The following is a 57,671-nucleotide window of genomic DNA, read 5'->3' as shown; positions in this document are numbered from 1 at the left end:
AACCCTGACAACGCGTGTCAGGATAAAAATGGATGTTGACAATATGAAAAGCAGAGACTATAATAAACAAAAACAAGAAATGAAATGAGGTGTCTTGGTGTTACGGGTTTCTGGAATGAGCATTGCAGAAAAATAAAATATTGATCAGGGACGACAGGTATGGATATGCCGGTCTGTCTTTTGTCAGCCTGCATATAAAGCAGACTGATCTGATATTTTGCCTTACAAACCCGTTTCATACGCTTTATATAGATGGAAAGAGATGTTGGAACATAGCTGTGTAATGCTGTGTTTTTTTATTCTTATCATTTAGAATTCTTTTGTCAGAAGATCACAGGGAATGTGCCGGTTTCGGGGCAATGTATCTGTGATCTTTATTTTATTTCAGGAAATTAAACTATGATAAATAGGCATCATTCTGCCTTGACTGAGAAAGGAATCTATCATGAAAAATAAATCGTTGACAACATTAGGATATCATCAGATATTAGAGCAGCTCAAAGACTATGCATTTTCTGCGGGCGCAAAGGAACGGATCGGCCGGATGCTGCCTTTATTGTCTGAACTGAAGCTGAGGAAACATATAAATGACACATCCCAGGCAAGAGGAATGGTGGAGACATATGGAACACCACCTCTCCCGGCCATGGACCATATGGAAGAATATATAAAAAAAGCAGCTGCGGGGGCACTGCTGCTGCCGGAAGAACTGGAAGAATTATGTATGTTTTTAAATTCTGTCGCACGGCTGAAGATCTACCTTAAGAAAGGGGAGGCTGAACAAATCAGCCTGGCTTTTTATAACCAGAATTTAGAATCCCTGGATGACCTGAAAGAGGAGATCAGGCAGTGTATCAGAAATGGAAGGGTAGATGACTATGCGTCACCATACCTGAAAGACATCCGAAAGCAGATGCTTCTGCTCAGTGAGAAAATTGGAGAGAAAGCTGAAAAAGCACTGAGGGCAAATAAAACGTATTTGAGCGATGCATTTGTAGTGAAAAGAAACGGAAGGTATTGTATTCCTGTCCGTAAAAAATGCAGAAATATGGTTTTGGGAAGCGCAGTTGACCAGTCTTCCACCGGTGCCACTATCTTTGTGGAGCCTGCTTCAGTTGCAGGGCTCAGAGAGGAACTGGAACTTTATCAGATTGAGGAGGATTCGGAAGAAAGAAGAATCCTTTACAGCCTGACGAGCCTGGCAGCACAAAATGAGGAAGCTTTGAAAGAAGATATTCGTGTGATCGAAAAGCTTGACTTTATATTTGCCAAGGGACGCCTGAGCCTTGAAATGAATGCAGTGGAACCTGAGATTAATACAGAGCATTACATCAGGCTTAAGAAAGCCAGGCATCCAATGCTGTCAGGGGAAACCTGTGTGCCGTTAGACTTTGAAATAGGCAGAGAAAATCGCGGAGTCATCATTACAGGACCGAATACAGGCGGAAAAACGGTAGCAATTAAGACGGTCGCCTTAATGAGCGCGATGGCATGCTCCGGGCTTCATGTTCCCTGTGAATGTGCAGAACTCTGTATGCAGAATGAGATCCTCTGTGATATTGGAGACGGACAGAATATTTCTGATAACCTGTCTACCTTTTCAGCACACATCAAGAATGTTCTGGAAATATTAAAAAGAAGTCAGAAAGACAGTCTTGTCATATTAGATGAACTGGGTTCCGGGACCGACCCGGCGGAAGGAATGGGAATCGCAGTGGCGATCCTCGAAGAGTTGAGAAACAGCGGAGCATTATTTCTGGTGACCACCCATTATCCCGAGGTAAAAGAATACGCAGACCGGTATCCGGAAGTGGTGAATGCAAGGATGGAGTTTGACAGGGAAACTTTGAAGCCTTTGTACCGGCTGAAGGTAGGCGAGGCGGGAGAAAGCTGTGCCCTCTATATTGCAAAGCGGCTTGGTTTCCCGGGGGCAATGCTCAGTGCCGCAGCCAGAGAGGCGTACGGAGAGAAAAGTGAGGCTGTCATAGACAGTTTGCAGCTGACGGATACACAGGAGAAGCTGCGGCGTGAAAAAGCCCCGTCCATTCAAAAGACAGAGAAGAAAAAAGAAACTAAAATAAGAAGATTTGTTACCGGGGACAGTGTGACAGTTCTGCCGGAAGGGGAGATTGGGATCATAGTGAAGCCTGCCGATGAAAATGGTCAGGTACTGGTACAGATTAAGAGAGAAAAGAAGCTCTTCAGCCATAAACGTCTGAAACTGAAAGTAGCAGCATCAGAACTTTATCCGGAAGACTATGATTTTTCCGTTATTTTTGATACAGTAGAAAACAGAAAAGCAAGACATAAAATGGGAAAAGGTTTCCGGGAGGACCTGGTCATAAAGACAGAGGAATAGAGAAAAAACAGGAGGAATTGAGAATGACAGAGAAGGAAAAAGCGGCTTTGGGAATGCTTTATAATGCGAATTATGATACGGATTTAAAGGAAGAGCGGCTTGACTGCCAGGAGCTGTGTGCAGAATATAACCGGCTGATGCCGAAGGAATTGGAAAAAAGGACAGAACTCATGAAGAGGATTCTGGGAAAAACAGAGGGAGAATTTATGGTGGAGCAGCCGTTTTTTTGTGACTACGGTTATAACATTGAAGTTGGTGAGAGGTGTTTTCTGAACTATCACTGTACTATTTTGGACGGAGCCAAAGTTACATTTGGACACGATGTCTTCGTTGCGCCTAATTGTTCTTTTTATACAGCGGGACATCCGTTTGATATAGAACAGAGAAACGAAGGGCTTGAATATGCCTATCCGATCCATATAGGAAATAATGTCTGGATCGGAGGTAATGTGACCGTGCTTCCCGGCGTGACCATCGGTGACGGCACAGTTGTTGCGGCCGGAAGTGTTGTGACGAAGGACCTGCCCGCCGGGGTGCTGGCGGCAGGAAATCCATGCAGAATCATTCGGAATCTGTCTGAATAACAGAAAGCAGAAGCGGCAGAAAATTAAGGCTGCATTGCACATTTTTAAGTACAATGCTATACTCTAATTAAAACGAGGGAAAGAAGTGTGATGCAAATGACAGGCCTTATATTACAGCTTGAATACAGTGCAAGGATCCTTCTGGCAGCAGTCTGCGGAGCCTGTATTGGCTATGAGCGGACGAACAGACTCAAAACCGCGGGCATCAGGACTCATGTGATCGTATCATTGGCCGCCGCGCTGATGATGATTATCTCCAAGTATGGATTCAGTGATATTCTCGCCGTCCACAACGTTGGACTGGACCCGTCAAGGATTGCAGCAGGTGTCGTAACCGCCATCGGTTTTCTGGGTGCAGGTATTATCTTTGTACATAACCAGAGTGTCAGCGGACTGACGACCGCGGCGGGCATCTGGGCCACTGTGGGAGTCGGCATGTCCGTAGGCGGCGGGCAGTATCTGATCGGGATTTTCAGTACGATTCTTCTGATCATTGTGCAGTGGGTCCTGCACCGTGATTTTAAGTGGATCAAAACGCCCACGGTGGAAGTGATTACCCTGAAACTGCCCAATGGCCCTGACGCTGTAAAGATGATTCAGGAAACGATCAGGGAGGAGTCCATAGAAATTTTAAACATCTCAGTCCAGAAGATAGGAAATGAGAGCATCAAGGTCAGACTGGACGTGAAGCTGCCGGACAGCTTTGATATGTACGATGCGATTCAGCGGCTGCTTGAGAATGAGAATATTGAATCCATTGATATTTAAGATTGAAAGAAAATTATAAGAATCTTGAAGCTTTTTTTTCTGTTCTTTATGATACCCTGATAGAAAGAAAAGGGGGTAGTTTTATGGGTAATCATAGGAACAGAAAGCTTCGGGATGGAATATTTAACGGAGTCTTTATTTTTTATCTGGCATTTCTGCTGGAAAATATTCTGTTTAAGTATGTACAGCCATGGCAGCTGTTTCAGCATGGAAGATACTTTTCAAGATCTTTAAATTTAGTTCCGTTTCGGCAGATTATGAGTTCTTCAGGAATCGGCGACCTGAATATTTATGGGAATATCATTTTATTTCTCCCGCTGGGAATTTATCTGATGTTCTTTATGAAAAGAAGAAAAGCGGTTAAAAGCCTGCTGGCAGTCTTTGGCATCAGCTTGTTCTTTGAAGCCTTTCAATATGCAGCAGCCATTGGAGCCACAGATATTGACGATATTATTTTAAACTGTGCCGGAGGACTTTTTGGAGTTATGTGTTATAAAGTTCTGCTGTTTGTCTGCATGGGAAAGGAAGAGAAGGCAAAGACGGCTGTTGCCGGAACTGCAGCCGTGGTCGGAATGATCACTGCAGTTCTTATAGGCCTGCTCATTGCCTTTAATTAAGGCTTTACAAGATATAAAAGGTATTTTATACTTTAACTAAGAAAAAGAAATGAGGTGTGGAAGGATGATGATGATTTCTTGCTAAAATTTAATCGGCATAAGAGGAGAAGGAGGTTTCCTTCTGGTTTTATGCGCTCTGCAAGAAAGATCATCCGAACTGCTTCTATATAGATTGATATTAGTGTACGCTTGGCGTGCGTGATATTTTTGTATGCGAACCTGCGGGGAAAGTCTTTCCTGCAGGTTTTTTGTTTTATTAAATAACTTATCACGGTCAGGAGGTACCTTTATGTCTAGGATTCAAATTTCAGATTTAACGTTTTCCTATGATACCAGTTTCGATTATATTTTTGAGCATGTCTCATTTCAAATTGATACAGACTGGAAGCTTGGATTTACGGGGAGAAACGGAAGGGGCAAAACTACATTTTTAAAATTATTGATGGGGGAGTACGAGTATAGGGGCTCTATTGCGGCGAGTGTATCATTTGATTATTTTCCGTATCCGGTAAAGGACCCGGCGATGCTCACGGCGGACGTTCTGGAGTCTATAGACCCGCAATATGAACTTTGGAAGGTTATGAAAGAACTGTCACAGCTGGACGTGCCGGATGAAGTCCTGTACCGCCCGTTTCAAACGTTATCAAACGGAGAGCAGACGAAAGTGCTGCTGGCTGTTTTGTTTGGAAAAGAAAATAATTTTCTTCTGATTGATGAGCCTACCAATCACCTTGACGCCGAGGCCAGAAAAAAAGTGGGAATGTATTTAAATTCCAAGAAAGGATTTATTCTTGTATCCCATGACCGGGCATTTCTGGATGAGTGTACGGATCACATTTTATCGGTGAACAGAACGGATATCGAGGTCCAGAAGGGGAATTTTTCTTCCTGGTATGAAAATAAGATCCTCAGAGATCAGTATGAGTTTTCAGAAAATGAGAAGTTAAAAAAGGAAATTGGACGGCTTTCAAAATCTCAGAGAAGATCTGAGAGATGGTCAGATCAGGTAGAAAAGACAAAAAGGGGCACCAGAGACTCCGGGCTCCGCCCAGACAGGGGATTCATCGGCCATAAGGCGGCAAAAATGATGAAGCGGTCAAAGGCGGCAGAGACAAGAAAGGAAGAGGCAGTTAGAGAGAAATCAAAACTGTTAAAAAATATTGAGACTGCGGAATCCTTAAAAATCTCTCCTCTGGAACACCATGCGAAGAGGCTGGCAGTATTGGAGGATGTATCAATTTCCTATGGAAGCAAAATTGTAACCGAAAATCTGTCCTTTCATATTGAAAAGGGGGACAGGATTGCCCTGGTTGGGAAAAATGGCTGCGGAAAATCCAGTGTGCTGAAACTTTTGCTTGGAAAGCCGGTGGATCACGTAGGTTCTCTCTACAAAGCCAATGGTTTGAAAATTTCTTATGTACCCCAGAACACAGATGGGTTGAAAGGGGATCTCAGAGAGTATGCATACAACTGCGGTATTGATGAGAGTCTGTTTAAAGCAATTTTGAGGAAACTGGATTTTTCCAGATTACAATTTGAAAAAAAGATAGAAGAATTCAGCGAGGGCCAGAAAAAGAAGGTGCTGATCGCAGGGAGCCTCTGTGAACAGGCCCATCTGTATTTGTGGGATGAACCTTTGAACTATATTGATGTATTTTCAAGAATGCAGATCGAAGATTTACTAAAAAACAGTCGGATAACGCTTTTATTTGTGGAGCATGACCGGGCGTTCTCCAATCAAATCAAGACAAAAGAAATTTTAATGCAATAAAACAGTACCCAGAATGAAGCCTCCTTCAAATGGAAATAATAACTTCCAGATAAGGAGGCTTTTATGATTCATTGGATAGACAAAAAATTTAAATTAAAAGAGCATCATACAGATATCAAAACAGAATTCCTGGCAGGTATTACTGTGTTCATTACAATGGCCTATGCTCTGGCTACGGTGCCTAACATGCTGGAAGCCACAGGGGTGGATAAGCATGTGCTGATGACGGTTATGGTGCTGCTCATCGCCGCTGCGACACTTGCTATGGCGTTTTACACGAACCGTCCCTTTGCCCTGGCGCCGGGACTCAGCAGTGCGGGAATTGTGGCCGCTATGATAAGCGCGGACAATGTACCGGTAAAGATTGCAGGCGGCATCGTCTTCTGGAGCGGCCTGCTGTTTCTCGCCATTACATTTCTGGGTCTCAGGGAGGCAATCGTAAGAGCTATCCCCGCCAGCTTAAAATATGCAGTCAGCGCTGGGATCGGTATTTTTATTGTTCTGATCGGAGCGAGAGGAGCGGGTATCATTACGGCAGATGAGGCAAAAAACAGCCTTGTATTCGGCAGCCTTGGATCGCCGGAGGTGATCGCGGCAGTCTTTGGATTTGTCATTCTCTTAATCTTAAGGGCAAAGCGTGTGCCGGGAGATATGATTTTATCTATTCTGGCGTCCACCATAGCCGGAATACCGCTGGGAGTCACGAAGCTGCCCGAACAGATTATTTCCATGCCGGCTCCTGTCGGGGAACAGCTGTTTCAGATTGATATCTTTGGAGCGCTTCAGGTATTGTATCTTCCGTTCCTTTTGGCCCTGTTTGTTCCGGATTTCTTTGCTACCGTAGGGACAATTCTTGGGGTCGGTGCCCGTGCCGGATATTTGGATGAAAACGGAAATTTTGACGGCATTGATCAGTGTTTTCAGGTAGATGCGGCTGCAACGAGTCTGGGAGCACTTTTTGGAATGCCTGGCATGACTACTTATCTGGAATCCTCTGCGGGTATAGAGGCCGGAGGAAAGACGGGACTGACCGTGGTGTTTACGAGTATATGCTTTCTTCTGGCCCTGTTTTTTGCCCCTGTGGCCCTTATCATACCTTCCGCAGCTACGGCTCCGGTGTTGGTCTATATCGGTATCAGCATGCTGGAGGCTATGCGCCATATCAATTATGACGACATAACAGAGAGTATGCCTGCCTTCATGTGTGTAGTTTTCACTGTACTGGCAGGAAATATCGCAAACGGTATCTGCACCGCCATTCTGACGTATCTGGTTATGAAAACGGCGGAAGGAAAAACAAAAGAGATACATCCGTTCATGTATCTCTTAGGTGCGGTCAGTGTGCTTTATTTTTATACCCTGTTTTGACAAAGAATATTTTCAGCGTTTTTTGCGGAACTCTGTATAAGAATATACAAACGGTGTGACGACCATGACCGCAAGGACTGTCAGAAAGACAGGTACCTGAAACGATTCGGGTGCAAGAGCGGTAAGCGCGACTATCAAGCCTCCCAGGACCCATATTTTTCCGGCGATCCGGTGTGTCCGAAACCAGTTTTGTTCATCGGCCAGAGTCCATGGAGTTCGGATACCGATAAAATAATTATGTTTTGTTTTAGGCAGCAGATTGCCGATAAAAATAAATAAACTTCCTATTCCCAGGCAGAAGATCAGGTTAACATTAAAATCCATCCTGAAAGCGGCCGCAATGGTCATGATCTGGACAGCGAAGAAAACCAGGCCGATGACAAAGGTGTAGCGGTGATATTCTCTCTGAAATTTATCATAATTATCAGAGTTTGGATCTGTGCGCCGCATAAACTGAAAAAGTATGGTAATTAAAAAAATGATGCCAGGAAATATAAACACCGTAAGTTTCGGGGCAAAACGGTCAACCGTCCCGTGAACATTCCAATGGGCCGGGATCTGTTCCGGAAGGGAAGAAAAAACTGTAAGAGACAGCAGCAGGGAGACAACTGTCAGTAAAATGCTTGATTTAGATTGTTTCATTTATTTGTCCTCCTTAAAGCTTTGAAACCAGTGAATCACTTCTTCAAATACAGAGAGATTCAATTCATAATAAATATATTTTCCTTGTTTCTTGTCGGTTATGAGATTTGCCTGTTTTAAAATGTTCAGGTGGTGGGAAATCGATGCGCCTGTCATATCGAAATGACTGCATATTTCTCCTGCCGGCATGGAACCGTCTTTCAGCAAGTCTAAAATTTCACGTCTGGTGGAATCTGATAATGCTTTGAATGTTTCCTGAAAACCCACAGCTCCTCCTTTCTGATACATTTAGAAGTTTATCTAAATGTATTGTACCATTCTGCTCATACAAAAGCAAGAACATTTAGAAGAATATCTAAATGAAGTGTGAAAGAAGAAAAACTATCGAAGATGGAAACTTTTGTATCTAAGCAGCCTGCTCCAGCAGACATTACGTCCATTTTCACCAGTTCGAATGCAAGCCGCAGAACTGGTGAAAATGTCATGACATTTTCCACATGATTTCCGTTCGGCTCTTAGAATGCCTCACTCCAATCATGTGGAAAATGGACTTAATGTCTGTTGGAGAAGGGCCTCTGTCAAAAAAGGTGCCACTTTTCGAAAGTTATTTACCGCTATTGTAGGAGCGCATTTCAAAAGCGCGACGGAAATAGTGGTAAATAACTTATGCAATATCATCCAAGATTTTCTCAACATATTTATGTTACACTTAGTATTATGAAAGAAATAAGAGAAATATTTTATGACGAACAATTAAAGATTGAAGCCTATGGTTTTTACGGACTCAAACAAAAATTTCCAAACCATTTCCATGATCATTACGTGATCGGATGCATCGAGAGCGGTATGCGGAAAGTGACCTGCCGGGGAGAGGAATTTCTTATTGAACCAGGGGACCTGCTGTTTTTTAATTACAGGGAGAACCATGCATGCGAGCAGGTGGGGGATTATCCTCTGAACTGCAGATTTATTAATATCAAGAGAGAAAGGATGAAAGAAATCGCAGAAGAGATCACGGGAAGGAATGAATATCCCGAGTTTGTAAAACCGATGATTCGAAAGTGTTCAAAAGCTGAGCTTCTCAGGGAAGTGTACCGAATGGTGGCAGAGGGGAGCCAGGAATTTGAAAAGGAGGAGTTATTTTATCTTCTCATGGAGCAGCTGCTCTCTGAGTATGCGGTATTTGAACAGAAGAAAGTACAGGTGCCTGACACAGAACGGCTCAATGCTGTATGCAGTTATATGAAGGAGCATTACAGTGAGAACGTTTCACTGGAACAGCTCTGTAAGATTGCAGGCGTCAGCAGATACAGCCTGATCCGGTATTTTACAAAGTACAAGAAGATTACACCGTACCAATACCTGGAATCCATCAGGGTAAACCGGGCCAAATTATATTTGGAGCAGGGAACCGAGCCGGCGGAGGCGGCGGCAATGACCGGATTCTCAGATCAGAGCCATTTTACAAACTTTTTTAAGCGGCTGTTTGGCCTGACACCGGCTCAGTATCAGAGAATCTTTACAGACAAGAAAGGTTATTAATTATGGAAGACAAAAAATACATACAGGGTCATTTGTTTGCACTGGCTACTATTTTTTTATGGGGAACAACGTTTATCTCCACGAAGATTCTGCTCAGGCAGTTTCAGCCGATTGAGATTTTATTTTTCCGGTTCCTTCTGGGCTTCTTGGTGCTGATTCTTATTTATCCAAAGAGGCTGAAGACAGAAGGCTGGAGGGAAGAGAAATATTTTATGGCCGCCGGTCTGTGCGGGATCACGCTGTACTATTTATTTGAAAATATTGCACTCACATACACGATGGCTTCTAATGTGGGAGTTATTATTTCTATATCGCCGTTTTTTACGGCACTTCTGGCAAGGGTGGTGACGGGAGAAAAGTCTCTTGGAAGACGGTTTTTTCTTGGATTTCTTTTGGCCATGTGCGGTATCTGCCTGATTTCTTTCGGCGGTACTGCGCTGCATCTGAGCCCAAAAGGGGATTTTCTGGCAGTGCTTGCTGCCTTCGTATGGGCCGCCTATTCCATGCTGACAAAAAAAATCGGAAGCTTCGGACACAATATCATACAGTCCACAAGGCGCTGTTTTGCATGGGGACTTTTGTTCATGGCTCCGGTGCTGCTGTTTACGGATATTTCATTGGGGAGACAGAGATTTGCTGATCCTTTAAATCTTGGGAATCTTCTGTTCCTTGGGATAGGCGCCTCAGCCATCTGCTTCGTTACCTGGAATACGGCAGTGAAAAGGCTGGGTGCGGTAAAAACTACTGTTTATATCTATATGGTTCCGGTGGTGACGATCATTACGTCGGTCCTGATCCTTGGTGAAAAACTGACTGTCAGGGCAGCATGCGGTGCTTTTTTGACGATCGCGGGCCTGTTTTTATCGGTGGAAAAAAAGAAAAAGAGTGAAAAGTGTGACTTACTCACAGAAGTATTATAGGAAAGCGGTATAATGGACTCAGAAAGTAAACGATGATTTAGAAAAGGAGTGACCATTATGTCAGTTTTAAAAATAACAGAAGCAAATTTTGTCGAGGAAGTATTAAATGCAAAGGAGCCGGTTCTGATCGACTTTTGGGCAGCATGGTGCGGGCCGTGCAGGATGATGTCGTCGGTTGTGGATGAGATTGCGGAGGAACTTCACGGAGTGAAGGTCGGAAAGATCAATGTGGATGAGGAACAGGAATTAGCAGGAAAATTCCGTGTCATGTCCATTCCAACTCTATTGATCTTCAAGAATGGAAAAGTTGAAAAGAGTTTTGTGGGAGCAAGGGATAAAAAAGAAATCGTGGATGCCCTTAAAATACAGGTGACAGAATAAGATGCCGAGGGAATGTGTTATAATAAGAAGGAAAGACAGTAAAGTAAAAGAAAGGGGTTTTCCTTATGAAAATTTATGATTTGATCATCATCGGCGCAGGACCTGCAGGAATGTCCGCAGCCATTTACGCCAAGAGAGCTATGCTTGAAGTCTTGGTTTTAGAAAAAGAAGCAATGTCAGGAGGCCAGATCGTGCAGACCTATGAAGTCGATAACTATCCGGGGCTTCCAAAGATGACGGGTATGGATCTGGGAGATCAGTTCTTCAACCATGCTTCTGACCTGGGAGCAGAAGTCAAGACAGGAGAAGTCTCAGAGATCAGGCATGACCAGCCGATAAAAGAGATCGTTTTAAAAAATGGTGAGGTGCTGAAGACCAAAACAGTTATGCTTGCTACAGGGGCTACTCACAGAAAGCTGGGTGTCCCTGGAGAGGAAGAACTGACAGGTCTGGGAGTTTCTTACTGTGCAACCTGTGACGGAGCGTTTTTCAGAAACAAAACTGTGGCAGTCGTAGGGGGCGGTGATGTCGCTCTGGAAGATGCACTGTTCCTGAGCAGAATATGTGAGAAAGTATATCTGATTCACAGGCGAGATGAATTCAGAGGGGCAAAGATTCTCCGGGATCAAGTGACGAAAAACGACAAAATACAAGTAATATGGAATACGGTAGTGACGAAAATTGACGGGAATGAGAGGGTTGAATCTATTTCCATCAAAGATGTGCATAACGATGTGGATAAGTCGCTGAAAGTCGATGGAATATTCATCGCAGTAGGCACGGCTCCGCAGAGTACGCTGTTAAAAGATGAGCTTGAAATGGACGAAAGAGGCTATATTGCAGCCGGTGAAGACGGAGTGACAAACATTCCAGGAATTTTTGTAGGTGGGGACCAGAGGACCAAAAATCTGCGCCAAGTGGTGACTGCTGCCGCAGATGGGGCAAATTGTGTGGTGTCAGTGGAGAGTTACCTTCAAAAGTTAGAATTGCCAGACAATTAACGAAACATGCAAAAAACTTAAAAATCAAGTGGAAAAGTCTGTTTTGTCATATTTGTATAAGAGTCGTATTTTCAAGTATCAAATCGAAAAATACAGAAAAAAAACATCACATTTTATCCACAGTGCAAAATCACAGTTCTCCGCGATAATACAGTTATACACAAAGTTATCCACATTATCCACAGCCGATTAAGGTCGAATTGTGGAAATGAAATTCGACAAAATGAAACACTTGTTTTGTGTAGATTTTATAAAAAGATTTGTTTTCAATGGAAAAGCTATATGATATAATAATTAGTATCAAATAGTAAAGGAGTTGGAAGCCATGAATTTTATTATTAGCGGTAAGAACATCGAAGTAACAGAAGGAATCAGGGCAGCAATAGAAGAGAAATTAGGCAGGCTTGACAAGTACCTGACTGATGACATTGACATCATCGTTACTTTGAGCGTTCAAAAAGAGAGACAAAAGATTGAAGTAACAATTCCTATGAAGGGGCACATTATACGTGCAGAACAAGACAGTGCGGATATGTATGTATCCATTGATTTGGTCATTGATATTCTCGAACGTCAGATCAGAAGATATAAAACCCGTTTGATGAGTAAAAAATATGAAGGTGCAGGACTGAAACAGGAATTCATCGACAAGGACGAGGATGTGGATGAAGATGAGATCCGCATCATCAGAAGCAAGAAGTTTGCGATCAAGCCGATGGATGTGGAAGAGGCTTGTATCCAGATGGATCTTCTGGGACACAATTTCTTCGTATTCCGTAACGCCGATACTTTTGAAGTAAACGTAGTATATAAAAGAAAGGGCAATACATACGGACTGATTGAACCGGAATTTTAGGAATAATGATTTTTTTAGGAGGCTTCGGCCTCCTTTTTGTTTACGGTAAAAAACGTGTTATTTGCGTTGGATTTTGGGCGATGGAAAGGGGGACAGGTATGATATTTGCTGCAAGTACCTTTTTCTTGCCTACATTTTATAGAAGTGTTACAATATCATAGATTACATGTGAATTTGATTGTTTGGGAGTGAAACTATGAGTTTAATAGGAAAAATTTTTGGTTCGCACAGTGATAAAGAGCTGAAGCGGATCAGTGGGATTGTGAATAAAATTGAATCTTTTGACGAACCGATGCAGAAATTATCTGATGAGGAACTGAGAAATAAAACTGCTGAGTTTAAAGAACGTCTGAGTAATGGAGAGACACTGGACGACCTTCTGCCGGAAGCTTATGCGGTTGTCCGGGAAGCGAGTGCCAGAACCATTGGGCTTAAACACTATCGGGTCCAGCTGATCGGCGGTATCATTCTTCACCAGGGAAGGATCGCAGAGATGAGGACCGGTGAAGGAAAGACCCTGGTTTCCACTCTCCCTGCTTACTTGAATGCTCTGGAAGGAAAGGGCGTGCACATCGTTACGGTCAATGACTATCTGGCAACCCGTGATGCGGAGTGGATGGGAAAAGTGCACAACTTCTTAGGCGTTACGGTCGGTGTCGTTACCAACGAGATGGAAAACGACGAGCGGCGGGTAGCCTATAACTGTGATATCACATATATCACCAACAATGAACTGGGATTTGATTACCTGAGGGACAACATGGTCATCGAAAAAGAAGATCTGGTTCAGCGCGATCTGCACTATGCCATTGTCGATGAGGTCGATTCTGTCCTGATCGATGAGGCCAGAACACCATTGATCATTTCCGGCCAGAGCGGGAAGTCTACCGAGCTCTACCGTGCCTGCGATATTCTTGCAAGGCAGATGGAGAGGGGAAGTTCTGACGGGGAACTTTCCAAGATGGATATCCTGATGAACGAAGATATTGAAGAAGACGGAGACTTTTTGGTCAATGAGAAGGATAAACACGTACTTTTGACCGCCCAGGGCGTGAAAAAGGTGGAGGAGTTCTTCCATATAGACAACCTGGCCGATCCGGAGAATCTCGCGATCCAGCACAATATTATCCTGGCGCTTCGCGCCCATAATCTTATGTTTATTGACAAAGATTATGTAGTGAAGGACGATGAAGTGCTGATCGTCGATGAGTTCACCGGACGTATCATGCCGGGCAGACGGTATTCAGACGGACTTCATCAGGCGATCGAGGCGAAAGAAGGCGTGAAAGTAAAGAGAGAGTCCAAGACCCTCGCTACGATCACATTCCAGAACTTCTTCAATAAATATAATAAGAAATCCGGTATGACCGGTACAGCCGAGACTGAGGAACAGGAATTCCGTGAGATCTACGGCATGGATGTCGTCGTTATACCGACCAACAAACCGGTTGTGCGTGTTGACCACGAAGATGCTATTTATAAGACGAAGCAGGAAAAAATGAGGGCGGTTGTTGAGGACATCGCAGCATCCCACGCCAAGGGACAGCCAGTGCTCGTAGGTACAATCACCATTGATATGTCCGAAGAACTGAGCCGCATGCTCAAAAAACAGGGGATCAAGCATAATGTGCTGAATGCCAAGTTTCATGAAAAGGAGGCGGAGATCATCTCCCATGCAGGAGAGATCGGAGCTGTCACAATCGCTACTAATATGGCGGGCCGTGGTACCGATATTGTCCTGGCAGACGGTGTAGCCGCTCTGGGCGGTTTAAAGATCATTGGTACAGAGCGTCATGAATCCAGACGTATTGACAATCAGCTGCGGGGACGTGCCGGACGGCAGGGAGATCCCGGTGAATCCAAGTTTTATCTGTCCCTGGAAGACGATTTGATGAGGCTGTTCGGATCTGAGAGGATGATTTCTGTATACAATGCCCTTGGTATACCGGAAGGGGAGGAAATCCAGCATAAATCCATCAGCAGGACGATCGAAAAGGCTCAGAAGAAGATTGAGAATAATAACTTTGGTATCCGTAAAAATCTGCTGGATTATGACCGTGTAAATAACGAACAGAGAGAGATCATGTACAAAGAACGCCGCCGTGTTCTGGACGGGGAGAACATGAAGGATTCTGTGATTCATATGATGGAAGAAACCATCGCAGATTATGTAAACCAGTGTGCCAGTGAAGATGCGGCACCGGAAGAATGGGATATGGATACACTGAATGCAGAGCTGCGCCCGATTATTCCGTTTGGAAAGATCGAGCTGACCCAGGAAGAGATTCAGGCAGGAAAACCTGAGATGCTCACAAAGCGTCTGCAGGATGAGGCTGTAGAATTGTATGCTCATAAGGAAACGGAATTTGAAGACTATGACCTCCGTGAGATTGAACGGATCATTCTCCTCAAGGTCATTGACCGCAAGTGGATGGATCATATCGACGATATGGACCAGCTTCGGGAGGGTATCGGCATGCAGGCATACGGACAGAGAGATCCGGTAGTGGAATACCGCATGGCCGGTTTTGAGATGTTCAATGTGATGACGAAGGCAATCCAGGAAGAGACCACCGGAGCACTGTTCCACGTAGAGATTGAACAGAAAGTGGAGAAAGAGCAGGTTGCCCAGGTAACAGGTACTAATAAAGATGACAGCAGCGTGAAGATGCCGTATAAGAGAAAAGGGGAGAAGATCGGAAGAAACGATCCGTGCCCGTGCGGAAGCGGAAAGAAATATAAAAACTGTTGTGGAAGAAATTAAGGAGTTTTAGGAGTGATTGAATTAGATCAGTTAAAATATAGCCTGAATTCCTACCGGGAGCCGCTTGAGAAATTAAGCGGTTCTCTTGGTTTGGAAGAAAAGAAAGAGCGGATCGAGCAGCTGGAGCTTGATATGGAAGCTCCGGGATTCTGGGAGGACCTGGAGGAGTCCCAGAAGGTAGTAAGAGAAGTCAAAGGGCTGAAGGATCAGGTGGAAGGATATGAAGGGCTGAAAGGACAGTTTGAGGATATCGAAACTCTGATCGAGATGGCGTCGGAGGAAGAGGACGAAGAACTGGCTGCGGAAACTCAGGAAGCATTTGCGGAGTTTGAGACAGCCTATGAGAATCTGCGGATTTCGACTCTCCTGAGTGGGGAATATGACAAGAATAATGCGATCCTGAGCCTGCATGCGGGGGCCGGAGGAACCGAGTCCTGTGACTGGGCCGGTATGCTGTACCGGATGTATACCCGATGGGCCGGGAAAAAAGGATTCGAGACAAAAGTTATTGACTATTTGGACGGGGATGAGGCAGGAATTAAATCAGTGACGGTAGAGATCAAAGGTGAAAACGCCTATGGATATTTAAGGTCCGAGAGAGGCGTTCACCGGCTGGTGAGAATTTCTCCGTTTAACGCGGCGGGAAAGAGGCAGACCTCTTTTGCATCCTGTGACGTGATGCCGGAGATTGACGAAGACCTGAACGTGGAGATCGCCGATGAAGATATCAGGATTGATACTTACAGAGCAAGCGGCGCCGGAGGCCAGCATATCAATAAGACGGATTCTGCCATAAGGATCACGCACATCCCGACAGGGATCGTTGTCCAGTGTCAGAATGAACGGTCACAGCATAAGAATAAAGACCAGGCAATGAAGATGCTCAAGACAAAGCTGTATCTGTTAAAAGAGCAGCAGCATCTGGAGAAACTTTCGGATATCCGGGGAGATGTGGGAGATAATGGCTGGGGAAGCCAGATCCGGTCCTATGTTCTGCAGCCATACACTATGGTGAAGGATCACAGGACAAATAAAGAAAGCGGCAATCCATCCGCTGTCCTGGACGGAGATCTGGACGGTTTCATGAACGCATACCTGGCATGGAGCAATGATTGATTTAAATTTAGTATAAAATTCCTCATATGGATTTTTGCATGTAGATTAATAAAACACAAAGGATGGTTTTATATGAAAAATATCAGAATATACACAGGGATTCTGCTGACAGCAGTGATGATTATGACATTGTCTGTATCTGTTTTTGCTCAAAGTAATAGGGAACAGAATTATGGAGTTTCTCAGGTCAGTAGTTCTTCAGTTCATGCCAGTGATAAGAAAAATAATATAATTTTTGAAAAGAAAATTAAAGTAAAGAAAGTTGATAGTGTTGCTAAAGCAGGTGATTTCACTTCTGCAGAACTGGCAAAATATATTTCTCTTTCTGCTGCGGCACTGTTGTGCATCATCTGGCTGATTGTCAGATGCCTGAAGAAGAAATAGGGAAGAGTTTTTGCAGGGCATACAATCTGCACGGTTGTATGTCCGTTTTTTATTCATAGGAAAGTTCGTCCTATGGAATAAAAAGCCCTGCGGCAGGATGCACAGCTTCGCGCGCGGAACAAAAGCTGTGTTTAGAAAAAATTGGTTTGCGATGTGTGCGAAGCACACTTTTGTTCTTGAAACAGTTGCTTAATTTTTAAAAATATGATAGTATCTTGTGGAAAAACAATTGTGTTTAACACACGCACAGAGGTGGACTATGTTAGAAGATTCAAAGTATTATGTCATTAAAAAGAAAGCGGTTCCGGAGGTTCTGTTAAAAGTACTGGAAGTGCAGAAGCTTTTGGATGCAGAACAGGCTAAGTCCATTCAGGAGGCCACGGAGACTGTGGGGATCAGCCGGAGTTCTTATTATAAGTACAAAGATGATATTTTTCCTTTTCATGCGAGCAAAAAGGGACGAAATATCACGTTTGTGATCGAGGTGGAAGACCAGCCGGGAGTTATGGCCACAGTGCTTCAGGTATTTGCAAACTACAAGGCCAATATCCTGACGATCCATCAGAGTATTCCGATCAACGGAAAAGGAGTGCTCACAGTCAGCGTGGATATCGTTGACATGGAGACTGATGTGTCTGCCATGATCGAGAGTGTGGAGAAGCTTGACAACATTACATATGTAAAAATAATTGCAAAGGAGTAGAACAGATGATAAATATTGCGGTATTGGGATACGGAACCATTGGATCAGGAGTTGTGGAGGTCATCGAGACAAATCACGAGAGCATCAACCGTAAGATCGGGGAGCCGATCCGGGTAAAATATGTTTTGGATAAGAGGGATTTATCCGGCACGCCGGTGGCGTCAAAGGCAGTCACAGACTATGATATCATTTTAAATGATGACGATGTGAGCATCGTTGTGGAAGTCTTAGGCGGAGTGGAGCCTGCATATACGTTTGCAAAGCAGGCGCTGGAGCACGGAAAGAGCGTTGCCACTTCCAACAAGGAACTGGTAGCTGAAAAGGGAGCAGAACTTCTGGCCATGGCAAAGTCCAAGAATTTGAATTTCCTGTTTGAGGCCAGTGTTGGAGGCGGAATTCCGATCATCCGTCCCTTAAACCAGTCTCTGACAGCCGATGAGATCAATGAAATAACAGGTATACTGAATGGGACTACAAACTATATCTTAACAAAGATGGCCGATGAAGGGGCTGACTTCGATGAGGTGTTAAAGGACGCTCAGGAGAAAGGATATGCGGAACTTCATCCGGAGGCGGATGTGGAGGGATATGATGCGTGCAGAAAGATTGCAATCCTGACTTCACTGGCATTCGGCATGCAGGTGGATTATGAGGATGTACATACCGAGGGTATCACAAAGATCACAGAAACTGATATGAAATATGCAAAAGCCCTGAATAAGAGCATTAAGCTTTTGGGAACCAGCAAAAAAATCGGTGACAATGTATATGCCATGGTATGCCCGATGATGATCGGCAGGGACCATCCGCTGATCGGCGTCAACGATGTGTTCAACGGCATTTTTGTAAACGGAAATGTCATCGGCGACGTGATGTTTTACGGAGCGGGGGCAGGAAAGCTTCCGACAGCCAGCGCGGTTGTGGCAGACGTGATCGATGCGGCAAAGCATAAAGAGAGAAATATCATGCAGATCTGGAGTGAAAAGAAGCTTCATCTCGCAGATATCGGCGATTTTGAACATAAATTCTTTGTGCGTCTTCCGAAAGACTGCGACAGAGAAAAAGTAAAAGAAGTTTTTGGTGATGTAGAAGAAGTTTCAGCAGAAGGGGTGACAGATGAATTTGCATTTGTTACACTGACAATGAAAGAAAAAGACTATCAGGATAAGATCAAAGCGTTTAATTCCGTTTTGGGCATGATTCGTATGAATGTTAAATAGATTTGGAGGACTAGTTTATGAAGTATATTGTTGTGTTGGGAGACGGAATGGCCGATGAACCGATCGGTGAGCTGGGCGGCAGAACACCGCTTCAGGCGGCCAGGACTCCGGTCATGGATACCATGGCAAAGGTATCGGAACAGGGAATTGCTTACACGGTGCCAAAGAACCTTCCGGCTGGAAGTGACGTGGCAAACCTTGCTATGCTCGGCTATGACCCGCAGAAGTATTATTCCGGGAGATCGCCTCTTGAGGCGCTTTCCATCGGTGTGGATATGAAGGATACTGACATTGCTCTGCGCTGCAACATTGTCACCTTATCAGAAGATGAGACCTATGAGGAAAAAACTATCATCGATCACAGCTCCGGGGAGATCACAACAGAAGAGGCAAGGGTTCTGATCGATGCGGTGAAAAAGGAATTAGAGACAGATGAGTTTCAGTATTATCCGGGAGTCAGCTACCGCCATCTTACGATCTGGGATCACGGAGAGACGGTGGAACTGACGCCGCCCCATGATATATTAGGAAAGCGGATCGGGGAGTATCTTCCTGAGGAGACAAAGCTCCGGGAGATGATGGAGAAGAGTTTTGATATTTTAGACCGGCATCCAATCAACGAAAAACGCAGGGAGATGGGATTGAATCCGGCGAACAGCATTTGGTTCTGGGGTGCGGGCACCCGTCCTGCGCTGGATGATTTTGAGGAAAAAACAGGAAAGAAGGGTGCTATGGTATCCGCTGTGGATCTGCTGAAAGGCATCGCGGTCGGTACGCACATGCTGAATTTAGATGTGGAAGGAGCCACAGGCGGACTCGATACCAACTATAAAGGAAAAGCAATGGCAGCCGTGGATTCTCTGACGAAAGACGGGGCGGATGTGGTTTATATTCATGTGGAAGCTCCCGACGAGATGGGGCACCAGGGAAGTGTGGAAAATAAAGTGAAGGCCATTGAATTTCTCGATGACCAGGTGATCCGTGTCGTCGCAGAGGAGCTGAAGAAGCGCGGAGAAGATTTCCGTATGCTCATTGGGCCGGACCATCCGACACCCATTTCGATCCGGACCCATTCCAAAGACCCGATTCCGTTTATGATCTATGACAGCACGAAGGAAATGAAGGGACAGAAGGAATACAGCGAAGAGGCAGCAAAAAGTACAGGACTCGTCCTGGAACACGGACATGATCTGATGGGCCGGCTATTACAAAAATAAGAGAAAATTTTAGGAGGCAGCAATGTTAATTGTTAAAAAATTCGGAGGTACATCCGTAGGAAATAAAGAGAGGATTTTAAATGTGGCAAAACGCTGCATTGAAGAATACCAGAAAGGAAATGACGTGGTTGTTGTCTTGTCTGCAATGGGCAAGATGACAGATGAACTGATCGCGATGGCGAAGGATATCAATCCGAATCCGCCGAAGCGGGAGATGGATATGCTTCTGACTACAGGAGAGCAGACATCCGTTGCCATGATGGCGATGGCGATGCACTCCATGGGGATTCCGGCTGTTTCCCTGAATGCATTCCAGGTAGCCATGCACACGACCCACGCTTACAGCAACGCCAGGATCAAGAGAATCGATACGGACCGCATTCTTAACGAGCTGGAACAGAGAAAAATCGTCATCGTGACAGGATTCCAGGGTGTGGACCGTTACGACAACTATACGACTTTGGGCCGCGGCGGCTCAGACACTACTGCCGTTGCCCTGGCTGCGGCCCTGAATGCGGATGCCTGCGAGATCTATACGGATGTAGACGGTGTTTACACCGCAGATCCAAGAAAAGTCACTACGGCGAAGAAACTCCAGGAGATCACCTACGATGAGATGCTGGAGATGGCCACACTCGGTGCGGGAGTTCTCCATAACCGTTCTGTGGAACTCGCCAAGAAGCACGGAGTACAGCTGGTTGTCCGTTCCAGCCTGACGAAAGAAGAGGGAACGGTTGTCAAAGAGAGGATCATGATGCCTCAGGCAGAGATCAGCGGTGTTGCCGGAGACGATGATGCGGCACGGATCTCTGTGACGGGACTCGAGGATGAGCCGGGAGTAGCATTCCGCCTGTTCAATATCCTTGCAAAGAAGAATATCAATATCGACATCATACTCCAGTCCGTAGGACAGAACGCAAAGAAAGATATTTCTTTTACGGTGAAAGAAGACGATGCGGATCTGGCAGTCAAAACGATCAAAGAGCATCTGCCGCTGGGGTCCTATGCGGATGTGGATGCTACCACCGACGTGGCCAAAGTATCCATCATCGGAAGCGGACTGATCGGACACTCTGGAATGGCTGCCCGCATGTTTGAGGCACTGTATGAGGTTGGAGTCAATATCCGGATGATCTCAACATCTGAGATCCGTGTGACGGTTATCGTGGACCGGGCTGATATGGTGAAGGCTATGAATGCGGCACACGAAGCATTTGAATTATAACAGAAGGTGAAAGGGAACACCGCCTGCAGTCCGGGCGGTGTTTTTTGACCCGGAAGGAAAGGAGATCAGGATGAAGAGAACAGATTATTTATCATGGGATCAGTATTTCATGGGGGTTGCGCTTCTCTCTGCCCAGAGGAGCAAGGATGACCACACGCAGGTCGGGGCATGTCTTGTCAACGACCAGAATAAAATATTATCTGTGGGCTACAATGGGATGCCGACCGGATGTCATGACGATGACATGCCGTGGGAGCGGGAGGGAGAACCTCTCGATACAAAATACTTTTATGTCTGTCATGCAGAACTCAATGCCATTTTAAATTACGGGGGAGGCTCTCTCTATGGAGCGAGAGTCTACGTAACTTTATTTCCGTGCAATGAGTGTGCCAAGGCCATCATTCAGAGCGGAATGAAGGAAGTGATTTATATGCAGGACAAGTACGCCGATGACGACATGACGGTTGCGTCCAAGAGGATGTTTGATATGGCCGGTGTGAAGTACCGGAAATTTGAACCAAAAGACCAGACAATAGAACTGCACTTATAAGGAAATGGAAAAATGGATATCATCAATATTTTAAAAGACGAGCTGGGAATCAAAAGAGCACAGGCGGAGACGGCAGTCAAACTGATTGACGAAGGAAATACGATACCGTTCATTGCTCGCTACCGAAAAGAGATGACCGGCTCTTTGGACGACGAGACACTCAGGAACCTGGACGAGAGACTGAAATATTTAAGAAATCTTCAGGACAGAAAGGATGCGGTTTTAAAGAGCATTGAGGAGCAGGGAAAGCTGAGTGAGGAGCTGAAAAAGCAGATTGAGGAGGCGGTGACCTTAGTCACTGTGGAGGACCTGTACCGGCCGTATAAGCAGAAGAAGCGGACCAGAGCTATGATCGCAAGAGAAAAGGGACTAAAACCTCTGGCTGATCTGATCTTTTTACAGGCTTCTGACGATCCTGCCAGAGAGGCTGAAAAGTTTATTGATCCGGAAAAAGGAACAGAGACACCGGAAGATGCCCTCCAGGGAGCCAAAGATATTCTCGCGGAGATGATCTCGGATGATGCCAAATACCGTGAATGGATCAGAAGATCCTATAAAGAACATGGAAGGATTTTGTCCGCTGCTAAAAAGCATGGAAAGAAATCTGTCTATGAGATGTACTATGACTTTGAAGAACCGGTAAAAAAAGCCGCCGGATACAGGATATTGGCTATGAACCGCGGGGAGAAAGAAGGGTTCCTTTCTGTAAAGATCGAGCCTGACAATGAAAAGATCGCGGCTTATTTGGTCAGAAATGTGGTGAAGAAGCAGAAGCATCCCACTACAAAATATTTGCTGGAAGCGATCGAGGACAGTTATAAGAGGCTGATCGCACCTTCCATCGAAAGGGAGATCAGAAATGAATTGACGGAACAGGCAGAGACGGAGGCTATCAAGCTTTTCGGCAAAAATCTGGAGCAGCTCCTCATGCAGCCGCCCATCACGGGACAGGTCGTCCTCGGATGGGACCCTGCGTTCCGAACGGGATGTAAATTGGCTGTGGTGGATTCGACAGGAAAAGTCCTGGACACGGTGGTGATCTATCCGACGGCGCCTCAGAACAAAGTGGAAGAAGCCAAAAAGACAGTAAAAAACCTGATAAAAAAATATGGGATTACGCTGATCTCAATAGGAAACGGGACTGCCTCAAGAGAATCAGAACAGATTGTGGTGGAACTTTTAAAAGAGATAAAAGAACCGGTACAGTATGTGATCACCAATGAAGCCGGGGCTTCAGTCTATTCTGCGAGCAAACTGGCGACAGAGGAATTTCCGAATTTCGATGTGGGCCAGAGAAGCGCAGCCTCGATTGCGAGAAGAGTTCAGGACCCGCTCTCGGAACTGGTAAAGATCGAGCCGAAAGCGATCGGTGTGGGACAATACCAGCATGACATGAACCAGAAACAGCTTTCCGGGGCTCTGACAGGTGTCGTAGAGGCGACAGTAAATAAAGTGGGTGTAGATTTAAACACAGCGTCAGCTTCTCTGCTTGAATATGTGTCCGGTGTATCTAAAGCAGTGGCAAAAAACATTGTCTCTTATCGGGAAGAAAACGGGAAATTCCTGAACAGGAGAGAACTCTTAAAAGTTGCCAAGCTGGGGCCCAAAGCCTATGAACAGTGCGCGGGATTTTTAAGAATCTCCGGCGGAAAGAATCCGCTGGATGCCACCGGAGTGCATCCTGAGACTTATAAAGAGACAGATCAGCTTCTGCAGAGTCTTGGCTACTCCGTGAAAGAACTTTCCAGTCAGGGATTTCAGGATATAGGAAAGAAGATTACAGACTATCAAAGACTGTCCGAGGAACTGGGTGTGGGAGAGATCACACTCCGGGACATTGTGAAGGAACTGGAGAAGCCGGGGCGTGATCCGAGAGAGGATATGCCGAAACCGATTTTAAGGACGGACGTCATGGAGATGGAAGACCTGAAGGAAGGCATGAAGCTGAAAGGCACCGTGAGAAATGTCATCGACTTCGGAGCCTTTGTGGACATCGGAGTCCATCAGGATGGGCTGGTGCACATCTCCCAGATGGCCGACCGTTTTGTAAAACATCCTCTGGAAGTGGTCAGTGTGGGCGATGTGGTGGACGTGACCGTGCTGAGTGTGGATCTGGAGAAAAAGAGAATACAGCTTTCTATGAGAAAGTCCTGATTTACCAGCCTCCGGAGAAGGTGATGATCTCTCCCGTCAGATACCGGGGAGCTGTGCAGGTGTGATAGATCATCTCTGCGGCTTCCCTGGGACCGGCAATCCGGTCTGCCGGTATCTCCTGCCGGATCATGTCTTTTTCTTCTTCGGTGAATCCGGAGTTCATTTCTGTGTCAATCATGCCGAACGCTACTGCGTTCACGGAGATATTGCTGGGGGCAACCTCTTTTGCCAGGGCTTTCGTAAACGTATTGACAGCGCCTTTGGCGGCAGAGTACAGCACCTCACAGGAGGCGCCTGCGCCGCCCCATACGGAAGATATGTTGAGGATCGTACCGGACTGCCGGCGGATCATATGAGGAAGGACACTTTTGCAGGAGGCAAACAGCGGCATCACATTGGTGTGGAACATTTCCTGCCAGTCTTTTTCAGAGGTATCAGTAAACAGACCCACCCTGGAAATACCTGCATTATTCACAAGGCAGTCCAGCCCTCCGAAACAGGAGATAGTTCCTGCTATCATCTGTTCCACAAAATAGGAATCACAGATATCGCCTGTAAAAGAAAGACATTGGACACCCAGCCTTTTGATCTCTTGTTCAAGAGATGCGAGGCGTTCGGGATGACGGTAACCGTGGATGGCCACATTCCAGCCGTTTTGGGCAAAGACCAGAGCCGTTTCTCTGCCGATGCCTCTGGAACTGCCTGTGATGAGTACTGTATTCATAGCTTCTCCTCCTGGATTTAAGAAAACTTTAAGGAGAGTATAGCATATAGTTTTGTTGAAATAAATCGATTTATTTGGTATACTGAACGGAGTTTCAAGGGAAGGAGCATGGGAAATGGCCAGAAGAGCAAGGAGAAAAGCAGGAGCCGGGGCGATCATCCTGCGGATATTGGTAGTCATTGTACTGTCAGCGGCGGTAGGAATCGGTTCTTTTGCAGGAAGTAAAGCATTTTTTCTGAATAGATTTAAAAAGGACAAAAAAGATAAGATAGCGGAGGCGTTAAAGGCAGAGAGCCAGGAAAGAGTAGATGTATCCCTGGTGAGAGTAAAAGATGCCTTATCGATCCGCATCTATCATAACAAGGATAAACAGATGGTTTTCGTACCGATCAGAAAGGACACCATACTGACTCTGGACAACGACGGAGTCAAAGCCATGGGCGGAGACACGAAGACGGCCACCGTTGAGCAGCTGGCAGCAAAGGCCAAGGATATCAAAGTCATCAAGGCGCAGGTAGAGAAGACTCTGGGAATTACCATCGGCAGCTATGAGAGCTTGTCACAGAAGAATTTCACAAAGGCAGTGAACAATGCCGGAGAAGTAGAACTGGATCTCGAAAATGAAGTGGCATACAAAGACCAGAACAAGATGCTGGTTCATATTCCTGCGGGGAATAACACAATCAACGGAAATCAGGCACTGGGAATGATCCTGGACAGCAGCCAGTTCAGCGACGAGAATGAGCACATCGCGCTGGTTGGGGAACTGACTGTTAAGATAGCCCAGAGCATCAACAAGAAGTCATTAAACGACTATAAAAAGTTTGCGAAAGATTATTATGGCAGTTATGCAAAGAGCAATGTGTCATACGACAGCATCAAAGACAATCTGAGCAGGATGCATGAGGTCAGCGCTAAGGACGTTACCTATCAGATCCTGTCCGGCTCCGACGAAGGGGAAAACTTTAAGCTGGATACAAAGAAGACGAAAGAGATGTTTGATGAACTCCTCTCAGAAAACGGGAAAGTTCCGGAATCATCCGGCTCAGAGAAATCTACAAAGAAGGAAAAAACAACAACGGAAAAGAAAAAAGAGACAGAAGTGTCTTCCAAGGGAATCTCTATTGAGATTCAGAATTCCACGAGGATCAGCGGCCTTGCGGGAAGCTGGAAAGACAAGCTTTCGGGAGACGGATTCACGGTTGGAAGCATTAAGACGAACCGGCAGGGAACACTGACAGACACAAAGATTATCGTTGCGAAAAAGGGTATGGGCGAAGACCTGAAGAAGTATTTTAAAAATCCAACGATTGAAGTCGGAAGCGTGGACAGCGGTGCGCAGATCTGCATCATCCTCGGAACCAACGATGATATTTAGCAGGACAGAATAAAGGGTTTAAAAGAGGCCATACTAACATAAACGATGATGTTTATGTTAGGAGGCGTCCGGTGAAACGAAAAGAAGCATTCAGTATTATAATCGGAACATTTTGCATGGCAGCAGCTACCAATACAGTATTCCAGCCGTTCGGAATCGTCACAGGCGGTTTCGGCGGACTTGGGATCATCTTTGACAAGCTGTGGAGCATCCCTCTGTGGATGACGAACGTCACGCTGAATGTTCCTCTTTTTATACTTGCATTCCGCTATAAGACAAAAAAATTTATGCTCAGAACTATATGCAGCGATATTATGCTGACCGTCTTTTTAGGTGTTCTGCCTAGATTCTCATTTTTCCCGAAAGATTTTTATGTCAATCTGATTCTGGGGGCCATCCTGATGGGAATCGGGCTTGGGCTGGTGATGAAGGAAAGGACATCCACGGGGGGGACGGATCTGATGGCGTTCTTACTGCATGTTGTCTTTCCGCATGTAAGCATTCCTATGCTTCTTGGGATGCTGGACGGCACGATCGTCCTGTTCGGCGCTTTTATTTTCGGTGTTGAGAAAACAAGTTTTGCGCTTCTTGTCATATATGGGATTACGAAGATCACAGACAGTGTGGTCGAAGGCTTTCAGGTTTCCAAGCTGGTGTTTGTGATCAGCCGGCATCAGGAACAGATATCGGAACAGATTTTGTTTCGCATGGGCCGGGGAGCGACCAAGCTTTCTTCTGTGGGAGCTTATACCGGACAGAGCAAAGAAACTCTGATGTGCATCGTATCAAAGAAGGAAGTGCCTGTGCTAAAGAAGATCGTCATGGAAACAGACCCGAAAGCCTTTGTGATTATATCTGACACAAGAGAGACAATAGGGGAGGGGTTTGTGGATTATACACAATAAAATAAAAAAGTTACTATCTTTCTCTTTTTTTTTTGTATATTTTGCTATATAGTATTAGAAAAGGTCGGAAATAAGAAAGGGCGTGTAAATATGATTTCAAATCAAATCCTGCAGGAGACATTAGATGGAATACACAGTATTTCCAACGTGGATCTGTATGTGATAGATTTAAACGGAAAGATCCTGGCAAAAACGAAGGAGACGGAGGCAGAGGATGAAGATACACTGAAGGGCTTCATCAATTCCGTAGCAGAGAGCCAGGTTGTTGGCGGCAAGCAGTATTTTAAAATTTTTGACGACAAACGTCTGGAGTATGTGCTTTTAGCTGACGGAGAGAGTGAGAGCATGTATATGGTGGCAAAGATGGCGGTGTTTCAGATTGAAAGTCTGCTTGTCGCCTACAAAGAAAGGTTTGACAAGGATAATTTTATAAAAAATCTTCTTCTCGACAATCTGCTTCTGGTGGATATCTATAACCGGGCCAAGAAGCTGAATATTGACATCGAGGCCACACGGGTCGCCTATCTGATCGAAGCTACCTATGGCAAAGATCAAAATCTGGTGGAAACAGTAAAGCAGCTGGAGGATACTACGGATGATGACTTTATTGCCGCCGTCGATGAAAAAAGTATCGTATTGGTGAAGGAAGTCTGCGTAAAGGCCCAGTCAAAGCAGTTTGTCAAGACGGCTGAGAAGCTTCTGAAAAACCTGAAAAATGTCGGGATCAATGACGCGAGAATTGCCGTGGGGACCATAGCCAAAGGGATCAAGGATGTGTCCCGGTCTTACAAGGAGGCACAGATTGCTCTTGAGGTAGATAAGATTTTCTATGAAAACAAAGAAGTGGTAGCCTATGACCAGCTGGGTATCGGAAGACTGATCTATCAGCTGCCTCTGCCGCTTTGCAAAATGTTTATCAAAGAGGTGTTTGGGGATTATTCTCCGGAGGAGATCGACGATGAGACATTGGCGACGATCTACAAGTTTTTTGAGAATAATCTGAATGTCTTCGAGACGTCCAGACAGTTATATATACATAGAAATACTCTTGTATACCGCCTGGATAAAATACAGAAGAGCACGAACCTGGACCTGAGGAATTTTGAGGATGCCATTGCTTTTAAAATTGCTCTGATGGTCGTACAGTATATGAAGCATATGAATACACTTGGATAAACGTGTGAGAGGGGAGTCATTTCTATGATTACACTGCAGAATGTGACGAAAGAGTACCAAAAAGGCAGCATAGGGCTGGACAACGTGTCACTGGAGGTAGATAAGGGGGAATTTGCCTTCATAGTGGGTAAGAGCGGGTCCGGCAAGACAACACTGATCAAGCTGCTGTTAAAGGAACTGGAAGCGACATCCGGGGATATCGTTGTCAACGGCTATCACTACCAGAAGATGAAGCGGAGGCAGATTCCGTATCTCAGGAGACAAATAGGCGTTGTTTTCCAGGATTTCCGACTGCTTAGAGACCGGAGTATCTATGAGAATGTAGCGTTTGCGCAGCAGGTGATTGAGGTGCCGAAAAGAGCCATGAAGCGGCAGGTTCAGAACGTCCTTGAGCTGGTGGGGCTGGGGAACAGGCTCAGGGCTCTGCCTGACGAACTGTCAGGAGGTGAGCAGCAGAGGGTTGCCATTGCCAGGGCTTTGGTCAATCACCCGGCGCTTTTGCTGGCAGATGAACCTACGGGGAATCTGGACCCGCAGAATGCACAGGAGATCATGGATCTTCTGGTGGAAATCCAGAAGAGAGGAACGACAGTGATTGTCGTAACCCATAATAAAGAAATCGTAAATCATATGGGAAAACGGGTCATCGCCTTGAATGAGGGAGCAGTACATCACGACGAGAAAGGCGGTACATATGATATTTAGACGGCTGGCCTATGGGTTTAAAGAAGGGCTGAAAAATATTTTCAGGAACAAAATTTTTTCTTTGGCAACGGTAGGGACGATCATGGCCTGTATTTTCCTTCTGGGAGTGACATTTTCCGTGCTCCTCAATGTAAGGGCTACGGTAAAGCAGGCAGAAGATTCAGTGACCATTTCCGTATTCTTCGATGAAAAGCTGGCGGAGAGCAGGAAGGATGCCATCGGAAAGAAAATCAAAGGTTACAAAGAAGTTCAGTCTGTCCGTTATGTATCGGCGGAAGAAGCATGGGCTAAGTATAAAAAAGAGGTATTCAAGAACAATGAAGATCTTTTGGAGGGATTTGAGGGCAAAAACCCGTTAAATGAATCGGACTCCTATGAAGTCATGTTAAAAGACGTGAAGTATCACGGAAAAATGGTCAGGCAGTTTAAAGGCCTGGACGGAGTGAGAAAAGTAGAGTATGCAAAAGGTGCCGCAGAGGGGATTTCCAAGGCAAATCTTCTTGGAGCCTATGTGGCAGGGGCTATTATCCTGATTCTTTTGCTTGTGTCGGTCTTCCTCGTGAGCAACACCGTCTCTATCGGTATTGCGGTGAGAAAAGAAGAGATCGCCATTATGAGACTGATCGGTGCCACCAACCGGTTTATCAGGGCTCCGTTTATTGTGGAGGGAGCCGTCATAGGAATCGTCGGCTCTCTGATCCCTATGGGCGTCATTTATATAGGCTATAAGGTGATAGTCAACTATATTATAGACAAATTTCATGTACTGACAAATTTTATGGAGTTTGTACCTGTAAATCAGATCATGGTTTATCTGATTCCTGCGTCTCTGTTAGTGGGGCTCGGCATCGGATGTCTCGGAAGCAGCTTTACGATCCGCAAATACCTGAGAGTGTAGGAGGATTCCTATGAAGAAAAAATATTTTGGTGTAACAGTATTTCTTTTGACCCTGTGTCTTTGCTTTGCCAGCCTGCCGGGATTGGCGGTGAAGGCTGACAGCAGGACGGAAGACTTGAAGGATAAGGCAAAGAAAAAAGAAGAGGAAAATAAGGAGCTGGAAAAGAAGATTTCCGGGATGGAAAAGGAAATCGAGGCCATGGATCAGAAGATCGAGAAGGCTTCCGATAAAGCGGACAAGCTGGAAAAAAAGCTGAATGACACGAAGAAGCAGGTGAGTGATACAAAAGAAAAGCTCAGTGAGGCAAAGGCATCCAAAGAAAAGCAGTATAAGATTATGAGCAAACGGATAAAATACCTTTACGAAAATAGAAACACAGGTTATATTGATGTGATTGTACAGGCAAAATCTTTTAATGAGTTCCTTACAAGACTTGACTATGTGTCAAAGATTTCTAATTATGACAATAATATGTTTCACAGGCTCAGAAAAACTCAGGACAAGATTGCCTTAGCTTCAAAAAAGCTGGAGGAAAGCTACAAGGAGATTAAAACTGTGACGAAGGAAGCCAAGGCTGAAGAGGCCAAGATTGTCAGCCTGGCCGACAGCAAGAAATCCAAGCTGATACAGTTCCAGCAGAAGATTGCATCAAACAAGGATCTGATGCAGAAGTATCAGGACCGTATAGATTACTACGATACTGCATCAAACAAGCCGTCCGGAGGAAACGCAGGGAATAGTTCTTCATCCGGAAGTTCCAGACCCGGGGGCAGTTCTTCGGGAAGCTCCGGCGGATCATCCTCCGGAAATCACAGTTCCGGGGGCGGATCTTCTTCACTGACATGGCCGGTCCCGTCCTGCCATACAGTTACTTCACCATTTGGAAACCGGACACATCCGGTTCAGGGGGGAACGAAATTCCATGAAGGCATTGATATCGGAGCGCCAAAGGGTTCCACGGTAGTAGCAGCGGGAAGCGGTACAGTGGAAGTGGCAGGATACAGCCCGTATAACGGAAACTGGGTGAAGATTGACCACGGAAACGGACTGGAGACATTGTATTTACATAATTCTTCTCTGAAAGTCTCGTCCGGACAGAGAGTCAGCAGAGGGCAGAAGATCGCGTCATCCGGCTCCACCGGGATGTCCACCGGGCCGCATCTTCACTTTGCAGTAAAGAAAAACGGCAGCTATGTGAATCCAATGAATTATATGTGACAGGAACTGTGGAATCAGGGGTATGAAAAAAAGTCATACCTCTGTTCTTTTTATATATGAAATTTCCATAGTATAATGGATTTAAATGGATATCATGGGAAAGGAGCGGAGTATGAATTTAAAACAGCTGACCTATTTTGTTGCACTGGCAAAGAATCAAAATTTTACCACTGCCGCAAATGAATTGTTTATCTGCCAGTCGGCACTGAGCAAGACGATTAAAGCCATGGAAGAGGATTTGGATGTACAGCTCGTTGACCGGACTGCGAAACGCTTTTGTCTGACGCCGGAGGGCAGGATGCTTTATCAGGAAGGCAGAGATGCACTGGAGAGCATCAACAACCAGATGGAGCATTTAAGAGACTGTATTAATGCAGAGAACGGGGAAATTTCCGTGGGAATACCTCCGGTGATCAGCACGATTTATTTTGCGTCTATTATCCAGGGGTTTCGAAAAGCCTATCCGGGAATCCGCCTTGTAATTGCGGAAGAGGGAGCAAATACTGTGAAAGAAAAGGTTCAGTCCGGAGAGATTGACATCGGTGTGGTCATACTTCCTTTTGCTTCGGACGATTTTCATATCCTTCCTGTATTTAAGTCGGACAATGTGCTGACGGTCAGCACGGATCATCCTTTTGCGGGCCGTGAGAAAGCAGCTTTTCGGGAGTTAAGAAATGAAGAGTTTATTTCACTTGACAAGACATTTATGCTCCACAGCCGGACCAGGGAACTGTGCCATATGTCGGGCTTTGAGCCGAACATCGTTATGGAGAGTTCCCAGTGGGACTTCGTGGCCGAGATGGTTTCGCTGAATCAGGGAGTGGCCATTCTTCCGCGGCCGATCTTATCCCGTTTTAATTCAGATAAAATAAAAATTCTTACACTGACGGAACCGGAGTTTCCATGGGATATAGCATTGATCATAAGAAAGGACAAATACGTTTCAAATCCGATCAGACATTTTCAGACGTATGTCAAAGAACACGGGAATATTAAATAAAGAAATTGCAAAGAACTAAACCTTAGATGATAGAGAGGCTTAGTTCTTTTTTTCATGCCGTCTATGAATTTTATATATTTTACTGTGAGAATCAACCAAACCTATAATGGATTTATAGAAATGATTATACAAGATGATCAGAGAATTGCATCAGGAAAGGAGTAACCAATGGGAAATTGTTCATTAAAGGTCGGAGATGAATGTTCTTTTTGTAAACAAATCAGCAATGAGGATGTCCTGGCATTTGCAGAGGTGACGGGGGATAAGAATCCGCTGCATCTGGATGATGACTATGCGAAAGATACGGTATTTAAAGAGAGGATAGCTCATGGGATGATCAGTGCCGGAGTTATCTCGGCGGCCATTGCCATGAAGCTTCCGGGACCCGGTACCACATATCTGGGTCAGTCTCTGAAATTTACAGGACCTGTGAAGATTGGAGACACAGTCACAGCCAGTCTGAGGGTAAAGGAATTAAAAGAAAAAACTAAGTTTACGATCGCCACCATTACTACGACTTGTGTCAATCAGGAAGGCAGGGTTGTCGTGGAAGGGGAAGCAACCGTTATTCCGCCGGAGCATAAGGAGGATACAGCATGTCTAAATTAAGCAGTGCAGAAGAGGCAGTAAAACAGATCAAAGACGGCGACACGGTAGCGTTCAACGGATTTGCTTTCGGATTCGGGTTCGCTGAAGAAATAGCAAAGGCCTTGGGAAAACGCTATGAGGAGGAGGGGCATCCAAAAGAATTGACGCTCCTGTTTGGATCGGGCTGCGGAGACGGAGGAGCCCTTAAAGAGGATTTCGGCCTTGACCATTTGGCAAAAGAGGGAATGGTCAAACGAATCATCGCCGGGCATGTGGGACTGGCAAAGAAGCTGAGCAGGATGATCAATGAGAATAAGATCGCAGCTTATAATTTTCCGCAGGGTGTCGTTGCACATTTATTCAGGGCCATTGCAGGCGGCAAGCCCGGGGTGCTGACTCAGGTGGGATTAAAAACATTTGCAGATCCAAGAGTGGAAGGCGGCCGCATGAACCAGGCTGCTCAAGGCGAGAGCTTTGTGGAGGTTATGGAGGCAGCAGGGAAAGAATATCTTCTGTACCGTTCCATTCCTGTGGACGTCGCCATCATCCGCGGCACGGTGGGAGACGAGAAAGGGAATATGACGGTCGATAAAGAAGGCGTGCTTTTGGAAACACTTCATATCGCTGAGGCAGCCAGAAATTCCGGCGGAATCGTGATCGGCCAGGTAAAAGAGGTGGCAAAAGAGGGGACTTTGGACCCAAGAGAGATATATGTCCCGGGAATCATGGTTGATACATTGGTCAAAGCTAAACCAGAAAATCACCGTATGACTTGTATTCTTGACTATGATGCGTCTTTTACGGGAGAAGTAAAAGTGCCGTCTGACAGCATTGCTCCCATGGAAATGGGAATACGGAAGGTCATCGCAAAGCGGTGCGCCAAAGAGCTTCAGCTGGATACTACGATTAATCTGGGGATCGGGGTACCGGAAGGGGTCGCATCCGTTGCCCTGGAAGCAGGGATCGCAGACCGTCTGACAATGACGATCGAGGCCGGAGCGATCGGAGGCGTGCCTCAGGGAGGGCACAGCCTTGGAGCTGCTGCCAACGTAGAGGTGCTGATCGGCCAGCCGAATCTGTTTGACTTTTATGACGGCGGCGGACTTGACCTGACCTGCCTGGGGCTTGCACAGGCTGATGCCAAAGGAAATATCAATGTAAGCAAGTTTAACGGCAGGATGGTTGGCTGCGGAGGATTCGTAAATATTTCACAGAATACGAAAAACGTCATTTTCTGCGGTACATTTACGGCCGGAAAGTCGCTGATCGAAGTAAAAGACCGGGGACTTCAGATCGTACAGGACGGTGAGTTTACCAAGTTTGTGGACCGCGTGGAGCAGATTACCTTCAGCGGAGAATATGGCGTGCAGACCGGCCAGAATGTGCTGTATGTGACGGAACGGGCGGTGTTCAGACTGACGGAAGGCGGTCTGGAACTAATTGAGACAGCACCTGGAATCGATCTGGAAAAGCACATTTTAGACAAGATGGATTTCAAACCTTTGATATCACGGAATCTAAAAGAGATGGATGCAGATATATTTGACAACACCCCATTAAAGATCGGAGGCAGATAGTATGATTGGAATTGTTTTAGGGCTTGCGCTGCTGGTATTCCTGGCGTACAAGGGATATTCAATTATCTGGGTGGCTCCGGTATCCGCTATGGTTGTGGCGCTGACCGGGGGACTTTCTCTGCTACCTGCATATACAGACACCTATATGCAGGGGCTTGTAGATTTTGCCAAATCCTGGTTTCCAATGTTTCTTTTGGGAGCGATTTTCGGAAAGGCGATGGAAGTTACGGGGGCGGCTCATTCTGTGGCAAAAAAATTGTCCTCAATGATCGGAGCCCAGAGGGCAATCCTGGCGGTGATTATCAGCTGCGGTATTTTGGTCTATGGCGGAATTTCACTGTTTGTGGTTGTGTTTGCCATTTATCCGATTGCCGTATCCTTATTCCGGGAGGCTGATCTTCCGAGAAGACTGATCCCAGGGTGTATTGCCTGCGGTGCATTCACATTTTCCATGACCGCATTTCCCGGCAATCCCCAGCTGAATAATATCATTCCCACAAAATATTTCGGGACGAACGCAATGTCCGGGCCCGTCATGGGTATTGCGGGCGGGCTCGTCATGCTTGTGGGAGGTTATCTGTGGCTGTCTTACCGCGCAAAGAAAATGACTGCCGCTGGAGAACACTTTGATGAACCTGACAATATAAAGGAGAGTGCTTCAGAGGATCTGCCCAATCCGCTGCTGTCGGTTGTGCCACTGCTGATCGTTGTGGCATCACTGAATGTTCTGCCGATGTGGATCGCGTTTCCGGAAGATAAGAAGTCTACTTACGCCATCATCATTGCCCTGCTCCTGGGGATCGCCGCGTCTGTTCTTTTAAATCTGCGGAATTTGAAGGACATCATTGGCGCTGTCAGTGAAGGTGCCAACGGATCTGTCATGGCGATCATGAACACATCTGCGGCTGTGGGATTCGGTGCCGTGGTGAAAGCGGCTCCCGGATTTGCCGTGCTTACAAAGGCTGTCCTGGGCATCAAAGCAAGTCCTCTCATTTCGGAGGCGCTGGCTGTAACACTTCTGGCCGGAGCTACCGGATCATCCTCCGGAGGCATGGGCATCGCGCTGGAAGCATTGGGGCCGAAATATATGGAGATGGCCACATCTTTGAACATTGATCCGGGTGCTTTCCACCGTGTTGCATCCATCGCATCCGGGGGACTGGATTCTCTGCCGCACTGCGGGGCTGTCATCACACTGCTGGCCGTAGCGGGAATGACACATAAAAAATCTTATGCAGATATCGGAATGGTTACCTGTGTGATTCCGATTGTGGCAACCGTAGTTGTTGTGGCGATGGGGATGATGGGAATAGTGTGACATTTTGTACATGATTTCCGTTCGGCTCTTAGAATGCCTCACTCCAATCATGTACAAAATGAGCGTAATATCTGCCGGATAAGTAATTTGTTTAATAGCTCTTTTTTACTGAAGGTATATCCTGCATTGTTTTGCAAAGGCAAAGATTGAATAAAAATGAAAGTAAATGCAGAGTTTAAGAGAAGCCGTGATGAAAAATCATGGCTTTTCTCATGGGAAAATTAGCCGGATATGTCGGTTAGGTTTATGCATTGCTGTTTAGTTGAGGGTTGTAGCGGCTTTTTCTCAGTGTTATAATGGAACACATATTTGGAGGATGCTCTTTGTTTACAAAGAGATATCCGGACGTGGAGGTCGAAATGAAAAAACAATTCTCAAAAATCTTGATTGCAGTTCTGCTTGTGATCTCTCTCGGAGAGGGATTTCTTTTATACAGGACATATTCGGTATCGGGAGAAAATGTGGAGATCGCAAATAAACTGCAGCGCCTTAAAAAGACCGTGGATCAATACTATACCGGCGATGTGGATGAGGAGCAGCTGGAAAATTATACTTATAAAGGATATCTGGCAGGTCTGGGAGACCCATATTCCACTTATTATTCAGAGAGTGAATTTAAAGAACTGATGGACGCGACGAACGGTGTATTTTCAGGTGTGGGAATTTATCTTTCCCAGGATATTGTCACAGGTGAGATCAAGGTGATCAGGGTCATCAAGGGTGGTCCCAGTGACGGAAGCGGAATCAAGGCCGGAGACGTTCTGATCAAAGTGGACGGCAAATCTGTCGGTGACAAGGATCTGGATAAGGTCGTGGCAGAAGTAAAAGGAGAAGAAGGCACGAAGGTAAAACTTTCTTTTCTGCGCGGAAAAGAAAAGAAAGTAAAAAACTACACAATTACGAGAAAAAAGGTTGTGACTCAGACTGTTGAGACAAAAATGCTCGATGATGGTATTGGCTATTTGTCTATCTCTGAATTTGACGAAGTGACCGTTGGCCAATTTAAGAAAGGCATTAAACAGCTGCAGAGCAAAGGGATGAAGGCTTTAATTCTGGATGTCCGGAATAATCCGGGCGGACTGGTGGATTCTGTAGTGGATATCTGCGATGAACTGCTTGGTGAAGGCAGGATTGTGTCTATAAAGGATAAACAGGGCAAGGAAAAGGTACACCGTTCAGATGCAGAGCAGTCGGTAAAAGTTCCGGTCTGTGTCCTTGTGAACGGAGAGAGCGCCAGCGCATCTGAGATCTTGTCAGGAGCTGTGAAAGATCATAAGAGGGGAACCTTAGTAGGGGAAAAGACCTTCGGAAAAGGGATTGTGCAGGGATTCTTTAAATTGGGAGACGGTTCCTATGCAAAATTAACCTATGCGTCATATTATACGCCGTCAGGAGCAAATATCCATAAGAAGGGGATAAAACCTAATGTAAACATAAAAGATGACACCAAGACAAAAGCGGATGAACAGCTTTTAAGAGCGCAGCAGATTTTAAAGAAGAAGCTGAAGAAATAAAATTTTACAGGAACCGGAAAAGGAACGAAAGCATGAGAACGAAAAAGGATGGATTTACCTTAGTGGAACTGATCGTGGTTTTGCTGATTCTGGCTATACTGATCGCGGTGCTGATCCCCTCACTGACAGGGTATATCAGAAAAGCCAGGGAGAAAGCAGCTGTAGCTGAATGCAGAAATTGTGTCCAGGCGGCTCAGGCAATACTTTCGGAGCAGTATGGAGAACATGGCGCCGGAACATTGTCCGCTCCGTACAGTGACGTTCTTGCGCAGGCAGAAGAAAAAGGAACGATCCGGGAAATACGGTTTAACAGTGACTGTAAGGTGACTTATCTGAAATATACGTCTAAGGCAGAGATTACCGTGATTTATGAGAATGAAACTTACAGGATTGAAAAAGACGGCGGACCGGAAGAGGGTGAAGAATCTTCAAATGGAAGTGTCACGATTACCGACAGCAGCGGAAAAAAACATGAGCTTGGGACATCCGAAGATGCATGGGAACAGAAAAAAGACGCAATCAACAACGAGTATGGAGCAGGGTTCGGAAACGGTTTTTTGTATCAGGACAAAACCGGACTGTACGCTTCGGTCAATGACCCATATTTCGGAACCGATAAGAATAAGGATTTGACATTGGCAGATCTGGCCGCGCAAAATCCGAATCAGCTGATAAAAATTGATTCCAACACCAGACTATTCATTGAGGCAGATACAGAGAACGCGTCAGGTCCTTACTTAAAGGGCGTAAAGAGAGGCGACCTGTGTTTTGTGAACGGAAATTACTACATTGCTCCCGGAAATATCGGAGAGTGGGAAAAGCCGGGTCAGGGAAGCTGGATTAAGCTTAAGTTCTGATCATAAAGGCTGATTAAGAGGACTTCCTGAGCAGCATTGCTTTGGGAGTCTTTTTGTTTGCCTTTGGACCAGAACTGTGATAAAATTTATTAATATATATATGAGCAGAGTTTGGAGCTGAAGAGTCTTTCATAAATCTGCTGAAAAAGGGGAGAGCAGAATATATTATGAGGAGCAACAAATATGAGTTCAGATGAAAGAATTTACAGGCTCGTCTTCGAGTATTATGAAGCCAGGATTCTTTATGGATACTATAAATACGGGGAAAATCTGCCGTCGATATCGAAAATCTGTGCTGTATTTCACATGGCTCCGGCCACGGTCCGTGCGGGCTTGTCAGTATTGGAAAAACAGGGGTACATAAAAATCGATGCCAGAAAAGCATCGAAAGTGATTTATAAGTCAAATCCGGAAATGCGCAGAAGGAGTGCCGCTGAATATTTTGTACCGAGAAAGAAGGCAATACAGGATCTTCTTATGTCCAGTGAACTGCTGTTTGAATCGTGCCGGGTACTCGAATTGAATCAGTCAAATTTCGGGGAATGGGAAAAGTTCAGACCTTCATTCGAACAAAATACTGATCATACGGTACCCGTCACCTTCCAGTTCTGTCTAATGGCACTGCGTGCCCTGGATAACAGTCTGATCCTGAATCTTTACTGGGAGGTCCTTCGATTTCTGAAGTTTCCGTACTTAGCGGAGGACGAGATGCGGAATATTCGGCAGGAAAATTTTGAGGGAAAGTCTAAATCCGAGTGTATTGTTATGCTTACGGGTTATTTTAAGGACTGCTTTCATAAATCGGTAAAAAGGCTGTTTGATTTTATAGATGAAGCCCAGAGAGAGTTTGAATTGGAGCAGACAGAAACATTCTCTTTTCAGTGGAATATTTACCGGCAGAGACCGCAGTTTTGCTATACCTTAGTCTGCAGTGTGATAAGAGATATTAAAAATGGAATATATACAAAAGGAAGCTTTCTGCCGTCTCTGCCGAAGATGGCAAAGTATTATAAGGTCTCTGTCAGTACTGTGCGGCGGTCGTTAAGTATCCTAAGCAGCGCCGGACTCACAAAATCTTTTCAGGGCAAGGGGACTCAGGTCCTTCCCGAAGCCGTACAGGCAGACATCGGACGCCCGGAGATTCAGGACGGCCTCAGGATGTATCAGGAGAGCCTTCAGTTATTAAAACTAACGATAAAAAACGTTCTGCTCAGGACATTGGGCTGTGCACCGGACACCCAAAAACAAAAATTTGCAAAAAGATTTTCTGAACTTGTAAAAGCGGAAAAGGGATATTTGTGCATTGAGATCTGCCTTGCATTCATAGAGGAAGAATGTCCTTTATCGGGGATAAAGGAATGTTACAGAAAACTGCGGGAACTGACTGCGTGGGGATATCCGTTTGCCGTTCATCGTCTGAAGGATGAAGCATACTATGAAGCATTCCAGAAAATAATGGAACATGCCGCCGGGCATCTCGGAAGAGATGAGATTTCCGGATTTGCAGACTGCCTTGAAATGCTGCTTCAACAGGAAGAAAAAAATATAAGAGAAATTGCCGTAGATTGATCAGGATAAGAGCTCCCATGGAATAAAAATGTTCTGGGGGCTGTGCACAGATGCATGAGGAAAGGGATTTGTATGCTATCTCAAAAAAAGATATTAGTAGTGGAAGATAATGAACTGAACCGCCAGCTGCTGTGCCAGATACTGGGTTCTGAGTATGATGTTCTCGAGGCAGAAAACGGAGAAGAGGCCCTGGAAGTATTAAAACAGTATGGGGAGGGTATTTCACTGATTCTTCTTGACATTGTCATGCCGGTTATGGACGGATATACATTTTTATCTGTTATGAAAGAGAATTCGGAGTATTCCTCAATCCCGGTGATCGTAACGACTCAAAATGATGCAGAGTCCGACGAACTGGCAGCATTATCTCATGGGGCTTCTGATTTTGTGGCCAAGCCTTACAGACCCCAGATCATCCTGCACCGTGTGGCCGGCCTTATCAATCTGAGGGAGACCGCTGCCGTGGTGAATCAGGTGAAATACGACCGTCTGACGGGACTGTACAGTAAGGAGTTTTTTTATCAGCTTATGAAGGATATACTGATGCGGAATCCGGACGACAGGTATGATGTCATATGTTCTGATATCGAAAATTTTAAACTTATCAATGATGTATTTGGAAACACTACTGGAGACCAGCTGCTCTGCGGCATTGCACATATGTATGAGCAGGAAGTGAAGGGGATGGGAATCTGCGGAAGGCTGAATGCAGACCAGTTTGTCTGTATGATAGAACATAGGGAAGATTACAGAGATGATATTTTCCGGAAAGCCAATGAACAGATTAATAATCTTCTGGACGGCGGGACGATTGTGATGAAGTGGGGAATTTACTCGGCGGCGGACCGGATGCTGTCTGCTGAGCAGATGTGTGACCGGGCACTTCTGGCTGCCCGCAGTATTAAAGGACAGTATGGAAAATATTATGCATTATACGACGATAAACTTCGCAGCAGTCTTCTGCATGACCAGGCCATCGCGGACAGTATGGAGGACGCCCTGTCCGGAGACCAGTTTCAGATCTATCTACAGCCCAAATACCGGATTATAGACGGAGCTCTGGCCGGGGCAGAGGCATTGGTGCGCTGGGAACACCCGGAGTGGGGAGTCCAGTCACCGGCAAATTTTATTCCTCTTTTTGAGAAAAACGGATTTATAACGAAAATGGACCAATATGTTTGGGAGAAGACATGCAGAGTGCTTCAGGAATGGGAAGACAAGGGTTATCCACAGATTCCGGTATCTGTAAATGTTTCAAGGGCAGATATTTTTAACGCAGATTTATCCTGTATTCTCCAGAGATCCGTCAAAAAATACGGACTGCACCCTTCCAGGCTGCATTTGGAGATTACAGAGAGTGCATACACAGAAACCCCTTCCCAGATCATAGATACCGTTGCGCATCTGAGGGAGATGGGATTTGTGATAGAAATGGATGATTTCGGGAGCGGTTATTCTTCACTGAACATGCTGAACAATCTGCCCATCGATATACTCAAGCTGGATATGCAGTTTATCCAGAGCGAAACGGCCAAGCCAGTCAGCCAGGGAATCATGAAATTTATTATCAGTCTGGCACGATGGATGCATCTGAGTGTTGTGGCGGAAGGGGTTGAGACGAAGGAGCAGCTGTCCAGACTGGAAGAGGCTGGATGCGATTATGTGCAGGGTTATTATTTTGCAAAGCCTATGCCGTGCCGTGAGTTTGAAAAGCTGCTGGCAGAGGAGTCTGTCAGTACATTGTTCAAAAACAAAAAAGAGGAGTCTGAGCCGGAGGAAAAGAAAGAAGTCCTGATCCTTGCCGAAGAGGACAGTACCTTCAGAAAACAGATAAAGAGCGGGCTTAAAAAGGAGTTCTGCGTGTTCGAAGCCTGTGACGGCAGAGAAGTCCTGCGTCTTTTGTCATGGTATAAAAAAAGGATCGCCGGTGTTATATTGAGTCTTACACTGCCGGGGCCGGATGTGCTGGCTGTGGCAGAGCAGATGAAGAGAGACAGGGATCTTGAAAGTATACCGGTCATTGTCTCCTCAGAGCCGGACCCGGAAGCAGAGGAGAAAGCCCTGGAGGCTGGAGCAGATGATTTTATCGGCAGTCCATTTGCCGTGAAAAGTTTGCTGAAAAGGCTCCGGAGAACCCGTGAGGCCATTCATCTGCGTGCTCGTGAAGAACTATTTCAGGCAGATCAGGGATTGTACCACGGGAAAGAAGAAGGCAGAGAAAGCTGCAGTTTATGGGGGGAAGAAGGATATGGAGGAACAAAGAAACGCATCTGAAGCTGTACGGGATTTATGCAGATGCTGGTTCGAGCAGCGGGATGCAGAAAAAACAGCCGGATATCTGTCTGAGGATATCAGTTTCATCGGAACCGGAGAAAGAGAATATGCCTTTGGCAGGGAAGAAATGGTTCGGTATCTGCATCAGGATATTGAGGAGATACCCGAGCCGTTCAAAATAAGCATTTCTGTGGTTTGCGAACAGGTGCTCGGCGAAGGTGTCGTCATGATTTCTCAGGAAATGATACTTTCCAACTCCGTTTACGCATGGAGTCTGAGGGGGCTGTTTAATCTGGAGCAGACCAGGGAGAGCTGGCTTGTGCGGAGTATTCATTTTTCGGAGTCGGCGGTGAGTCAGGGGGAAGCAGAGCATTATCCGAAAACACTGGTGGTGGAGAATTTGTCTTCCCAGCGTCAGCAGATCTTGAACGATTCACTTGCAGGAGGGATGATCGGCGGATACCTGGAAACAGGATTTCCATTTTATTTTATAAACCGCAGAATGTTAAGTTATCTTGGATATGACAGAGAAGACGAATTCATTTCTGATATACAGGGCATGCTGCCCAACAGCATACACCCCGGGGACCGGGAGAAAGCCGTCGCCGATGCTAAATCCAGCTGGATGGCGGAGACGAATATACACTGGAATACCGTATGAGAAAAAAAGACGGTTCCTATATATGGGTGCACGATGTTGCACATAAGGTTGTGACAGAAGATGACCGTGATGCCATTATATCGGTCTGTATTGATGTTACGGCACAGAAAAAGGCCCAGAACGAGATTGTACATATTTACAATAATATCCCCGGTGCCGTGTTTCGCTGCCGGTTTGATGATAAGTTTTCTGTCATAGCGGCGAATGACGGGCTGTTTGATTTCATAGGTTATACCCGCGAAGAATTTGCCGCCATGGGAAATCATATGGCAGCAGTGATTCATCCAGATGATATGGCCGTAATGAAAGAAAAACTGCAGGAACAGCTGAAATACGGCAGCACGATCCACAATGAGAACAGGCTGATCCGTAAAGATGGAGAGATCGTATGGATTTCGATCCAGGCGCAGCTGTTTACGGAAGAAGATGGAGAACATCATTTTTACTGTGTATTCGTTGACATTACGGAAGAAAAGCTTTTGCAGGACAGAGTCAGGGAAGTATATGAGAAGGAACTGGCTTATTTTGCAGATATGTCATTGAATGGAGGCAGCATCCAGGGAAGAATGAATGTAACGCAGAATGTTGTGGAGAACTATGTGGCATCTGAGGAAGCCGGAGTGACGGAGATTGGCAGGAGTTATCAGTATACGATAGAAAAGGTGGCAGAGTCAGCATCAGATCCCGTCTACGGCAATCAAATCAGAGAAGAAATGCGGCGGGAAAAAGTTATAGCAGACTATGCGGCGGGAAAGGTGGATTATAATTTTCATTATCTCAGAAAACGCAGCGACGGCAGTGTGTTCTGGAGCAGTACGAACTTCCGATCTTATCTAAATCCGGAAACAGGAGATATCATCATTTTCTTCTACACTTCAGATGAGACGGAGCAGAAAATGCAGGAGAAACTGCTCAGTAAGATTACAGATCTGGACTATGATATGATCGCCGACATTGATATTGTAAAGGACAATTACCGCCTGCTTTCCTTTGATCTGAAGGCAAATAATACGATACCAATGCAGGGAAAATTTCAGCAGGAGATCCGCGGTCTTGCAAACCGTTTTATGGATGAGGAAGCCCGGAGGATTTATCTGGGTAATCTTGACTACAACTACATGATTCGCAAACTGTTAGAAGATGAATCTTATTCTTTTATGATGGAAATGAGGGATCAGCAGGGGAATCTTCAGGTGAAGCGGTGTGAAGTTTTCTACATTGACAGGGATCTCGGACGTGTCTGCCTTGCCAGGGTCGATGTGACAGAGATTGTGAGACAGGAACAGCGGCAGAAACAGGAACTGGCCGCTGCGCTGGCCGGTGCCGAGCAGGCCAATGCGGCTAAATCTGATTTTCTGTCCCGTATGAGCCATGAAATCCGAACGCCGATGAATGCAATCATTGGAATGTGCACCATAGCGGCTCAGTCTATCGGCAATGAAACTAAAGTGGAGGACTGTATTTCAAAGATTGGAATTTCATCCAGGTACCTTCTGTCTTTAATCAATGACATCTTAGACATGAGCCGGATCGAGAGCGGAAAGATGCTGCTGAAAAATGAAAAGATTCCGATGGAGGAGTTTATAAACGGCATCAATTCCATCTGTTATGCCCAGGCAGATGCAAAAGGCGTTGATTATGACTGCGTCGTAGATCCGATGATCGATGATTACTATATTGGAGACGCAATGAAGCTCCAGCAGGTTTTGATCAATATTATCGGGAATGCGGTCAAGTTTACCGAGGAGGGCGGAAAAATCACGTTTTCTACGCTGCGCCTCAAAAAAACGAAAAATGATGTGACTCTGCGTTTCATAATAAATGACACCGGAGTGGGAATGGATGAAGAGTTTCTTCCCCACATTTTTGAAACATTTTCACAGGAGAGTACCGGGATTACTTCTGTCTATGGCGGCACGGGGCTTGGACTCGCCATTTCTAAAAGCATCGTGGATATGATGGACGGAAGGATTAACGTGCGCTCCATAAAAGGGGTGGGATCAGAATTTACCGTGGATGTGAAGCTTGGAATCACAGAAGAAGAAAAACTGCGTCATCATCAGAAACAGCATAGCTATAATTTTGATCACCTCAGTACGCTTGTGGTGGACGATGATGTGACTGTATGCGAGAGTGCGGTAGTGACTTTAAAAGAAATGGGGATCAAGGCAGAGTGGGTAGACAGCGGATACAAAGCGGTGGAACGGGTACGGCACCTGTGGGATATCGGTAATTATTTTGACATGATTCTCATTGACTGGAAGATGCCGGAGATGGACGGTATTGAAACCGCCCGCCGTCTGCGCAGGATTGTAGGCCCTGAAGTAACGATCATCATCATGACAGCATATGACTGGATTTCCATCGAACAGGAAGCTAAGACCGCAGGGGTCAATCTTCTTATGAGCAAGCCGATGTTTAAATCTTCTCTGATTTCAGCTTTTACAAAAGTGCTCGGGCAAAAAGAGGAAGAAAAAATTCCGGAAGAAAAAATAGATTTTGAGTTTAACGGCAGGAGGATTCTTCTGGTTGAGGACAACGCACTGAATACGGAAATTGCAAAGATGCTGCTGGAAGTAAAGGGATTTGCCGTTGAAACGGCAGAAAATGGTCTTCGTGCCATGGAAATGTTCAGTAAATCCGAGCAGGGGCATTACGATGCGATCCTCATGGATATCCGGATGCCGATCATGGATGGTCTTGCTGCTGCTGCCAATATCCGGAATTTGAGCAACGAAGATGCTCAGGATATTCCGATCATAGCCATGACAGCCAATGCATTCGACGATGATGTGGAGAAAAGTAAGGCGGCTGGGATGAATGCTCATCTGGCGAAGCCAATCGAGCCGGACAGATTATACAGGACATTATATGATTTTATATACGGCGGTGAAGAATAGGCATATTCAAATTTGATAGTACAGAACAAACATTCGAATTTGTTCTGTACTTTTTTCGTGGGGTCTGATATAATCAAGTCTGATACACAGAGTATGACATTTTCCACATGATTTCCGTTCGGCTCTTAGAATGCCTCACTCCAATCATGTGGAAAATGGACATATTATCTGCTGGAGCAGGCTGCTTAGAAGTCAAAGGTGCCACTTTTCGAAAGTTATTTACCGCTATTGGAGGAGCGCATTTCTAAGCGCGCCTACCCTAAGGGTATAAAGTGCAGTGTGCCCTGTGGGTATGATATTTCAGTGAATGGGAATCATAATTATGGGAATTTCTATCCCTTTTTTCAATATACGGAGGTGTATATTTATGGATCATTTTGAATTGGTATCTGAATTTGAGCCTACCGGGGATCAGCCGGAAGCGATCAGACAGCTGGTTTCCGGATTTAAGCAGGGGAATCAGTTTGAAACGCTGTTAGGGGTTACAGGTTCAGGAAAAACGTTTACAATGGCAAATGTCATTCAGGAATTAAATAAACCTACACTGATCATTGCCCATAACAAGACTCTGGCAGCACAGCTCTACAGTGAATTTAAAGCATTTTTTCCACATAATGCGGTGGAATATTTTGTGAGTTACTATGATTATTATCAGCCGGAGGCCTATGTGCCTTCCACAGATACCTATATTGAAAAAGACTCTTCCGTCAACGATGAGATTGATAAACTGAGACACAGCGCCACAGCCGCTCTCATAGAGAGGAAGGATGTGATCGTAGTATCCAGTGTTTCCTGTATCTACGGGATAGGAAGCAAGGAAAATTACTCTGAGATGATGATTTCCTTAAGACCCGGTATGGAGAAGGACAGGGATCAGGTGATCGATGAACTGATCAATATTCAGTACGTCCGAAACGAACTGGATTTTAAAAGGGGAACCTTCCGGGTGAAAGGTGATGTTCTGGAGATTCTTCCGGTCTCTACATTTGAGGAGGCTGTCCGGGTAGAGTTTTTTGGAGACGAGATCGACAGGATCGTGGAATTTGATGTTCTCACGGGAGAGGTCAAGAGAAGCATTAACTTTCTCGCCATATTTCCTGCATCCCACTACGTAGTGCCTCAGGAACAGATTGAGCAGGCCATCGTCAATATCAAACAGGAGCTGGCCGAGAGGGTGAAATATTTTCAGGAAAATGACCAGCTGATCGAGGCACAGAGGATTGCGGAACGAACGAATTTTGATATAGAGATGCTGAGGGAGACCGGGTTCTGTTCCGGCATCGAGAATTATTCCAGGCATCTGACCGGGGGTAAACCAGGGGAACCGCCAAGCACGCTGATCGATTTCTTTGGGGATGATTTTCTCGTGATCGTGGACGAGTCCCATATCACAGTGCCGCAGATCGGCGGAATGTATTCCGGAGATCAGTCCAGAAAGTCTACCCTGGTGGATTTCGGATTCCGTCTGCCGTCCGCGAAGGATAACCGACCGCTGGAATTCAGCGAATTTGAGAGCAAGATCGATCAGATGATGTTTGTTTCCGCAACGCCGAGCAAGTATGAAGCAGAGCATGAACTTCTCAGGGCAGAACAGATCATCCGCCCGACCGGACTTTTAGATCCGCCGATCGATGTGCGTCCGGTAAAAGGACAGATTGACGACCTTTTATCTGAAGTGCATAAAGAGACGGAACAGGGACATAAAGTTCTGGTTACCACTCTCACAAAGCGGATGGCGGAGGAGCTGACCGATTACATGAGGGAGGTTGGAATCCGTGTTAAATATCTGCATTCTGATATTGATACTCTTGAGCGTACAGAGATCGTCAGGGATTTGAGGATGGACGTGTTTGATGTGCTTGTCGGCATCAATCTGCTGAGAGAGGGACTGGATATTCCGGAGATCACACTCGTCGCGATCTTGGATGCAGATAAAGAAGGCTTTTTAAGATCAGAGACTTCTCTGGTGCAGACAGTGGGCCGTGCGGCGCGAAACAGTGAAGGACATGTTATCATGTACGCCGACAATATGACGGATTCCATGGAAGCCGCCATCAGTGAGACAAACCGCAGACGGGCGATCCAGGATCAGTACAATAAAGAGCACGGTATTACACCGCAGACGATTCAGAAGGATATACGTGATCTGATCAAGATTTCCGATGAGGAAGAAGCAGAGCAGTCCAATGAAAAAGATATCGAGTCTATGAACAAGAAAGAACTGAAGGAAAATATTGAACGGCTCACCAAGAAGATGAACAGGGCGGCGGCAGAGCTGAACTTTGAGGAGGCCGCAGCGCTGCGGGATGAGCTGAAAGAATATAAAATTGCTTACAGAGATTATGATAAGTAAGGAGATACTATGAAGAAGGATGTTATCCGGATCAGAGGAGCGAAAGAACATAATTTAAAAAATGTGGATTTACAAATACCCAGGAACGAGTTCGTTGTTCTCACAGGACTGAGCGGTTCCGGGAAATCCTCCCTGGCATTCGATACAATTTATGCGGAAGGGCAGAGGAGATATATGGAGTCTCTGTCCTCCTATGCAAGACAGTTTCTCGGACAGATGGAAAAGCCGGATGTAGACAGTATTGAAGGTCTGTCGCCCGCTATTTCCATCGACCAGAAATCTACCAACCGAAATCCCAGGTCCACAGTGGGCACAGTGACGGAAATTTATGATTATTTCCGTCTGCTGTACGCCAGGATCGGGATTCCGCACTGCCCTAAGTGTGGGAAACCGATCAGCAGACAGACCGTAGACCAGATGGCAGACCGGATCATGGAACTTAAAGAGGGAACAAAGTTTCAGCTTCTGGCGCCGATCGTCCGCGGAAGGAAGGGAAGGCACGAAAAGATTTTCTCAAATGCCAAGAGAAGCGGGTATGTCCGTGTCAGGGTTGATGGAAACATTTATGATCTGGAGGAAGAGATCACACTGGACAAAAATAAAAAGCACAGCATTGAGATCGTTGTGGACCGGCTGGCAGTGCGCCCGGGGATTGAAAAGAGACTGACGGATTCTATTGAGACAACGCTGGACCTGGCGGACGGATTAATGACTGTGGATATTATTGGAGGAGAACCGATGAATTTCAGCCAGAGTTTTTCCTGTCCTGACTGTGATATCAGCATTGACGAGATTGAGCCGAGAAGCTTTTCTTTTAACAATCCGTTCGGAGCCTGCCCGGTATGTCACGGTCTCGGATATAAGATGGAATTTGATGTGGATCTTATGATTCCTGACCCAAAACTGAGCATTGCGGAAGGTGCGATTCAGGTGATGGGCTGGCAGTCCTGTACAGACAAGAAAAGTTATACCCGGGCGATCCTCGATGCTCTTGCAAAAGAATATAAATTTGACCTAAACACACCTTTTAAAGACTATCCGAAAAAGATCAGAGACGTGATTCTTTACGGAACAAATGGAAAAGAAGTGAAGGTTCATTATACAGGCCAGAGGGGACAGGGTGTTTATGATGTATCCTTTGAAGGTCTGATCAGGAATGTAGGCCGAAGATACCGGGAATCCTCTGAATCTATGAAGGCAGAGTACGAAAATTACATGACGGTCACCCCATGTGAGGAGTGTCACGGACAGAGACTGAAGGCAGAGTCACTGGCTGTGACTGTGGCAGGAAAAAATATTGCGGAAATGTGTGACATGTCTGTGGGAGAAATTTCTGTCTTTTTGGACGAGATGGAACTGACAGACCGGCAGCAGTTTATTGGAAGCCAGATTTTAAAGGAAATTAAGGCCAGAGTAGGGTTCCTCAACAATGTGGGGCTTGAATACCTGACACTTTCCAGGGCAACCGGAACACTTTCCGGGGGAGAAGCCCAGAGAATACGCCTTGCAACCCAGATCGGATCGGGTCTTGTGGGTGTGGCATATATTTTGGACGAACCAAGCATCGGTCTGCATCAGAGAGACAATGACAAACTCATCAATACCCTGAAAAATTTAAAAGATCTGGGAAATACCCTGCTGGTCGTGGAACACGATGAGGATACGATGCTGGCAGCGGATCATATTGTGGACGTTGGACCCGGAGCCGGAGAGTACGGCGGTGAGATTGTAGCCCAGGGAACCGCCCAGCAGATCATGAAGAATAAAAAATCCATCACCGGTGCATATCTTAGCGGAAGGATTAAAATACCGGTTCCGGAGGAGCGCAGAGAGCCTTCCGGCTGGATGAAGGTAATTGGTGCCAGAGAGAATAACCTCAAAAATATCGATGTGGATATCCCTCTGGGAATCTTTACCTGTGTGACCGGTGTATCCGGTTCCGGGAAGAGTTCTCTGATTAATCAGATTGTTTATAAGAGACTGGCGAAAGAGCTGAACCGTGCAAAAATCAAGGCGGGAAAACACACAGACATCGAAGGCTTTGACCAGCTGGATAAGATCATCGATATTGACCAGTCTCCGATCGGACGGACACCGAGATCAAATCCTGCGACTTACACGGGTGTATTTGATCAGATCAGAGATTTGTTTGCCATGACAAAGGACGCAAGAAGCCGCGGATACAATAAAGGTAGGTTCAGCTTTAATAAAAAGGGCGGAAGATGTGAGGCATGCGCCGGGGACGGGATCATTAAGATCGAGATGCATTTCCTTCCGGATGTGTATGTTCCCTGTGAAGTGTGTCAGGGAAAGAGGTACAACAGAGAAACACTGGAAGTTCTCTACAAAGGAAAGAGCATTTATGATGTCCTGAATATGACGGTTGAGGAAGCCTGTGAATTCTTTTCAAATATTCCGAGCATCAGCCGGAAGATGGAGACGCTGAGAGATGTGGGTCTTTCCTATATCCGTCTGGGGCAGCCTTCCACCCAGCTTTCCGGGGGAGAAGCCCAGAGAATCAAACTGGCTACGGAACTGAGCAAACGGAGTACAGGAAAGACAATCTATATTCTGGATGAACCTACTACAGGACTTCATTTTGCAGATGTCCATAAGCTGGTGGATATTTTGAGCAAGCTGACGGAAGGCGGCAATACCGTCATTGTCATCGAGCACAATCTGGAAGTCATAAAGACTGCGGATTATATTATCGACATAGGGCCGGAAGGCGGAAATAAGGGAGGAACTGTTGTAGCCCAGGGTACTCCTGAGGAGATATGTAAAGCAGAACAGTCTTATACCGGAAAATACCTGAAAAAATATCTGGATAAATAATAAACTGCCGGACATGCGGTGAGCATGCCGGCAGTTTTTGTACGTCGGTTTCGATGCAGCTAATCTTCCATTTGCTTACCGAGGAAAGATGCACCTATTTTTGCGATGGTCAGGTCCTGTTCATTCATTTTGTTTTCATTGGAAAGAATACAGACCAGTCCGATAGCATCTCCTTCGGCAATAATCGTAGCCACAGCCTGATTTGTAAATTCATCAGGAAAATCGGAGATGATCGGAACAAAATTCTGATCTCCCTTGGCTGCGCTGAACTGTCCGCGGTCAATGATGATCTGTTCTGCCTGCTCATGCAGGAGTTTTCCGGACAGTTTTTTTCCGTTCGGACCTGCGGCGGCGATGACGGAATCCTGATCACAGATACAGATTGTATGAGGAAGGGTTGCAGCTATGGACTCAGCGTACTGTTTTGCTATCTGCCCCATTTCCCCGATCGGAGAATATTTTTTTAGAATAATGCTTCCGTCGTGTTCCGTAAATATCTCCAAAGGATCACTTTCTCTGATATGCATTGTCTTGCGGATTTCTTTCGGAATTACGATCCTTCCCAAGTCATCAATACGTCGTACTATTCCTGTTGCTCTCATGTGTTTACGTCTCCTCTCACAAACATATATTTTCCCATGTGGATATTGTTTGCATCGGGAGAAAAAATATACCAAAACTCTTTTTACTATGATATAATTAAAAACTAGAGCGAGATGAAAAGCATAAATTCAATGATAAAAGATAAAGGAGTAAGAGATGAATTTTAAAATTAGATTAACTGCAAAAGATCTGTATCAGTTCTCTATGACCCATGCATATAATGGACAGTCAGGGATTTTTACAGTTATCTGCGTTTTAGTCGGGATTATGATGGTATTCCGCGGCACAGCAGCCGGAGGCGGAATGTATTATGCAATGCTTGGAGTATTAATGATCGCACTTTTCACGATCGTCACACCGCTTATTTTGTATATGAAGGCAAAGAAACAGGCAGCAGGGAATCCAATGTATCAAAACGAAACGGAATATGATCTTCAGGAAGACGGAATTCATGTGGTAATGGGAGATCAAACGGGCATCATTCCCTGGAATCAGATCTTCAAGATCAGACACAGCAGAGGAATGTATATTTTATATACAGGAAAACAAAGTGCATTTATCTATCCTGATGCAGCACTCGGAGAACAGAAAGATGAGATCATGAATTATATTTATCAGCATGTACCGGCCAGTACAAAGCTTCCAAAGTATGCAAAGAGGTCTTAGTATGACAGAAAGCTTCAGTTATGAGGATACATTTCGTACAGGCTTCCTGCTGGGAGAAAAGGCCGGACCTGGAGATGTGTACTGTCTCTGCGGAGATTTAGGAGTCGGCAAGACAGTCTTTACCCAGGGATTTGCAAAGGGTCTTGGAGTAGAGGAACCTGTGCAGAGTCCTACTTTTACGATCGTGCAGGAGTATGAAGAAGGACGTCTGCCTTTTTACCATTTCGATGTCTACCGCATTGGGGATGTGGAGGAGATGGACGAAATTGGATATGAAGATTACATTTACGGGCAGGGAGTTTCTCTGATTGAGTGGGCCAACTTGATTGAGGAGATCCTGCCTGAACATTATACGAAGATTACGATTTCCAAAAACCTGGAACGGGGATTTGATTACCGGGAAATTAAGATTGAGGAGATATAGATGAAGATTTTAGCGTTGGATAGTTCAGGGCTTGTGGCATCGGCTGCTTATCTTGTGGACGGTGTAATGGTTGCAGAGTATACGGTCAATGATAAACTTACCCATTCACAGACGCTGCTTCCCATGCTGGATGTGATGAGAAAACAGGTGGGATTTGAGCTGACGGAACTGGATGCTGTTGCAGCAGCCATGGGGCCGGGCTCTTTTACCGGGCTTCGGATCGGGGCAGCCACAGTAAAAGGGCTCGGCCTGGCTCTGGACAAGCCGGTTATTCCGGTCCCGTCCGTGGACGGCCTGGCTTTTCAGCTGTACGGAGCGCAGGGAATCATCTGTCCCATCATGGATGCAAGAAGGAATCAGGTTTATACCGGATTTTACCGTTTTGAGCGCGGACAGTTTAAAGTAATAAAAGAACAATGTGCCCAGAGCATGCAGGATACGCTGGATCAGCTGGATCAGCTGGCGGATTTTGAGGATACGGTAATTTTCCTGGGGGATGGGGTGCCTGTCCATAGGGAAACGATCTCAGAACAGTTGGGTGAAAAGGCTTTTTTTGCTCCTGAATTTGCGGGGCGGCAGAGAGCCGGTGCAGTGGGGGCACTGGCCGGTATCTATTACCAACAGGGAAAGTTTGTCACGGCAGATGATTTTGAGCCTGAATATTTACGAAAGTCCCAGGCTGAAAGGGAAAGAGAAGAACGGCTGAAACATGAAGAAACCAATATTTGAGGTAAGAGAAAAGGATCTTGCGATGATTGCAGAGCTGGAAAAGCAGTGTTTTTCAGATCCGTGGTCTCTCCGCACGATCGAGGACGCCTTCAGACAAAAGGATTATTTTATATATGTATGGCGTGACATGAAACGCGTCAGCGGTTATGTCATAGGCCGCCTGGCGGCAGATGAGGGAGAACTGCTCAGAGTTGGTGTTCTGCCTTTTATACGGAATTTCGGCATTGGAGCACGGCTGGTCCGCGTTCTGCAGGAGGAGCTTGCAAAAAGATTTGTCTCCGCTGTATATCTGGAAGTGAGAGAATCCAACAAGCCGGCGATCCGCATGTATAAAAAGCAGGGATTTATCGTTCAGGGCCGGCGACCCAAATATTACCGGAATCCGATGGAAGACGCTGTTTTAATGCGCTGGGACGTTCCGGCCCAGTCATTACCAGTAGTATCGGAAGAAAAACCTTCTTATAATGAGACCCATAAGGAGGAGAATGAGATGAAGTGCAACTTATGTGGTCGAACAATCAAAGAGAAGGAAGATTTTTTTAAAGGTGAGAAGGAGTGGGGATATTTTTCAGGCAAAGATCTGGAATGCCATGAATTTTATCTTTGCGAACATTGTTATGATGAACTGGTAAAAAAATTTAAAATACCGGTTTCTGTGAAAGAAAAGAAAGAAGTCTTGACTTAGAAAAAGGATGTAAAATGTTAGATGTATGTTTATTAGGTACCGGGGGCATGATGCCTCTTCCATATCGGAAACTGACGGCGTGCATGACCAGGTTCAATGGCCATGACGTGCTGATTGACTGCGGCGAAGGAACACAGGTGGCGATCAAAGAACGGGGGTGGAGTGTGAAGCCTCTGGATGCCATCTGTTTTACGCATTTTCACGCAGACCATATCAGCGGACTTCCGGGTCTTTTGCTGACACTTGGAAATGCCGAGCGGACGGAACCGTTATTGATCATTGGGCCGAAAGGTGTGGAGCGGGTCGTACAGTCCTTAAGGGTCATTGCTCCGGATCTCCCGTTTGAGATCGAATTTTTGGAATTATCCGGCAAACAACAGGTGATTCCTATGGACGGATATCAGATCGAGGCGTTCCGGGTACAGCATAACATTATGTGCTATGGATATAATATGATCATACCGAGAGCCGGAAAATTCGATCCGGAAAAGGCAAGGCTGAACGACATCCCGATGAAGTACTGGAGCCGTCTTCAGAAAGGCGAGACGATAGAAGCCGACGGACGTATCTTAACCAGTGATATGATCCTCGGTGAATCAAGAAAAGGGATTAAACTGACTTATTGTACGGACACAAGACCTGTCCCTTTCATAGCAGAAAATGCCCGTGGTGCAGATCTGTTCATCTGTGAGGGCATGTATGGGGAAGAAGGCAAAGAGAAAAAGGCAAAAGAGTATAAACATATGACATTTTATGAAGCTGCAAGGCTTGCGAAACAGGCAGATGTGGGTCAGCTCTGGCTGACCCATTACAGCCCGTCTTTGGTAAGACCAGAGGAATTTATGGGAAAGGTCAGAGAAATCTTTCCGAGATCCAAGGCCGGAAAGGACGGAAAAACGGTTACTTTGGATTTTTGTGAGGAATAGGGAGCGGACAATGGATAAAAATATTAAAATACTGGCAATTGAATCTTCCTGCGATGAGACTGCCGCCGCAGTAGTGGAAAATGGGAGAAGTGTCAAATCCAATATTATTTCATCACAGATAGAACTACATAAGCTGTACGGCGGAGTCGTACCGGAGATCGCATCGAGAAAACATATCGAAAAGATCAACTATGTGATCAGAGAGGCGCTGAATGAGGCGGGTGAGACTTTGGATTCTATTGATGCGGTAGCAGTTACCTATGGACCAGGACTCGTTGGAGCTTTGCTCGTGGGTGTAGCGGAGGCAAAGGCAATCGCTTTTGCTAAAAACAAGCCCCTGGTAGGGGTGCATCATATTGAAGGGCATATTTGTGCCAATTATATAGAACACCACGAGCTGGAACCTCCGTTTTTATGTCTTGTTGTATCCGGCGGACATACACATCTGGTGGATGTAAAAGATTACGGTGTCTATGAAATCATCGGGCGTACTAGGGACGATGCTGCGGGAGAGGCCTTTGACAAGGTGGCCAGGTCCATCGGTCTCGGCTATCCTGGAGGTCCAAAGATCGAAGCTCTGGCAAGAGAAGGCAATAAAGAAGCGATTAAGTTTCCAAGGGCAAAAGTGGACGATGCGCCGAATGATTTCAGTTTCAGCGGACTGAAGTCCTCTGTTCTGAATTATCTGAATAAGTGTGAGATGAAGGGGGAAGAAGTAAACCGGGCAGATGTGGCGGCTTCTTTTCAGGAAGCTGTTGTGGATGTGCTCAGTACTCACGGCGTTGAAGCGGCAAAGAATCTCGGCTACCGGAAACTTGCGATTGCCGGGGGAGTGGCTTCCAACGGAGCTTTCAGGGAGAAAATTCAGACCAGATGCCGGGAAGCAGGAATTGCATTTTATCATCCATCACCCATATTATGTACAGATAACGCGGCAATGATCGGAGCTGCAGGGTATTATGAATATATGAACGGAGCCAGAAGCGGCTGGGATCTGAATGCGGTTCCGGGGTTGAAGATCGGCCAGAGATAAACAATTAGGAGATGCCATGAAGGAGAAAATCGTAGCCATAGTACTTGGCGCGGGAGAAGGGAAACGCATGGGGAGCGGGATTCCCAAACAGTATATGATCATTAAGTCGAGACCTCTGATCTACTACGCCCTGAAAGCTTTTGAACACAGTCCGGTGGATGAAGTCATCTTAGTAACCGGAGAGGATGAGATTGACTACTGTCAGAAATATATTGTAGACAAATATCAGTTTGAAAAGGTGAGCAGAATCGTAGCCGGCGGCCGGGAGCGGTACGAGTCTGTCTATCTCGGGCTGAGAAGCATTGGAGAGGCAGACTATGTCTTGATTCACGACGGAGCGAGGCCGATGCTGAATGCCGATATTATACGGAAATGTATTATCAATGTGCGCAGGCATAAAGCTTGTGTGGTCGGTATGCCTTCAAAAGATACAATCAAGGTTGTAGACAATGACACTTATGCTGTTTCGACACCTCCAAGAAGAAAGCTCTGGCAGGTCCAGACTCCTCAGTGTTTTGATTTTAATCTGATCTATGATGCCTATCAGAAGTTGATGGACAGCGGAGATACTACGGCAACCGATGACGGTATGGTACTTGAAAATTATGGAGATCAGAGAGTTAAAGTGAAGCTTATTGAAGGAAGTTATGACAATATTAAGGTGACAACTCCCGAGGATGTGAGAATCGCAGGAAGCCTTGTGAAGGCCAGAAAACTGTTCCGGTTCCTGCACAATGTCCATGATAAGATTATTTATCTGCAGATGAAGATACTGCAGAAGCGGTTTTTTACAAAAAAGAAAAAATAGTTTACAGATTTTATTCTAAGTATTTTAAAAATAATCAGATACATTTCATGTGCAGTGACAGACGAAAATCTGCCTGATTGCGGCATGAGTCCGTCAGATACCAAAAAAATAAACTTTTTTCAAAAAACTTGTTGACAAGTGTAGGAGCGTTTGGTATTATATACAAGCGTCACCGAGAGAGGCGCTCAAAAAACAAACAAAACAAGTACCTGGAGAGGTATCGAAGTGGTCATAACGAGGCGGTCTTGAAAACCGTTTGTCCGCAAGGGCGCGTGGGTTCGAATCCCACCCTCTCCGTTACTTTGAAGATCAGCATTAGCTGACAGCAAAGTACTTAGGGACGCTTGGAGAAGTACCCAAGTGGCTGAAGGGGCTCGCCTGGAAAGTGAGTAGGTCGTTAATAGCGGCGCGAGGGTTCAAATCCCTCCTTCTCCGTTGGAACTTTGACAAGAGGTTCTGAAAGATAAGTTTGAGTGCAGTGTGCACTTCGGAAGTTTCACTTCCTCGGTCGCGGCAGAGCCGCTTATATAAAAAGGTAAATCGTATACGCTTAGAAGAATGAATTCTTCACGCGATACACTTCATTTTTTATGCACACAATACTACAAACGCGAACATTGACAACTAAACAATAAGACAACCTTGAAAATTCTAAGAGATTTTCAGTATCTTTTGAAAAAGATACACGAGCGTTCTTTATATAAAGGACACAGTAAAACAAGGATAAAAAAGCTAGCGCTTTTTAGATCTAAGATTGAACATGAGAGTTTGATCCTGGCTCAGGATGAACGCTGGCGGCGTGCTTAACACATGCAAGTCGAACGAAGCATTTAGGATTGAAGTTTTCGGATGGATTTCCTATATGACTGAGTGGCGGACGGGTGAGTAACGCGTGGGGAACCTGCCCTATACAGGGGGATAACAGCTGGAAACGGCTGCTAATACCGCATAAGCGCACAGAATCGCATGATTCAGTGTGAAAAGCCCTGGCAGTATAGGATGGTCCCGCGTCTGATTAGCTGGTTGGTGAGGTAACGGCTCACCAAGGCGACGATCAGTAGCCGGCTTGAGAGAGTGAACGGCCACATTGGGACTGAGACACGGCCCAAACTCCTACGGGAGGCAGCAGTGGGGAATATTGCACAATGGGGGAAACCCTGATGCAGCGACGCCGCGTGAGTGAAGAAGTATTTCGGTATGTAAA

General features: G+C 45.7%; 49 protein-coding genes, 2 tRNA genes and 1 rRNA gene (1 of these 52 cut by a window edge). 48 read left to right on the top strand and 4 right to left on the bottom strand.

The features are described 5' to 3' along the window. Positions 1-445: 445 nt before the first annotated feature. The 6 genes from ANCC_RS15590 to ANCC_RS15565 all read left to right on the top strand — a co-directional run bounded on the left by ANCC_RS15590 (position 446) and on the right by ANCC_RS15565 (position 7,467). The gene (locus tag ANCC_RS15590) at positions 446-2,359 is read left to right on the top strand and encodes an endonuclease MutS2 (protein ID WP_006568533.1); all 1,914 of its coding nucleotides are present in this window, start codon (positions 446-448) and stop codon (positions 2,357-2,359) included. Positions 2,360-2,382: 23 nt separating this feature from the next. Continuing rightward, a complete protein-coding gene (locus ANCC_RS15585; RefSeq protein WP_006568534.1) occupies positions 2,383-2,943 on the top strand; it encodes a sugar O-acetyltransferase in 561 nt (186 codons plus the stop codon). A 90-nt stretch (positions 2,944-3,033) separates the two neighbouring features. Next, a complete protein-coding gene (locus tag ANCC_RS15580) occupies positions 3,034-3,711 on the top strand; it encodes an MgtC/SapB family protein (protein ID WP_006568535.1) in 678 nt (225 codons plus the stop codon). 83 nt (positions 3,712-3,794) lie between these two features. Continuing rightward, positions 3,795-4,328: a VanZ family protein gene (locus ANCC_RS15575; protein WP_009289927.1), complete on the top strand. Its 534-nt coding sequence runs from the start codon at positions 3,795-3,797 to the stop codon at positions 4,326-4,328. 289 nt (positions 4,329-4,617) lie between these two features. After that, positions 4,618-6,099, top strand: a complete 1,482-nt coding sequence (gene abc-f / locus ANCC_RS15570) for a ribosomal protection-like ABC-F family protein (protein ID WP_006568537.1) — start codon at positions 4,618-4,620, stop codon at positions 6,097-6,099. A 63-nt stretch (positions 6,100-6,162) separates the two neighbouring features. Next, complete coding sequence (locus tag ANCC_RS15565; RefSeq protein ID WP_006568538.1) at positions 6,163-7,467, top strand: NCS2 family permease; 1,305 nt, start codon at positions 6,163-6,165, stop codon at positions 7,465-7,467. Between the two features lie 12 nt (positions 7,468-7,479). Here ANCC_RS15565 and ANCC_RS15560 read toward each other — a convergent pair whose 3' ends face one another. Next, positions 7,480-8,109 carry an SdpI family protein gene (locus ANCC_RS15560; RefSeq protein WP_006568539.1) on the bottom strand — a complete coding sequence of 210 codons (630 nt, stop codon included), beginning with the start codon at positions 8,107-8,109 and terminating at the stop codon, positions 7,480-7,482. Beyond that, complete coding sequence (locus ANCC_RS15555) at positions 8,110-8,376, bottom strand: autorepressor SdpR family transcription factor (protein WP_009289920.1); 267 nt, start codon at positions 8,374-8,376, stop codon at positions 8,110-8,112. A 450-nt stretch (positions 8,377-8,826) separates the two neighbouring features. On the opposite strand from ANCC_RS15555, the gene ANCC_RS15550 reads away from it, so the two are divergent. The 14 genes from ANCC_RS15550 (at position 8,827) to ANCC_RS15485 (ending at position 24,142) form a co-directional block, all read left to right on the top strand. Continuing rightward, positions 8,827-9,651, top strand: a complete 825-nt coding sequence (locus tag ANCC_RS15550; protein ID WP_006568543.1) for a helix-turn-helix domain-containing protein — start codon at positions 8,827-8,829, stop codon at positions 9,649-9,651. A gap of 2 nt (positions 9,652-9,653) precedes the next feature. Beyond that, on the top strand, positions 9,654-10,571 hold the full coding sequence (locus tag ANCC_RS15545) for a DMT family transporter (RefSeq protein WP_006568544.1): 918 nt from the start codon (positions 9,654-9,656) through the stop codon (positions 10,569-10,571). Between the two features lie 57 nt (positions 10,572-10,628). Further along, positions 10,629-10,952, top strand: a complete 324-nt coding sequence (gene trxA, locus ANCC_RS15540) for a thioredoxin (protein WP_006568545.1) — start codon at positions 10,629-10,631, stop codon at positions 10,950-10,952. A gap of 65 nt (positions 10,953-11,017) precedes the next feature. Beyond that, positions 11,018-11,953 (top strand): thioredoxin-disulfide reductase, encoded by a 936-nt coding sequence (gene trxB, locus ANCC_RS15535; RefSeq protein WP_006568546.1) that lies wholly within the window; start codon positions 11,018-11,020, stop codon positions 11,951-11,953. A gap of 325 nt (positions 11,954-12,278) precedes the next feature. Then, positions 12,279-12,809, top strand: a complete 531-nt coding sequence (gene hpf, locus ANCC_RS15530; RefSeq protein WP_006568547.1) for a ribosome hibernation-promoting factor, HPF/YfiA family — start codon at positions 12,279-12,281, stop codon at positions 12,807-12,809. Between the two features lie 196 nt (positions 12,810-13,005). Continuing rightward, a complete protein-coding gene (gene secA / locus ANCC_RS15525) occupies positions 13,006-15,573 on the top strand; it encodes a preprotein translocase subunit SecA (RefSeq protein WP_006568548.1) in 2,568 nt (855 codons plus the stop codon). Positions 15,574-15,585: 12 nt separating this feature from the next. Beyond that, positions 15,586-16,689 carry a peptide chain release factor 2 gene (prfB, locus tag ANCC_RS15520; protein ID WP_006568549.1) on the top strand — a complete coding sequence of 368 codons (1,104 nt, stop codon included), beginning with the start codon at positions 15,586-15,588 and terminating at the stop codon, positions 16,687-16,689. A 72-nt stretch (positions 16,690-16,761) separates the two neighbouring features. Then, positions 16,762-17,073 carry a hypothetical protein gene (locus ANCC_RS15515; RefSeq protein ID WP_006568550.1) on the top strand — a complete coding sequence of 104 codons (312 nt, stop codon included), beginning with the start codon at positions 16,762-16,764 and terminating at the stop codon, positions 17,071-17,073. Between the two features lie 259 nt (positions 17,074-17,332). Continuing rightward, the gene (locus ANCC_RS15510) at positions 17,333-17,776 is read left to right on the top strand and encodes an ACT domain-containing protein (protein WP_006568552.1); all 444 of its coding nucleotides are present in this window, start codon (positions 17,333-17,335) and stop codon (positions 17,774-17,776) included. A 5-nt stretch (positions 17,777-17,781) separates the two neighbouring features. Further along, positions 17,782-18,996, top strand: coding sequence for a homoserine dehydrogenase (locus ANCC_RS15505; RefSeq protein ID WP_006568553.1), 1,215 nt, complete (start codon positions 17,782-17,784; stop codon positions 18,994-18,996). 17 nt (positions 18,997-19,013) lie between these two features. Further along, entirely contained in the window at positions 19,014-20,213 is a 1,200-nt protein-coding gene (locus tag ANCC_RS15500; protein ID WP_006568554.1) for a cofactor-independent phosphoglycerate mutase, read from the top strand. A gap of 22 nt (positions 20,214-20,235) precedes the next feature. After that, positions 20,236-21,438: an aspartate kinase gene (locus ANCC_RS15495; protein ID WP_006568555.1), complete on the top strand. Its 1,203-nt coding sequence runs from the start codon at positions 20,236-20,238 to the stop codon at positions 21,436-21,438. A 70-nt stretch (positions 21,439-21,508) separates the two neighbouring features. Then, positions 21,509-21,988 (top strand): deoxycytidylate deaminase, encoded by a 480-nt coding sequence (locus tag ANCC_RS15490; protein ID WP_024729407.1) that lies wholly within the window; start codon positions 21,509-21,511, stop codon positions 21,986-21,988. 12 nt (positions 21,989-22,000) lie between these two features. Continuing rightward, the gene (locus ANCC_RS15485) at positions 22,001-24,142 is read left to right on the top strand and encodes a Tex family protein (RefSeq protein ID WP_006568557.1); all 2,142 of its coding nucleotides are present in this window, start codon (positions 22,001-22,003) and stop codon (positions 24,140-24,142) included. Position 24,143: 1 nt separating this feature from the next. On the opposite strand, the gene ymfI is transcribed toward ANCC_RS15485, so the two are convergent. Next, complete coding sequence (gene ymfI, locus ANCC_RS15480; RefSeq protein ID WP_006568558.1) at positions 24,144-24,866, bottom strand: elongation factor P 5-aminopentanone reductase; 723 nt, start codon at positions 24,864-24,866, stop codon at positions 24,144-24,146. Between the two features lie 115 nt (positions 24,867-24,981). On the opposite strand from ymfI, the gene ANCC_RS15475 reads away from it, so the two are divergent. The 18 genes from ANCC_RS15475 (at position 24,982) to uvrA (ending at position 50,593) form a co-directional block, all read left to right on the top strand. Beyond that, a complete protein-coding gene (locus ANCC_RS15475) occupies positions 24,982-26,244 on the top strand; it encodes an LCP family protein (protein WP_006568559.1) in 1,263 nt (420 codons plus the stop codon). A 71-nt stretch (positions 26,245-26,315) separates the two neighbouring features. Further along, positions 26,316-27,149, top strand: a complete 834-nt coding sequence (locus tag ANCC_RS15470; RefSeq protein WP_009289908.1) for a YitT family protein — start codon at positions 26,316-26,318, stop codon at positions 27,147-27,149. Between the two features lie 90 nt (positions 27,150-27,239). Continuing rightward, positions 27,240-28,325: a PucR family transcriptional regulator gene (locus ANCC_RS15465; protein WP_187649138.1), complete on the top strand. Its 1,086-nt coding sequence runs from the start codon at positions 27,240-27,242 to the stop codon at positions 28,323-28,325. A gap of 24 nt (positions 28,326-28,349) precedes the next feature. Beyond that, complete coding sequence (ftsE, locus tag ANCC_RS15460) at positions 28,350-29,030, top strand: cell division ATP-binding protein FtsE (protein ID WP_006568563.1); 681 nt, start codon at positions 28,350-28,352, stop codon at positions 29,028-29,030. Continuing rightward, positions 29,020-29,928, top strand: coding sequence for a permease-like cell division protein FtsX (gene ftsX, locus ANCC_RS15455; protein WP_006568564.1), 909 nt, complete (start codon positions 29,020-29,022; stop codon positions 29,926-29,928). Before ftsE ends, ftsX begins: the two co-directional genes overlap by 11 nt. Positions 29,929-29,938: 10 nt before the next feature. Then, positions 29,939-31,147: a murein hydrolase activator EnvC family protein gene (locus ANCC_RS15450; protein ID WP_006568565.1), complete on the top strand. Its 1,209-nt coding sequence runs from the start codon at positions 29,939-29,941 to the stop codon at positions 31,145-31,147. A 112-nt stretch (positions 31,148-31,259) separates the two neighbouring features. Beyond that, complete coding sequence (locus tag ANCC_RS15445; RefSeq protein ID WP_009289905.1) at positions 31,260-32,147, top strand: LysR family transcriptional regulator; 888 nt, start codon at positions 31,260-31,262, stop codon at positions 32,145-32,147. Between the two features lie 168 nt (positions 32,148-32,315). Beyond that, complete coding sequence (locus ANCC_RS15440; protein ID WP_006568567.1) at positions 32,316-32,756, top strand: MaoC family dehydratase; 441 nt, start codon at positions 32,316-32,318, stop codon at positions 32,754-32,756. Next, complete coding sequence (locus ANCC_RS15435) at positions 32,744-34,312, top strand: acyl CoA:acetate/3-ketoacid CoA transferase (protein ID WP_039946964.1); 1,569 nt, start codon at positions 32,744-32,746, stop codon at positions 34,310-34,312. The genes ANCC_RS15440 and ANCC_RS15435 overlap by 13 nt, the downstream gene beginning before the upstream one ends. Position 34,313: 1 nt before the next feature. Continuing rightward, complete coding sequence (locus tag ANCC_RS15430) at positions 34,314-35,630, top strand: GntP family permease (protein WP_006568569.1); 1,317 nt, start codon at positions 34,314-34,316, stop codon at positions 35,628-35,630. Between the two features lie 323 nt (positions 35,631-35,953). Next, the gene (locus ANCC_RS15425) at positions 35,954-37,144 is read left to right on the top strand and encodes a S41 family peptidase (RefSeq protein WP_233458290.1); all 1,191 of its coding nucleotides are present in this window, start codon (positions 35,954-35,956) and stop codon (positions 37,142-37,144) included. Positions 37,145-37,176: 32 nt separating this feature from the next. After that, complete coding sequence (locus tag ANCC_RS15420; RefSeq protein WP_006568571.1) at positions 37,177-38,001, top strand: type II secretion system protein; 825 nt, start codon at positions 37,177-37,179, stop codon at positions 37,999-38,001. Between the two features lie 183 nt (positions 38,002-38,184). Then, positions 38,185-39,570 carry a GntR family transcriptional regulator gene (locus ANCC_RS15415; protein WP_006568573.1) on the top strand — a complete coding sequence of 462 codons (1,386 nt, stop codon included), beginning with the start codon at positions 38,185-38,187 and terminating at the stop codon, positions 39,568-39,570. Between the two features lie 72 nt (positions 39,571-39,642). Beyond that, positions 39,643-41,844: an EAL domain-containing protein gene (locus ANCC_RS15410; RefSeq protein WP_083774661.1), complete on the top strand. Its 2,202-nt coding sequence runs from the start codon at positions 39,643-39,645 to the stop codon at positions 41,842-41,844. Further along, positions 41,819-42,505: a nuclear transport factor 2 family protein gene (locus ANCC_RS18080; protein WP_006568575.1), complete on the top strand. Its 687-nt coding sequence runs from the start codon at positions 41,819-41,821 to the stop codon at positions 42,503-42,505. The genes ANCC_RS15410 and ANCC_RS18080 overlap by 26 nt, the downstream gene beginning before the upstream one ends. Continuing rightward, entirely contained in the window at positions 42,502-45,405 is a 2,904-nt protein-coding gene (locus ANCC_RS15400; protein WP_006568576.1) for a response regulator, read from the top strand. Before ANCC_RS18080 ends, ANCC_RS15400 begins: the two co-directional genes overlap by 4 nt. A 367-nt stretch (positions 45,406-45,772) precedes the next feature. Then, entirely contained in the window at positions 45,773-47,758 is a 1,986-nt protein-coding gene (gene uvrB, locus ANCC_RS15395) for an excinuclease ABC subunit UvrB (RefSeq protein ID WP_009289898.1), read from the top strand. 9 nt (positions 47,759-47,767) lie between these two features. Then, a complete protein-coding gene (gene uvrA / locus ANCC_RS15390) occupies positions 47,768-50,593 on the top strand; it encodes an excinuclease ABC subunit UvrA (protein WP_006568579.1) in 2,826 nt (941 codons plus the stop codon). A 59-nt stretch (positions 50,594-50,652) separates the two neighbouring features. Here uvrA and ANCC_RS15385 read toward each other — a convergent pair whose 3' ends face one another. Then, positions 50,653-51,195: a stage V sporulation T C-terminal domain-containing protein gene (locus ANCC_RS15385; protein WP_006568580.1), complete on the bottom strand. Its 543-nt coding sequence runs from the start codon at positions 51,193-51,195 to the stop codon at positions 50,653-50,655. 157 nt (positions 51,196-51,352) lie between these two features. On the opposite strand from ANCC_RS15385, the gene ANCC_RS15380 reads away from it, so the two are divergent. The 10 genes from ANCC_RS15380 to ANCC_RS15335 all read left to right on the top strand — a co-directional run. Further along, positions 51,353-51,862, top strand: coding sequence for a YcxB family protein (locus tag ANCC_RS15380; RefSeq protein ID WP_006568581.1), 510 nt, complete (start codon positions 51,353-51,355; stop codon positions 51,860-51,862). Position 51,863: 1 nt separating this feature from the next. Next, complete coding sequence (gene tsaE / locus ANCC_RS15375) at positions 51,864-52,286, top strand: tRNA (adenosine(37)-N6)-threonylcarbamoyltransferase complex ATPase subunit type 1 TsaE (protein ID WP_009289895.1); 423 nt, start codon at positions 51,864-51,866, stop codon at positions 52,284-52,286. Further along, positions 52,287-53,015, top strand: a complete 729-nt coding sequence (gene tsaB / locus ANCC_RS15370) for a tRNA (adenosine(37)-N6)-threonylcarbamoyltransferase complex dimerization subunit type 1 TsaB (protein WP_006568583.1) — start codon at positions 52,287-52,289, stop codon at positions 53,013-53,015. Then, entirely contained in the window at positions 52,996-53,700 is a 705-nt protein-coding gene (rimI, locus tag ANCC_RS15365; protein WP_022260983.1) for a ribosomal protein S18-alanine N-acetyltransferase, read from the top strand. Before tsaB ends, rimI begins: the two co-directional genes overlap by 20 nt. A gap of 14 nt (positions 53,701-53,714) precedes the next feature. Continuing rightward, entirely contained in the window at positions 53,715-54,626 is a 912-nt protein-coding gene (locus ANCC_RS15360; protein WP_156340730.1) for a ribonuclease Z, read from the top strand. Positions 54,627-54,636: 10 nt separating this feature from the next. After that, the gene (tsaD, locus tag ANCC_RS15355) at positions 54,637-55,659 is read left to right on the top strand and encodes a tRNA (adenosine(37)-N6)-threonylcarbamoyltransferase complex transferase subunit TsaD (RefSeq protein WP_006565408.1); all 1,023 of its coding nucleotides are present in this window, start codon (positions 54,637-54,639) and stop codon (positions 55,657-55,659) included. Between the two features lie 16 nt (positions 55,660-55,675). Beyond that, complete coding sequence (gene ispD, locus ANCC_RS15350; RefSeq protein WP_006565409.1) at positions 55,676-56,467, top strand: 2-C-methyl-D-erythritol 4-phosphate cytidylyltransferase; 792 nt, start codon at positions 55,676-55,678, stop codon at positions 56,465-56,467. 211 nt (positions 56,468-56,678) lie between these two features. Then, positions 56,679-56,764 (top strand) — tRNA-Ser (locus tag ANCC_RS15345). Positions 56,765-56,813: 49 nt separating this feature from the next. Continuing rightward, positions 56,814-56,902: transfer RNA gene (locus tag ANCC_RS15340), tRNA-Ser, on the top strand. 321 nt (positions 56,903-57,223) lie between these two features. Beyond that, positions 57,224-57,671: ribosomal RNA gene (locus tag ANCC_RS15335) — 16S ribosomal RNA — on the top strand; it runs 1,086 nt beyond the window's last position.

Source organism: Anaerostipes caccae L1-92, from assembly GCF_014467075.1.
GTDB lineage: Bacteria > Bacillota > Clostridia > Lachnospirales > Lachnospiraceae > Anaerostipes > Anaerostipes caccae.
The sequence above is the reverse complement of the archived record's forward strand: the minus strand, read 5'-3'. Positions and strand labels throughout refer to the sequence as shown.

Bases quoted from the DNA above. Each gene is read 5' to 3' on its own strand.
- ANCC_RS15380 (WP_006568581.1), top strand. From the start codon at position 51,353: ATGAATTTTAAAATTAGATTAACTGCAAAAGATCTGTATCAGTTCTCT.
- ftsE (WP_006568563.1), top strand. From the start codon at position 28,350: ATGATTACACTGCAGAATGTGACGAAAGAGTACCAAAAAGGCAGCATA.
- tsaD (WP_006565408.1), top strand. From the start codon at position 54,637: ATGGATAAAAATATTAAAATACTGGCAATTGAATCTTCCTGCGATGAG.
- ANCC_RS15420 (WP_006568571.1), top strand. From the start codon at position 37,177: ATGAGAACGAAAAAGGATGGATTTACCTTAGTGGAACTGATCGTGGTT.
- ANCC_RS15450 (WP_006568565.1), top strand. From the start codon at position 29,939: ATGAAGAAAAAATATTTTGGTGTAACAGTATTTCTTTTGACCCTGTGT.
- trxA (WP_006568545.1), top strand. From the start codon at position 10,629: ATGTCAGTTTTAAAAATAACAGAAGCAAATTTTGTCGAGGAAGTATTA.
- secA (WP_006568548.1), top strand. From the start codon at position 13,006: ATGAGTTTAATAGGAAAAATTTTTGGTTCGCACAGTGATAAAGAGCTG.
- ANCC_RS15560 (WP_006568539.1), bottom strand. From the start codon at position 8,109: ATGAAACAATCTAAATCAAGCATTTTACTGACAGTTGTCTCCCTGCTG.
- ANCC_RS15490 (WP_024729407.1), top strand. From the start codon at position 21,509: ATGAAGAGAACAGATTATTTATCATGGGATCAGTATTTCATGGGGGTT.
- ANCC_RS15435 (WP_039946964.1), top strand. From the start codon at position 32,744: ATGTCTAAATTAAGCAGTGCAGAAGAGGCAGTAAAACAGATCAAAGAC.
- ANCC_RS15550 (WP_006568543.1), top strand. From the start codon at position 8,827: ATGAAAGAAATAAGAGAAATATTTTATGACGAACAATTAAAGATTGAA.
- ANCC_RS15515 (WP_006568550.1), top strand. From the start codon at position 16,762: ATGAAAAATATCAGAATATACACAGGGATTCTGCTGACAGCAGTGATG.
- ANCC_RS15385 (WP_006568580.1), bottom strand. From the start codon at position 51,195: ATGAGAGCAACAGGAATAGTACGACGTATTGATGACTTGGGAAGGATC.
- ANCC_RS15495 (WP_006568555.1), top strand. From the start codon at position 20,236: ATGTTAATTGTTAAAAAATTCGGAGGTACATCCGTAGGAAATAAAGAG.
- abc-f (WP_006568537.1), top strand. From the start codon at position 4,618: ATGTCTAGGATTCAAATTTCAGATTTAACGTTTTCCTATGATACCAGT.
- ANCC_RS15590 (WP_006568533.1), top strand. From the start codon at position 446: ATGAAAAATAAATCGTTGACAACATTAGGATATCATCAGATATTAGAG.
- ANCC_RS15575 (WP_009289927.1), top strand. From the start codon at position 3,795: ATGGGTAATCATAGGAACAGAAAGCTTCGGGATGGAATATTTAACGGA.
- hpf (WP_006568547.1), top strand. From the start codon at position 12,279: ATGAATTTTATTATTAGCGGTAAGAACATCGAAGTAACAGAAGGAATC.
- ymfI (WP_006568558.1), bottom strand. From the start codon at position 24,866: ATGAATACAGTACTCATCACAGGCAGTTCCAGAGGCATCGGCAGAGAA.
- ispD (WP_006565409.1), top strand. From the start codon at position 55,676: ATGAAGGAGAAAATCGTAGCCATAGTACTTGGCGCGGGAGAAGGGAAA.
- ANCC_RS15415 (WP_006568573.1), top strand. From the start codon at position 38,185: ATGAGTTCAGATGAAAGAATTTACAGGCTCGTCTTCGAGTATTATGAA.
- ANCC_RS15440 (WP_006568567.1), top strand. From the start codon at position 32,316: ATGGGAAATTGTTCATTAAAGGTCGGAGATGAATGTTCTTTTTGTAAA.
- ANCC_RS15430 (WP_006568569.1), top strand. From the start codon at position 34,314: ATGATTGGAATTGTTTTAGGGCTTGCGCTGCTGGTATTCCTGGCGTAC.
- ANCC_RS15585 (WP_006568534.1), top strand. From the start codon at position 2,383: ATGACAGAGAAGGAAAAAGCGGCTTTGGGAATGCTTTATAATGCGAAT.
- rimI (WP_022260983.1), top strand. From the start codon at position 52,996: ATGAAGAAACCAATATTTGAGGTAAGAGAAAAGGATCTTGCGATGATT.
- ANCC_RS15485 (WP_006568557.1), top strand. From the start codon at position 22,001: ATGGATATCATCAATATTTTAAAAGACGAGCTGGGAATCAAAAGAGCA.
- trxB (WP_006568546.1), top strand. From the start codon at position 11,018: ATGAAAATTTATGATTTGATCATCATCGGCGCAGGACCTGCAGGAATG.
- ANCC_RS15410 (WP_083774661.1), top strand. From the start codon at position 39,643: ATGCTATCTCAAAAAAAGATATTAGTAGTGGAAGATAATGAACTGAAC.
- ANCC_RS15400 (WP_006568576.1), top strand. From the start codon at position 42,502: ATGAGAAAAAAAGACGGTTCCTATATATGGGTGCACGATGTTGCACAT.
- ANCC_RS15505 (WP_006568553.1), top strand. From the start codon at position 17,782: ATGATAAATATTGCGGTATTGGGATACGGAACCATTGGATCAGGAGTT.
- tsaB (WP_006568583.1), top strand. From the start codon at position 52,287: ATGAAGATTTTAGCGTTGGATAGTTCAGGGCTTGTGGCATCGGCTGCT.
- ANCC_RS18080 (WP_006568575.1), top strand. From the start codon at position 41,819: ATGGAGGAACAAAGAAACGCATCTGAAGCTGTACGGGATTTATGCAGA.
- uvrA (WP_006568579.1), top strand. From the start codon at position 47,768: ATGAAGAAGGATGTTATCCGGATCAGAGGAGCGAAAGAACATAATTTA.
- ANCC_RS15445 (WP_009289905.1), top strand. From the start codon at position 31,260: ATGAATTTAAAACAGCTGACCTATTTTGTTGCACTGGCAAAGAATCAA.
- ANCC_RS15500 (WP_006568554.1), top strand. From the start codon at position 19,014: ATGAAGTATATTGTTGTGTTGGGAGACGGAATGGCCGATGAACCGATC.
- ANCC_RS15475 (WP_006568559.1), top strand. From the start codon at position 24,982: ATGGCCAGAAGAGCAAGGAGAAAAGCAGGAGCCGGGGCGATCATCCTG.
- ANCC_RS15545 (WP_006568544.1), top strand. From the start codon at position 9,654: ATGGAAGACAAAAAATACATACAGGGTCATTTGTTTGCACTGGCTACT.
- ANCC_RS15465 (WP_187649138.1), top strand. From the start codon at position 27,240: ATGATTTCAAATCAAATCCTGCAGGAGACATTAGATGGAATACACAGT.
- ftsX (WP_006568564.1), top strand. From the start codon at position 29,020: ATGATATTTAGACGGCTGGCCTATGGGTTTAAAGAAGGGCTGAAAAAT.
- ANCC_RS15565 (WP_006568538.1), top strand. From the start codon at position 6,163: ATGATTCATTGGATAGACAAAAAATTTAAATTAAAAGAGCATCATACA.
- tsaE (WP_009289895.1), top strand. From the start codon at position 51,864: ATGACAGAAAGCTTCAGTTATGAGGATACATTTCGTACAGGCTTCCTG.
- ANCC_RS15510 (WP_006568552.1), top strand. From the start codon at position 17,333: ATGTTAGAAGATTCAAAGTATTATGTCATTAAAAAGAAAGCGGTTCCG.
- ANCC_RS15580 (WP_006568535.1), top strand. From the start codon at position 3,034: ATGCAAATGACAGGCCTTATATTACAGCTTGAATACAGTGCAAGGATC.
- uvrB (WP_009289898.1), top strand. From the start codon at position 45,773: ATGGATCATTTTGAATTGGTATCTGAATTTGAGCCTACCGGGGATCAG.
- ANCC_RS15360 (WP_156340730.1), top strand. From the start codon at position 53,715: ATGTTAGATGTATGTTTATTAGGTACCGGGGGCATGATGCCTCTTCCA.